Source organism: Klebsiella sp. SYXHC3 (genome assembly GCF_057196925.1).
Window position 1 is genome coordinate 60,805 of record NZ_JBXUNG010000005.1, and the last position, 57,671, is coordinate 118,475.

49 protein-coding genes (1 of these 49 running past the window's edge) are annotated in these 57,671 nt (G+C 56.0%); 34 read left to right on the top strand and 15 right to left on the bottom strand.

The genetic code is table 11. The annotated features are described in order from the left end of the window. The 4 genes from gpJ to AC2CGP_RS14520 all read left to right on the top strand — a co-directional run. A protein-coding gene (gene gpJ / locus AC2CGP_RS14505) for a TipJ family phage tail tip protein (RefSeq protein ID WP_484502379.1) crosses the window boundary here: on the top strand, window positions 1–7,310 show its 3' portion. The gene continues 2,017 nt to the left of window position 1, outside the view; 7,310 of the gene's 9,327 nt are visible here — the last part of the coding sequence; its start codon lies off the left edge, out of view; its stop codon occupies window positions 7,308–7,310. Window positions 7,311–7,819: 509 nt separating this feature from the next. Further along, window positions 7,820–8,419, top strand: a complete 600-nt coding sequence (locus tag AC2CGP_RS14510) for a hypothetical protein (protein ID WP_319840636.1) — start codon at window positions 7,820–7,822, stop codon at window positions 8,417–8,419. Between the two features lie 8 nt (window positions 8,420–8,427). Continuing rightward, complete coding sequence (locus tag AC2CGP_RS14515) at window positions 8,428–9,564, top strand: tail fiber domain-containing protein (RefSeq protein ID WP_142961992.1); 1,137 nt, start codon at window positions 8,428–8,430, stop codon at window positions 9,562–9,564. Between the two features lie 271 nt (window positions 9,565–9,835). Beyond that, the gene (locus AC2CGP_RS14520; RefSeq protein WP_171825225.1) at window positions 9,836–10,066 is read left to right on the top strand and encodes a hypothetical protein; all 231 of its coding nucleotides are present in this window, start codon (window positions 9,836–9,838) and stop codon (window positions 10,064–10,066) included. A 509-nt stretch (window positions 10,067–10,575) separates the two neighbouring features. Here the strand turns inward: AC2CGP_RS14520 and AC2CGP_RS14525 are convergent. From AC2CGP_RS14525 to cynR, 6 genes are all read right to left on the bottom strand, one after another. Beyond that, the gene (locus AC2CGP_RS14525) at window positions 10,576–11,853 is read right to left on the bottom strand and encodes a DUF2254 domain-containing protein (protein ID WP_428891096.1); all 1,278 of its coding nucleotides are present in this window, start codon (window positions 11,851–11,853) and stop codon (window positions 10,576–10,578) included. Window positions 11,854–11,916: 63 nt separating this feature from the next. After that, window positions 11,917–13,914, bottom strand: a complete 1,998-nt coding sequence (locus AC2CGP_RS14530; protein WP_171825227.1) for a BCCT family transporter — start codon at window positions 13,912–13,914, stop codon at window positions 11,917–11,919. 752 nt (window positions 13,915–14,666) lie between these two features. Continuing rightward, the gene (locus AC2CGP_RS14535) at window positions 14,667–15,599 is read right to left on the bottom strand and encodes a LysR family transcriptional regulator (RefSeq protein WP_015367359.1); all 933 of its coding nucleotides are present in this window, start codon (window positions 15,597–15,599) and stop codon (window positions 14,667–14,669) included. 194 nt (window positions 15,600–15,793) lie between these two features. Further along, complete coding sequence (locus AC2CGP_RS14540; protein ID WP_484502380.1) at window positions 15,794–17,098, bottom strand: PQQ-dependent sugar dehydrogenase; 1,305 nt, start codon at window positions 17,096–17,098, stop codon at window positions 15,794–15,796. Further along, a complete protein-coding gene (locus AC2CGP_RS14545; protein WP_015704919.1) occupies window positions 17,091–17,528 on the bottom strand; it encodes a DUF2231 domain-containing protein in 438 nt (145 codons plus the stop codon). Before AC2CGP_RS14545 ends, AC2CGP_RS14540 begins: the two co-directional genes overlap by 8 nt. A gap of 220 nt (window positions 17,529–17,748) precedes the next feature. Then, window positions 17,749–18,636, bottom strand: a complete 888-nt coding sequence (cynR, locus tag AC2CGP_RS14550) for a transcriptional regulator CynR (RefSeq protein ID WP_020079229.1) — start codon at window positions 18,634–18,636, stop codon at window positions 17,749–17,751. Window positions 18,637–18,745: 109 nt separating this feature from the next. Here cynR and AC2CGP_RS14555 point away from each other — a divergent pair, with 109 nt between their 5' ends. Next, complete coding sequence (locus AC2CGP_RS14555; RefSeq protein WP_015704921.1) at window positions 18,746–19,396, top strand: carbonic anhydrase; 651 nt, start codon at window positions 18,746–18,748, stop codon at window positions 19,394–19,396. A 33-nt stretch (window positions 19,397–19,429) separates the two neighbouring features. Continuing rightward, window positions 19,430–19,900 carry a cyanase gene (gene cynS / locus AC2CGP_RS14560; RefSeq protein WP_015367354.1) on the top strand — a complete coding sequence of 157 codons (471 nt, stop codon included), beginning with the start codon at window positions 19,430–19,432 and terminating at the stop codon, window positions 19,898–19,900. A 51-nt stretch (window positions 19,901–19,951) separates the two neighbouring features. On the opposite strand, the gene AC2CGP_RS14565 is transcribed toward cynS, so the two are convergent. From AC2CGP_RS14565 to AC2CGP_RS14580, 4 genes are all read right to left on the bottom strand, one after another. Next, window positions 19,952–20,965: a LacI family DNA-binding transcriptional regulator gene (locus AC2CGP_RS14565; RefSeq protein ID WP_015367353.1), complete on the bottom strand. Its 1,014-nt coding sequence runs from the start codon at window positions 20,963–20,965 to the stop codon at window positions 19,952–19,954. A 29-nt stretch (window positions 20,966–20,994) separates the two neighbouring features. Then, window positions 20,995–22,395 (bottom strand): sucrose-6-phosphate hydrolase, encoded by a 1,401-nt coding sequence (locus AC2CGP_RS14570; protein WP_015704924.1) that lies wholly within the window; start codon window positions 22,393–22,395, stop codon window positions 20,995–20,997. Next, a complete protein-coding gene (locus AC2CGP_RS14575; protein ID WP_101739310.1) occupies window positions 22,395–23,765 on the bottom strand; it encodes a sucrose-specific PTS transporter subunit IIBC in 1,371 nt (456 codons plus the stop codon). The genes AC2CGP_RS14570 and AC2CGP_RS14575 overlap by 1 nt, the downstream gene beginning before the upstream one ends. 114 nt (window positions 23,766–23,879) lie before the next feature. Further along, a complete protein-coding gene (locus tag AC2CGP_RS14580) occupies window positions 23,880–24,803 on the bottom strand; it encodes an aminoimidazole riboside kinase (protein ID WP_484502381.1) in 924 nt (307 codons plus the stop codon). A 1,251-nt stretch (window positions 24,804–26,054) separates the two neighbouring features. Between AC2CGP_RS14580 and flhD the strand changes: the two genes are divergently transcribed. From flhD to AC2CGP_RS14655, 15 genes are all read left to right on the top strand, one after another. Further along, window positions 26,055–26,405 carry a flagellar transcriptional regulator FlhD gene (flhD, locus tag AC2CGP_RS14585; protein ID WP_015367348.1) on the top strand — a complete coding sequence of 117 codons (351 nt, stop codon included), beginning with the start codon at window positions 26,055–26,057 and terminating at the stop codon, window positions 26,403–26,405. A 2-nt stretch (window positions 26,406–26,407) separates the two neighbouring features. Next, on the top strand, window positions 26,408–26,989 hold the full coding sequence (flhC, locus tag AC2CGP_RS14590; RefSeq protein ID WP_213759526.1) for a flagellar transcriptional regulator FlhC: 582 nt from the start codon (window positions 26,408–26,410) through the stop codon (window positions 26,987–26,989). Between the two features lie 141 nt (window positions 26,990–27,130). Next, window positions 27,131–28,021 (top strand): flagellar motor stator protein MotA, encoded by an 891-nt coding sequence (gene motA / locus AC2CGP_RS14595; RefSeq protein ID WP_015704927.1) that lies wholly within the window; start codon window positions 27,131–27,133, stop codon window positions 28,019–28,021. After that, window positions 28,018–28,941 carry a flagellar motor protein MotB gene (motB, locus tag AC2CGP_RS14600; RefSeq protein WP_047076728.1) on the top strand — a complete coding sequence of 308 codons (924 nt, stop codon included), beginning with the start codon at window positions 28,018–28,020 and terminating at the stop codon, window positions 28,939–28,941. The genes motA and motB overlap by 4 nt, the downstream gene beginning before the upstream one ends. Continuing rightward, the gene (cheA, locus tag AC2CGP_RS14605; RefSeq protein WP_047076727.1) at window positions 28,938–30,896 is read left to right on the top strand and encodes a chemotaxis protein CheA; all 1,959 of its coding nucleotides are present in this window, start codon (window positions 28,938–28,940) and stop codon (window positions 30,894–30,896) included. The genes motB and cheA overlap by 4 nt, the downstream gene beginning before the upstream one ends. A gap of 33 nt (window positions 30,897–30,929) precedes the next feature. Further along, window positions 30,930–31,430, top strand: a complete 501-nt coding sequence (gene cheW / locus AC2CGP_RS14610) for a chemotaxis protein CheW (RefSeq protein ID WP_015367343.1) — start codon at window positions 30,930–30,932, stop codon at window positions 31,428–31,430. Window positions 31,431–31,562: 132 nt separating this feature from the next. Next, window positions 31,563–33,233 (top strand): methyl-accepting chemotaxis protein, encoded by a 1,671-nt coding sequence (locus AC2CGP_RS14615; RefSeq protein ID WP_015367342.1) that lies wholly within the window; start codon window positions 31,563–31,565, stop codon window positions 33,231–33,233. A gap of 83 nt (window positions 33,234–33,316) precedes the next feature. After that, entirely contained in the window at window positions 33,317–34,927 is a 1,611-nt protein-coding gene (locus tag AC2CGP_RS14620) for a methyl-accepting chemotaxis protein (protein ID WP_042892850.1), read from the top strand. Window positions 34,928–34,955: 28 nt separating this feature from the next. Further along, window positions 34,956–35,828, top strand: coding sequence for a protein-glutamate O-methyltransferase CheR (gene cheR / locus AC2CGP_RS14625; RefSeq protein WP_047076726.1), 873 nt, complete (start codon window positions 34,956–34,958; stop codon window positions 35,826–35,828). After that, window positions 35,828–36,877: a protein-glutamate methylesterase/protein-glutamine glutaminase gene (locus AC2CGP_RS14630; protein ID WP_045386423.1), complete on the top strand. Its 1,050-nt coding sequence runs from the start codon at window positions 35,828–35,830 to the stop codon at window positions 36,875–36,877. The genes cheR and AC2CGP_RS14630 overlap by 1 nt, the downstream gene beginning before the upstream one ends. Window positions 36,878–36,948: 71 nt before the next feature. Further along, complete coding sequence (gene cheY, locus AC2CGP_RS14635) at window positions 36,949–37,338, top strand: chemotaxis response regulator CheY (protein ID WP_015367338.1); 390 nt, start codon at window positions 36,949–36,951, stop codon at window positions 37,336–37,338. A gap of 10 nt (window positions 37,339–37,348) precedes the next feature. After that, complete coding sequence (gene cheZ, locus AC2CGP_RS14640; protein WP_015367337.1) at window positions 37,349–37,993, top strand: protein phosphatase CheZ; 645 nt, start codon at window positions 37,349–37,351, stop codon at window positions 37,991–37,993. A 149-nt stretch (window positions 37,994–38,142) separates the two neighbouring features. Further along, a complete protein-coding gene (flhB, locus tag AC2CGP_RS14645; RefSeq protein WP_475702352.1) occupies window positions 38,143–39,294 on the top strand; it encodes a flagellar biosynthesis protein FlhB in 1,152 nt (383 codons plus the stop codon). Then, on the top strand, window positions 39,287–41,365 hold the full coding sequence (gene flhA, locus AC2CGP_RS14650) for a flagellar biosynthesis protein FlhA (RefSeq protein WP_020079225.1): 2,079 nt from the start codon (window positions 39,287–39,289) through the stop codon (window positions 41,363–41,365). Before flhB ends, flhA begins: the two co-directional genes overlap by 8 nt. After that, window positions 41,365–41,769 carry a flagellar protein FlhE gene (locus AC2CGP_RS14655; protein ID WP_015367334.1) on the top strand — a complete coding sequence of 135 codons (405 nt, stop codon included), beginning with the start codon at window positions 41,365–41,367 and terminating at the stop codon, window positions 41,767–41,769. The genes flhA and AC2CGP_RS14655 overlap by 1 nt, the downstream gene beginning before the upstream one ends. Before the next feature lie 223 nt (window positions 41,770–41,992). Here the strand turns inward: AC2CGP_RS14655 and AC2CGP_RS14660 are convergent, their stop codons facing one another. The 3 genes from AC2CGP_RS14660 to flgA all read right to left on the bottom strand — a co-directional run bounded on the left by AC2CGP_RS14660 (window position 41,993) and on the right by flgA (window position 43,467). Beyond that, the gene (locus AC2CGP_RS14660) at window positions 41,993–42,427 is read right to left on the bottom strand and encodes a flagella synthesis protein FlgN (RefSeq protein ID WP_015367333.1); all 435 of its coding nucleotides are present in this window, start codon (window positions 42,425–42,427) and stop codon (window positions 41,993–41,995) included. Window positions 42,428–42,429: 2 nt separating this feature from the next. Then, window positions 42,430–42,753, bottom strand: coding sequence for a flagellar biosynthesis anti-sigma factor FlgM (gene flgM, locus AC2CGP_RS14665; protein WP_015704933.1), 324 nt, complete (start codon window positions 42,751–42,753; stop codon window positions 42,430–42,432). A 63-nt stretch (window positions 42,754–42,816) separates the two neighbouring features. Next, window positions 42,817–43,467, bottom strand: a complete 651-nt coding sequence (gene flgA / locus AC2CGP_RS14670; RefSeq protein WP_015367331.1) for a flagellar basal body P-ring formation chaperone FlgA — start codon at window positions 43,465–43,467, stop codon at window positions 42,817–42,819. Between the two features lie 159 nt (window positions 43,468–43,626). On the opposite strand from flgA, the gene flgB reads away from it, so the two are divergent. From flgB to flgL, 11 genes are all read left to right on the top strand, one after another. Then, a complete protein-coding gene (flgB, locus tag AC2CGP_RS14675) occupies window positions 43,627–44,040 on the top strand; it encodes a flagellar basal body rod protein FlgB (RefSeq protein WP_015367330.1) in 414 nt (137 codons plus the stop codon). A 5-nt stretch (window positions 44,041–44,045) separates the two neighbouring features. After that, on the top strand, window positions 44,046–44,450 hold the full coding sequence (gene flgC / locus AC2CGP_RS14680; RefSeq protein WP_047076725.1) for a flagellar basal body rod protein FlgC: 405 nt from the start codon (window positions 44,046–44,048) through the stop codon (window positions 44,448–44,450). 12 nt (window positions 44,451–44,462) lie between these two features. Further along, entirely contained in the window at window positions 44,463–45,140 is a 678-nt protein-coding gene (flgD, locus tag AC2CGP_RS14685; protein ID WP_015367328.1) for a flagellar hook assembly protein FlgD, read from the top strand. Between the two features lie 44 nt (window positions 45,141–45,184). Then, entirely contained in the window at window positions 45,185–46,399 is a 1,215-nt protein-coding gene (gene flgE / locus AC2CGP_RS14690; RefSeq protein ID WP_015367327.1) for a flagellar hook protein FlgE, read from the top strand. A 12-nt stretch (window positions 46,400–46,411) separates the two neighbouring features. Then, entirely contained in the window at window positions 46,412–47,167 is a 756-nt protein-coding gene (locus AC2CGP_RS14695; protein ID WP_015704934.1) for a flagellar basal body rod protein FlgF, read from the top strand. 34 nt (window positions 47,168–47,201) lie between these two features. After that, window positions 47,202–47,984 carry a flagellar basal-body rod protein FlgG gene (gene flgG, locus AC2CGP_RS14700; RefSeq protein WP_015367325.1) on the top strand — a complete coding sequence of 261 codons (783 nt, stop codon included), beginning with the start codon at window positions 47,202–47,204 and terminating at the stop codon, window positions 47,982–47,984. 82 nt (window positions 47,985–48,066) lie between these two features. After that, window positions 48,067–48,768, top strand: coding sequence for a flagellar basal body L-ring protein FlgH (flgH, locus tag AC2CGP_RS14705; RefSeq protein WP_015367324.1), 702 nt, complete (start codon window positions 48,067–48,069; stop codon window positions 48,766–48,768). A gap of 39 nt (window positions 48,769–48,807) precedes the next feature. After that, window positions 48,808–49,908: a flagellar basal body P-ring protein FlgI gene (locus AC2CGP_RS14710; RefSeq protein WP_015367323.1), complete on the top strand. Its 1,101-nt coding sequence runs from the start codon at window positions 48,808–48,810 to the stop codon at window positions 49,906–49,908. Further along, window positions 49,908–50,852 (top strand): flagellar assembly peptidoglycan hydrolase FlgJ, encoded by a 945-nt coding sequence (gene flgJ / locus AC2CGP_RS14715; protein WP_042892839.1) that lies wholly within the window; start codon window positions 49,908–49,910, stop codon window positions 50,850–50,852. Before AC2CGP_RS14710 ends, flgJ begins: the two co-directional genes overlap by 1 nt. A 182-nt stretch (window positions 50,853–51,034) precedes the next feature. Beyond that, the gene (gene flgK, locus AC2CGP_RS14720) at window positions 51,035–52,684 is read left to right on the top strand and encodes a flagellar hook-associated protein FlgK (RefSeq protein WP_042892837.1); all 1,650 of its coding nucleotides are present in this window, start codon (window positions 51,035–51,037) and stop codon (window positions 52,682–52,684) included. A 21-nt stretch (window positions 52,685–52,705) separates the two neighbouring features. After that, entirely contained in the window at window positions 52,706–53,665 is a 960-nt protein-coding gene (gene flgL / locus AC2CGP_RS14725) for a flagellar hook-associated protein FlgL (RefSeq protein ID WP_015367320.1), read from the top strand. Between the two features lie 655 nt (window positions 53,666–54,320). On the opposite strand, the gene AC2CGP_RS14730 is transcribed toward flgL, so the two are convergent. Then, on the bottom strand, window positions 54,321–54,719 hold the full coding sequence (locus tag AC2CGP_RS14730; RefSeq protein ID WP_063443287.1) for a helix-turn-helix domain-containing protein: 399 nt from the start codon (window positions 54,717–54,719) through the stop codon (window positions 54,321–54,323). Between the two features lie 79 nt (window positions 54,720–54,798). Between AC2CGP_RS14730 and AC2CGP_RS14735 the strand changes: the two genes are divergently transcribed. Further along, entirely contained in the window at window positions 54,799–55,299 is a 501-nt protein-coding gene (locus tag AC2CGP_RS14735) for a DUF2938 domain-containing protein (RefSeq protein WP_410172207.1), read from the top strand. Here the strand turns inward: AC2CGP_RS14735 and AC2CGP_RS14740 are convergent. Next, window positions 55,274–56,155 (bottom strand): LysR family transcriptional regulator, encoded by an 882-nt coding sequence (locus AC2CGP_RS14740; protein ID WP_047041745.1) that lies wholly within the window; start codon window positions 56,153–56,155, stop codon window positions 55,274–55,276. The two genes, AC2CGP_RS14735 and AC2CGP_RS14740, sit on opposite strands and share 26 nt — an antisense overlap. Before the next feature lie 170 nt (window positions 56,156–56,325). Between AC2CGP_RS14740 and AC2CGP_RS14745 the strand changes: the two genes are divergently transcribed. Then, window positions 56,326–57,516 carry an MFS transporter gene (locus AC2CGP_RS14745; protein ID WP_213759519.1) on the top strand — a complete coding sequence of 397 codons (1,191 nt, stop codon included), beginning with the start codon at window positions 56,326–56,328 and terminating at the stop codon, window positions 57,514–57,516. Window positions 57,517–57,671 lie beyond the last annotated feature (155 nt).

Sequence of the window (57,671 nt, forward strand, 5' to 3'; positions counted from 1 at the left end):
GCTCGACCACGTCATTTGAGGTCAGCGGCATTTATGCCGGTCGCTATCTGGTACGAGTCCGTGCGATCAACGCGGCGGAAATTTCCAGTGGCTGGGCGTACTCGGAAGAGAAGACCCTGACCGGGAAAGTCGGCGAACCGCTGCCGCCGCTGGCGCTGACGACCGTTTCACTGACCGCAGGTATCGAAATTCGCTGGGAATTCCCTGCAGGCGCAGAGGATACCCAGCGAACCGAACTGCAGTACAGCCCGGACCAGAGCGGGAACGGTGCGATGCCGCTGACCGATTTAGCGTATCCGGGCAAACAGTATCAGCAGATGGGCCTGCAGATTGCCACGCAGTTCTGGTACCGCGCGCGCCTGGTTGACCGCCTGGGCAATGCCTCGCCGTGGACCGACTGGGTGCATGGAATGTCCAGCGATAACGTTTCTGATTATTACCAGCAGCTCGACGACGCGCTTAAAGGCTCGGATACATACGAGGAACTGAACAAGGGCATCCAGGACAACAGCGCTGCCGCCGACGCCGCGCAACAGGCTGCGGACGCCGCCCAGGGCACCGCTGACCAGGCGGCGAAGGATGTCGCCGCGCAGGGGGCCATCGTCACGCAGCAGGGCAAGGACCTGGCTGCCAACATCGCCAAAACCAACGACACGACCAACAAGCTGGCGCAGGAAGTGAAAGACCGCGTTGCAGGCGACACTGCCACGGCGCAGAAAGCGGCCAGCGACACTGCTGCAGCGGTGGCGAAAGCCGAAACGGACGATGCCGCCGTGGCGAAGCAGGCCGCCGATAACCTGCTGAGTGCCAAACGCGAAGTTGAAGCGGCGATTGAGACGACGAACGTCACGATGCAGGATGGATTTGACAGCCTGGCGCAGCAGATGGCGTCGATTTCAGCCGGTACCGGCGAACAATTCGACAGCCTCAAAATCTGGTATTTCGACAAGGACAACGAGGGGTGGAGTTCTGACGACGGTGGCACGAAACCGCTACCGGTAACTGATGACGGGTGGCTCCTTCCTGCGGATTCCATTTCGACCATGCGCAGCCCATCCGGCGCTGGCACGCTGATTGACGGCAGCGCCTATAAGTACCTTCGCCTGCGCATCAAAAAAATCGGCAACCCGGCCTGGGGCGGTCGGCTGTACTGGATTGGTGCTGATGAAACCGGCTGGACCGAGGGACGCCGACTGGTGCTACCAGCACCGGATTTCGACCCGTCCACAGGTATCAGCATTATCGCGATCCCGGATATCCCGTGGCAGGCCTCCGGCAGCATCCGTCGCCTGCGTCTCGACTTCTCACAGGGGGGAGCGGCTGACGCAGATAACTACTATGCCGTTAACTGGCTGGCCGTTGGGCGTCCGACCCCTGGTGCATCGCAGGCGCAGATTCAGGACCTGAAAACGGCGATGACTGCTGCCGACTCAGCTGAGGCAATGGAGCGTAACCAGCTGGCGGTGCAGCTGCGCGGCAACGAGGAAGGGACAGACCCGAATAAACTGGTTTCTGGCCTGCTTTTCGAAGAGCGGAAAATCCGCGTGACGGCGGAGAAGGCCATCGGCTCCCGCGTGGATACGTTGCGCGTCGATTATGATAAATCCACGGCAGCGGCGACCCAGCGCATGGATACGCTGGCGAGCGACCTGCAGTCGACTGCCTCGAAAACGGATCAGGTTGCAGCGGACCTTGTTTCAGCGAACGGCGTCATTGCTGGCCATACGCTGGCCATCCAGAAAATCGAGGGTGACGTCCAGACTATCGACGGCAAAGTTCAGGCCAACGCCAGCCAGATTGCCGGGGTGGAATCGAAGGTTGATAACATCCGAATCGGCGGCGTAAACCTGATACCCAACTCCGGGGAACTGACCGGCAAATCGCCATCTGCAACCGAACGTTACCGGGGTAACGCGGTTCGCATCCTGACGCGTGCCGCCGGAGCGACTGATTTCGCCGTCCTCGACTACACGCTGGCCGCGCCGGTTGACGGTACCGAGTATGTTCTGTCGTTCTATGCGAAAGCGAAGACGGACAAGACGCCGGTTCGTTGTTTCCTGAATACGCCGGATGCCACTATCCGCGCTGAAACCAGCCAGGGCGTTATTGTGGAGCGTCCAGCCGGGTATAACGGCGATGTGACCGTGACGCTCTCCACGTCCTGGAGCCGCTATTGGGTTAAATACAAACGCAAACCTGGCTTGTCCGGGACGGCGTATCTCGTTGTGGCCAGACTCGACGGCGCAGCTGCAGCGCGCGAAGCGTGGATCAGCTCTCCGATGTTTGAATCCGGGAATATTGTGAGCGACTGGAGCCAGGCACCGGCAGACAGCGCCAGCTCGGATGCCGTCCAGCAACTGACGACCCGCGTCACGACTGCCGAGAATACGCTGGCCACCACGGCGCAGCAGACGACGGCGCTCAAGTCACAGATTACGACCGGCAACCTCCTGCTGAATGGCGACCTGATTAATAAAGCGGATAACTGGCAGCTGTCCGGCACAGGCGCGGGTGCACCGGTCTATGACGCGGTGATGAAAGGTCTCACCACGACCGAGCCGGCGATGCGGATCGCCAACGGAACAAAAATCCCGGTCGAAGCCGGTCAGGTACTGACGCTCACCTTCGGATTCAAGACGGACGACGCGACGATCAGCATCGGGACCCAGAATTTTACGATGGGCCTGATTGAGAATTGGGGGAACCCGACCGCATGGCTTGCTCAGGACAACAACTGGTTTGCAGGCATCACCACCGGCTACCAGACCCGCACGCTGACGTTCACGATCCCGAATGACTTCAAAGGGAAATGGTGCTACCTGCGCATGGCCTGCGGAGGATGGACGCCGTCGACCGCTCGCGTTTACCTGCAGGGCTTCATGCTGACCGCCTCAAACGGTATCGCCGGTAAAGCCGATGCATCAGCGGTGCAGGATCTGCAGTCGCAGGTCACGAAGAACGGTGACGACATCGCCACCAACGCCAGCGCGATCACCAGCCTGGGTGGGCGTATTGATGCCACCAATGCCGAGGTGGCGAAGAAAGCCACCACCGCCGCGCTGGATAGCCTGAAGGCCACCGTCACGCAGCAGGGTAAGGATATTGCTGCGAGCGTTGCTGCGACGACGAGCCTGTCAGCAGATCTTTCTGCGATGAAACAGGACGCAGACAACAAGCTGGCCGGAAACCTAATCCCGAATGGTGGGTTTGAGCGTGGCCTTGATAATTGGGTGACAGGTTCAACGACCGATGTTCGTGTGGATACGGCCCAACAACCCAGCTCAGGTAAAAAAATTCTTTACCTCAAAGCTCACAATGATCAGCTGGATGAGGTACGCAATACCACGATGGTGACGGTCGTCGCTGGCCGGACTTATAAGTTTGGAGGCTTCGCTCGAGCGAAAGACGGGACGGCTATCGTTACTGGCTCCGAGCAAAGTAACAAATTCCGGTTTGCGTTTAATGACAATTCGCAGATTCAGGAAGCCCGTATTGACCCAACAAAACTGCAGACTGGTTCCGTCTGGACAGAGGTATTTGCTAAGTGGAAGGCGAATAAATCGGGCGTTATGCAGATGAGCGTTATGGCTCGCCTTGCCTCCGGGGAGCTCTATATCGATGACATGTTCGTCATTGATATTACCGACCAGGAAAATATTAACGCGAACGCGACAGCGTTGACCAACCTGCAGACAACCGTCTCCCAGCAGGGCGATACGATTACCAGCCAGGGTAAATCGCTAACGCAACTGACCGGCAGAATCGATACCGTTAACACAGACCTGGGGAAACGAATCGACCAGAAGGCCGATAGCTCGACAGTACAGGACCTCAGCGCCACCGTGACCAAGCAGGGCCAGGATATTACGGCGGCGAACCAGGCCATCACCAGCCTGAAAGGGCGTGTTTCGACGGTTGAGGAAGGGCTGGCCAAAGCGGCGACAGCCGATGCCGTGAGTAAACTGGATACACGCGTTACCAACGCTGAGGGGAAAATTGAATCGCAGGGAACGGCGATCACCGGGATTAATGTAGCGCTGAACTCGCAGACGGCAGCCGGTGGCGACTACATTCTGAACCCGACATTTGACCCCGCATATCCGTCGATGGGCTTTACCCGTAGGGATACGGTAGACAGCAACGACGATGATGGTATCCCGTATGATGCTGACATCCCGGCAGGCGCTCCGCGTCGCTATGTAGCGCGACTGGCCTCACGCGATCACCAGCTCAATACGCCACCGTGGCCGGTAAAAGCGGGACAGGTATTCGAGATTTCGGTTTGGGTAGCGGCAAAGGCAGGTTCCAACGCCGCATTTAACATGTACATCGGCTCGGCTACGGGACCGAATACGGGTGCCGTGGCCTATGCTGCTTTACCGGGTAGCGTTGCGCCCACTCAGACCTGGACGGAGAAAAAATACCGTTGGACGGTGCCGTCCAACTTCCCACGTGGATACATGCGCCCATTCCTGCAGGTGAACCAGAACGCGCCGTTTGGCTCCGTCTGGTATGCAACTGATTTCCACTGCCGGGAGATCACCGCCGCGCAGGGCGCACAGACTGCCGCCGACGCTGCCGCCGGTGCCGTGACCCAGCTGGATGCGAAAGTGACGCAGCAGGGCAACACCATTACCAGCCAGGGCCAGGCGATTACGGCCATCACTGGTCGGGTGTCGAACCTTGAATCCGGGCAGAGCGCGAACAGCAGCGCAATTCAGTCCCTGACGCAACGAACCACGGCAGCGGAAGGGAAAATTGAAACGAACAGCCAGGCGATCACCTCTGTCACCGGCGCGGTGAATGCGATGCTCAATCGCGGCGAGAACCTGGCAAACGATTTTAATTTTATGAGCGGCTCGGCGCTGTGGGGTGTCCAGGGGAATACGCGTAACCAGGTGGAGTTTGGCGACTTTGGCGACGGTAAACCCGGCGTCCAGATGACGCAGCTCGACAGCACGTTGTATACCGGCCTCTTTGCTAACCAGAAAGCGCCGCTGCCACACAATACCCCACGCCGCTACCAGGTCATCGTTAAGGCGAAGGGCGTATCCGGCGCGATGAATTTCATGGTTCGCCGGTTTAACTACCTGGGGAATGTGGCCGGGACGTATGAAAACCGCCAGTTCTCCGCCACGGATACCTGGGCGACGTACGCCGCTGAGTTTAGCGCGCCATCGTCGGCGACAGTGGATGGTTCTGTTTTTGCGCTCTACTGCTACCCGAACGCGTCGGTCATTCAGATTGATTACATCGCCATATATGACATCACCGATGCGGTGGCCGTCGATGCGAATACGTCTGCGGTCACGCAGCTGCAGCAGACGGTCACGCAGCAGGGCCAGGATATTGCTGCGAATGCCAGCGCCACGACCGCCGTTTCTGCAAGCCTGAACGCAGCAATGGCTGACGTGGATAACAAAATCACGGGCAACCTGATTTTAAACGGAGGTTTCGAGCGGGACTTTGACAACTGGACCGCGCCGTCGCCCGCGACGGTCATGTTAGCTACCAACCCGCACAGCGGTAAGAAGATCGTTAAATACGTGGCGTCAACGGGCCCAACACTGTTATCGAATAACTCTGTAATTGCTGCCGTTAAAGGTCGCACGTATAAATTTGGCGCGTGGCTTCGTGCCAAAGCCGGGTCGACTATGCAACCGAACACGCAGCCGAATAACAAGGTTCGATTTGCATACCTCGATAGCTCTGTAATCGCTGAGGCGCGTTTCGACCCAGCGACCATGCCGACGGGCTCAGTATGGCAGGAGTACAGCAACACATGGACCGCCACTAAAGACGGCACCATGTCGGTCAGCATCAACGCGTTTTTGAATGCAGGCGAAATTTATATCGATGATGTGTACGTTATCGATATTACGGACCGGGTCGATCTCGATGCCACGGCTGGCGCCGTATCTAACCTGCAGTCGACCGTGACACAGCAGGGAAAAGATATTGCCTCTAATGCCAGCGCGATCACGTCGGTCAACGCCTCAATCGGTGCGCTGCAGAGTCAGGGATTAAACCCCTGGTGTGATGGTTCCTTTGAGTCATACACCGCAAACCAGCAGCTGGGCAGCAGCTCGCTGGCGCGCGTCTCGACCGATGTTTACCGCAATGGCCAGAAGTCGCTCAAAATCACGCGTAACAACGGCGAGAACGGCAACAGCGACAAGATGATCGGGAACTGGCTTGCTGTTCGCGGTGGCGGTAAGTATCGGTTTTCTCTCTGGGCTTACATGGCCAGCGATATGTCGACACCGAACGGCTGGAACGTGTCTGTCGGCCTCTTTGCTCGCGGAGAGAATGGCGGCGCAAACCAGTGGCCGGAAGCCGTCCGTATCTCCGAGACAAACATCTCGCGCGGCAAATGGGTTCTCCTGACGGGAGTGGCGACCGTCGGTGCCGACCGGAGCATTGCGCAGATGTGGATCTCCACCAGGGGGCCGAACGGTGGAGCCGGTTATTCGCTGTATCTGGACGATATCAGCATTGTCGATGTGACCGACGCACAGGAGGCGCAGGATACCGCCACTGGCGCCGCGAACGCCGTTACCCAGCTGACTGCGACCGTGACCCAGCAAGGGAAGGATATCACCGCGCAGGCAGGGCAAATCACCAGCCTCGGCTCGCGTGTGGGTGATGCAGAATCGCGCATCACCCGGCAGGACGAAACCATCGCCTCTAACGGCCTGGCAATGGCGACCGGCTTTAACCAGATGCGCAGCATGATTGGCGACAACAGCGCGGCAATCACCACGACAAACAAAACCGTTGCCGACCTGGAAAAATCAACCACGGAGCAAATCACCACGCTGACCTCGCAGGTCGGGGATATGTCTGCGACCGTTCAGCAGACGGCATCCACCGTGGCGGATTTAAACGGCCAGCTGGGAGCGCAGTGGGGCCTGAAGGTCAGCACGTCTTCCGGTGGTAATAACTACGTGGCGGGTCTTCAACTGGGGATTGACGGCAGCGGCCAGTCACAGTTCCTGGTCCAGGCTGATACGTTTGGCGTTTATGTGCCTAACGGCGATCAAAAAAATATGGTCTTCGGTATCGACGGGAACGGCGCTTATTTTCAGCAGGCAATGGCTCGTAACCTGACGATTAACTTTGGTCAGATTTCTGACAGCCTGCAGTCAACGAACTATCAACCCCGCTCCACCGGCTGGCGTTTGCCAAAAAATGGGGCTTTCGAAATGAACAGCAATGTACCTGGTCAAGGGAGGATTCAACTGGATGAATCAGGGCTTAAAGTTTTTGATCAAAACGGTGTCCTGCGTTTTGTTGGTGGGCGGTATTAGCATCCTGGTTAGTGGTTGTGCAGACCAGCGTTACAAGCCAACTGAATGCACGGTGACATACAAAATCAACACCTATCCGGTAAACGGGCAGTACCAGCTAAAAATCAATGCGGTCAGGTATGACCGCTTTGGTCGCATGCAGGTGCGTGTTGCGCCTGTCCAGGCAGTTCGCCCCGTAGGGCACTGGCTGGCGACCGGATTTACTAATAAGGACTGTAAATAATGGGCTACGGCGCTCGAATGTATGACGCCAGTGGTAGGGATATAACCGGGGTATTCACCCCGGTTTTTTTTCTCGGTTCTTACACGCAGGCTTCGGGTTATGTCAATTATGGAAATCCACCACCGGGTAAAGCACTACGGTATTACGTGGTGGGTACAGCGGACTGGACAGGAACGCCAGGCAGTTCACCTTCAGTATCTATTTCTGGAGGGGCTGCGTCGTGGAACGGCGTGGACCCCAACATGTCACGAATTGTTTTTTTCTTCGGTTCCTAATTATGTATGGAATGCAAATTGTCGCTGAAAACGGCGCCATGTGGATGAGTCCTGACTTTACGCCGATGAATCTTATTGACCGGGTCGTTATTCCTGGTAATAACGGATATGTTTTTCAATCGCGTATACCCGACAACATGCAATGCATGTTTTTCATTCGCTTTGACAATGACGCTGTATGTATCACGCGTGAATTTTCACAAAACGGGTTCAAATGCCTTCAGATAATCCGAACTACAGGAACAGGAAATATCACGGTCTACGCCTTTGGGAATATGGTTATAGATGTTCCCAGGTATGGCGGTTTTATTTTTGATGCGTCAGGACGGATGGTTTATCACGCAGGTATGAAACCTTTAGAAGTCCAAACCACAACTATTAGCGGGAATATGACTCCGCGGGATATGGGGCAACCTATTGCAGTTTCGCCATGCGCCTCTTCGGTTATTTCTCAGCGAACCGGGCAGCTGTGGACAATATTCAGAAGTTTCACAGGAGCCTATGGGAATTTCTTGTCTAATAACGCAATTCCTGTTGCTCAATCCGCTGGTCCTGCTGGTTTTGTTTACCAGACCACGGCGCTGTTCATTTTTTCCAGTAAATATGACTGAGGGGCACTATGGCTAACATTAGTGACGAATTGGCGGCCAGCATTCAAAAGTGCTTCGACCGCACTTATGTAGACCTTGCGAACCAACAACAATTTTTGTTCGGGGTTGGCAACGTGACGATCACGAAGCCGGACGGTACAACGGGGACGGTGAAATCGTGGGCGCAGTTCCTGAGCGAATACGCCACGCGACAGCAGAACATTGACACGGCGCTGAAGGACGTAGCGAAGACGACGGTGGCCAACACGTGGACACAGGCGCAGACGTGGAATGTAAGCAGCACCTTTAAAAACAACCTGACGGTCGACAAGAACCTAACGGTTAACGGAAATTTAAACGGCGTACAGATTGCCGGGTCTCATATCGAGCTAACCGCGCCAACGCCTTACATTGATTTTCACTATGGCAATAGTACGGCTGACTACACGCATCGCATCATCCCCGAAGACGGCGCGCTTGCCGTGTCACCTGGCTGGCGTGTATACGGTAATCAGCGGACGTTCGGGGCTAATACCCTTGAAGGCAATCTCTGGTGGGGATTCATTGCTACGCGATTCGATGAACCTGGCGCGCCAGCGAACGGCACGATCCTGACGTCGCCTAATGCTTGTTGGCGGTTCAAGGTGCGAGGCAAAGACAGCAAAGGCGCAGAAGCAGGGATGGCGACGGCGTGGTTTGAAGAACAGGTCGGCACTAACCACCGCCTGACGTTTAGCGTCCAGGGATTCAACGCTAACCAGCAATGGTGGAGCTTTTACAGCGACGGAAGGATCGCAGGTAGTCAGAACGGGAACGTGCAGTTCCAGGGAACGTCTGACGCTCGCATGAAGCACAACATCAAACCGACCGACGGCCAGCTATCTGTTGAGCGCATCAGGGCGCTTGAGTTGGTCACGTTCGTCTATAACGACGACGAGCAGGAAAGGACGCGCCGGGGGATTATCGCACAGCAGGCGCAGGAGGTTGACTCTCAGTACGTGAAGAACGTCGAAATGTCATACATGAAAGACGGCGTTCAGGTTAAATTCGATCGCCTGCAACTGGATAATAACGTGATCATGATGGACACACTGGCTGCGGTAAAAGTTTTGATTAAGAGAGTAGACGAACTGGAGGAGAAATTATCTGTATTAGAAGAAAAATAGTGCATCATACAATTCAGCCTATTTCTAATGCCCCAATTTTTGATACCGTTTTATCAGACTAAGTGTAGGAGATTTTTCGGTACGCACTAAAAGTTTGGAACTGCAATGACTATAGTTCAAAATCACAATGATAAAAGTCTATGTGATTAAATGTGCGGCAAACATCAAAAAAACGTACTGAGTGATTTGCTAATGTACAATAAACATTGCAAACTAATATTTATAATTATAGATTTATTGGTTTTTGCTTTTTCTACGTGGGGTTATTACAATGGGTTTGAATTATAAAGCTATAGGGATTTCACACTTCGATGTTAATGAGTTTAATCAGCATGCATTTCTTGCTCTTGGCGAATGTCTTGCATTGTTAATATTTAAAGGGAAGGATATTAATAAAGAAAATATGATGGAAACACTGATTTCAGAATTAGAAAGACAACATGATGATACTCATAAGGCATATCGGTTAGCCCTTGAAATCGTCGGGGTTTATGGCAGGTAAATTCTCTTTAATTGAAAAAGATGACTCGGGATTGTATCACCAACGGAGATATTAGGCGCAATGACATATCTGACCAGACGAATTTTTCTAGCATAAGATAAAGGTTTTAATGTATATAGTTAGTGCGCTAAGACGCACACAGCAATACGTCGCGAAGTAATTTCCTCCTGGTGTGCCTGCCAGGAGGGCTTTTTACAAGCTTTGCGAATCTAGCCGTTTCACTTGGTTTTGGTACGGCCGCTGTTTAACGCATCCAGCCCTATAGTTGGACTAGCCCGAAGATCTTAAACATTTTCTGTCCTTATGATGAGGTCTGTTCAAAGGCCTCAGGACTTATGCTGCAGAGATGATTGTGATGCAGGTTTCGGTTATAAGCACTTTAATGTATTCGAAGATATCCTAACGAGCTATAACGTTGACAATGTTCTCTCCTGGCACAAAGCAGACGCCCATTTTCACGTGAATGCTTTGTCCTTGACTTGCCAACAACCGAATAGCTTGCTCCGCAATTATGGTTTTTCATTAGAATCTTCGCCACCAAATAAATTATAATAAATTGATTTTATTAGAAATCTGTCAGAATCTATATGGTCAGCACGACTTGCATGCTCTAATGTTTCAAATGCCAGGTTATATGCGGCTTCAGCAAACATCCCAGGCCAACCCGTACTCAGCATAGACAGTCCTTTAAGGACTCTTATCTGAATCTCCCTCATACTGGCGCCATCGCGCGCGACAGGTGAGAAAAAGTCTTCCAGTAGATCGTTATTCTGAAGTGGTGCAACATGTACTGAAGGATATTTCACTTCTATTTCATCAGATTTATTCTGCGCGTAAGCGGAAAGTATACGAACACCTCTGCCAATGACATCAATGGCGGTTCCAGGATCGTTCACTGCGGGGGAAAGGGCCCGGCAGGCTATTTCGGCCATGACGCTAAGACAAAATCGGGGATCCTGAGCAAATGAACGTACATCCGAGACAATAATCGTCTCAAGTAAATCGGTGCTGATTGATGACTCCTGGCCCTGACTCAGGTACAAAACTGGCATGGACGGATGTATGAAACTGCCTGGTTGCGCCACGAGGTATACATGACGGGGATCATTGGTCAGCAACTTGCTGAGTTTCACCATATCAATATATTCAACATAGCCAATCTTCTTCGGATAAACTGCAACCGTTCCTGTCGGCTGTTTATTATTCTCAAGCCATGGATATCCGCCGAGACAGGGATTTCTTGCTCTCGCAATAAATGTTTCGATGGCCGCCTGTTCTACTTTTGCCGTTGTCTCACCGACCCTCCCCAGAGAGGTCAAATGCTGTATCCAGCGAAGCAATGTGATGAGGATTAAGGCAATGACAACCAGTGTGACAATGAATAAAATGACTCTTCCCCTTTCTCCATAAGCTCCCATATTGAGGGCAATAATCCCTACCAGACTGAAGAGAAAAGAACCGATGAAGGTGGCCAGTACATTTTGCGTGGTTACGTCTTCAACGACTAAACGCGTAGCTCTGGGAGTCACATTAGTAGTGGCTGAACCGTAGGCTGTGACCATGATACTCAGTGAAAATGTGGTCACTGCCAGCATACTCGATGCCAGTATGTTCAGAATGTTATCGACTGCTTCCGCACCAACCTTCACTGAAACCGACTCAGGTATCATTGATTTAAAAAGAATAGATAAAAGGGCCGTTATTATCGCAACAATTGCGAATAACGTTGCCCTGAACCATAGTTTTTTAAATGTCTGCTTCAGAATCCATTTCCAGCGAGAAATCATTCAGCATTCCCTCATATTGCGGCCGGGATAAATAATTGCCGCCCGCAGGACGGCATGTTGCTATTAACGAACCAGGTGCAGGAAGTGCAGGTGTTTTTCGTACTGGTCCAGTATGTCATTAATCAGCTGTTCCTGGTTCCACCCCATCACATCATAATTTTGCCCGCCTTCTTTGAGATAAACCTCAGCGCGATAATATCGATGTTGTTCAGTCTGCTGCTCATCATTCTCCATCGCGGCGAGCGCGAAGGTCGGTGAGCTGTACCCGCGTAGCCTCACTTCATATATGAAATTCAGCTCGTTGCCCAAATCGACTTCAAGACGAATACGATCATCGACTGCGTCACTAATGTGGCTTATCGTCCCCTGCTTGTTCAGTTCTTCCTGAACCAGTGTCATGGCGGGCTGGATGACGTCGTCCATAAAACGTTTCACAAGAGATCGCTTCGGCAGATACGCGATATTGCGTAACCTTCTCTGCCAGGGAATTGGGTTACGTGCAGCCGTAGGAGCAATTGTCGCCATGCTCAGGCTTTCACGCTTGGTCAAATCCCGGCGCAAAGCTTTTAACAGTCCGTATATGGATATCAGTAAGATCACGGAGAAGGGCAATGCACTCGCTATTGTCACCGTTTGCAGCGCGCTTAGCCCTCCCGCAAGGAGAAGCGCAATTGCAACAATCCCCATGAGCGAGGCCCAGAAGATTCGCTGCCAGACGGGTGTGTTTGCCACCCCACCTGATGCCAGAGTATCTACAACCATTGCCCCCGAATCAGCAGACGTTACAAAGAAGACGATGACCATCGCCATTGCAATGAATGACAGCACGGAAGAGAACGGGAAATGCTCCAGGAAATTAAACAGGGCAAGCGCAACATCCTGCTGAACGGTATTGGCGAGGTCTGTGGCCCCCTGGTTCATAATGAGATGGATCGCGCTGTTACCAAACACCGTCATCCACATGAGCGTAAAACCCGCAGGAACAAACAGCACGCCGGTGACAAACTCGCGAATGGTTCGCCCGCGGGAGACCCGTGCGATGAACATCCCCACAAACGGCGACCATGAAAGCCACCATCCCCAGTACAGTAATGTCCAGCCCCCCAGCCAGTTGCTCGACTTAGGCTCATACGCGTAAAGGTTGAACGTTTTACTCACCAGTTCCGAAAGATAACCGCCCGTATTTTCCACAAATGACTTCAGCAGAAGCACTGTTGGCCCCAGACACAGGACCAGTGCCAGGAGCAACAACGCCAGACCCAGATTGAGCTCAGACAGGATACGTATTCCCTTATCCAGGCCGGACACCACTGAAATCGTCGCTAATCCCGTGATGACCACGATCAGAATGACCTGCACCGTTTCATTGATGGGCACCCCGAAAAGATGGTTCAAACCGGCATTCACCTGCAAAACACCGTAACCCAGTGATGTCGCAACGCCAAAGACCGTGCCTATAACAGCGAAAATATCAACCGCATGGCCAACAGGACCATAAATACGATCGCCAATGATGGGATAGAGTGCGGAGCGCAGCGTTAAAGGCAGACCGTGACGGTAACTGAAGAACGCCAGAATCAGCGCCACAATGGCATAAATTGCCCATGCGTGCAGTCCCCAGTGGAAGAAGGTCAGACGCATTGCTTCCTTGGCTGCCGCAACGGTTTCTGGGGTGCCGACGGGGGGCGAAAGATAATGCATTACAGGTTCGGCAACGCCAAAGAACATCAGGCCGATCCCCATCCCTGCCGAAAAAAGCATCGCAAACCAGGAGTGGTAGCTGAAATCAGGCTGCGCATGGTCCGGACCCAGCTTGATATCACCGTAGCGTGAGAGTCCAAGGAACGTGACACTCAGTAAAATCAGGGCCACAGCAAGGATGTAAAACCAGCTGGCGTTCGTGAAGATTTGTTGCTGAAGTAGTTTAAAATTTTTGTCGGCGACATCCGGGAATACGGCGGCAAAGGCAACAAGAAGGAAAATTAACAAAGCAGATGTATAGAATACCGCGTTGTTAATCTGGCTTGTAGACTTCTTTGGGATTGTATCATTTTCACTCATAATCATTTATTCCATTAATTAAATCCGCAATGGATAGAAGGTACTACCTCTCACATAGTAGCAAAGTTCAACTGGCTGTGCGGTGTTAATTGGAACGCATGGTGTAATGAGTGCCGATCCAAATCATCTTATATTCTAAGGGAGATTTAGTTACTCAGCCTGCCACTTCCTGGGTATTTAATTTGCATATTCTGTACCAGAGCGGGGATATACGTTAAGTGAAGTATATTAGGCACGAATTACCAGCGTGTGCTTTTGGTACAGCGCGGACTCTAAGATTATGTTTGGCTCTGTGCCTTAAGAGTGCCGAATCAGGTCTAAGACACAACAAATATTGCCATTTGGTGACATTAAGCCACCCGGTAACAGGATACAAAAGTTACCGAGTGTTAATCATTTGAGTTGTGAGGACACACTGTTCAATCATGCATGCCATTTTGTTAGCTAAATCTACTTGTCGTATATAGCCCCGAAAATGACAGAGGGTAAACAAAAAGTGTTGGTATACTATCTGCGGAGAAGTGGATAACCTACTGAAAAATATGTGTAGGATAATGTCTGAGTATACCAGAAGATTGTGTTATCATATTGATTTTAAATGATATTTCTCCGGTCTTGAAAACCGGCGACCCGAAAGGGTTCTAGAGTTCGAATCTCTACGCTTCCGCCAAATATGAAAAGGGGTTACCGAAAGGTAACCCCTTTTTGCTTTGGGTTCCTCCGGCACATCCCTGCTTCAACCTCTCTCGTCATTAATGAGTCTCCTCCTCCCAGTAGGGCGGCATCCCAATCTTTTCAACCATAAAGTCGATAAAGGCTCGGACTTTATGCGGCACTCTCCTGTTTTGCGGGTACAGCATCCAGATGGCGGTTTCGCCAGGGAACATACTAAATTCCCACTCCGGGAATACCCGTTGAATGAGCCCTTGTTCTTCTGCCTGCTGCGATAGCCAGTTCGGTAAAATCGCAATCCCGGTGTGATTGACGCAGGCATAAAGCATGGCGGCGCTATCGCTAACGCTCAGTCGGTAGTTAATCGAGATGCGCTGCCATTCATCTTCTGAACCCATCTTACGGGTATACCAACCGGCGCCATGCAGGCGAGAAAACATCACGATATTGATCTGCTGCTGGTCGGCGCCCGGCGTGGCAGAAGGGCGGTTTTCCGCAATCCACTGCGGGCTGGCCCAGGCTGAACGCGTCTGAGAAGCCAGTTTACGGGCATGAATCGAGGAGTCAGGCAAAATGCCGATGCGAATACTCAGGTCGATGCGCGCTTCAATCAGATCCTGCACTTCATCGTTAAAACTAATATCCAGCGAAATGTTGGGGTGCAGGCGAAGAAATTCATCAACAAAAGGCATCACGTGCAGACGGCCGAAGGTACTGGGTACGCTTAACCGCAGCAGGCCGGAAGGCTGTTTATCCAGTGCGGAAGTTAACTGACGGGTTTCCTCCCATTGTAATAACAGTTGTTGGGCGTGCGAGTAAAAAAATGCCCCGGTTTCGGTTAATGCTAATCCACGGGTTGAGCGGTTAAACAACGTCACCTGTAAATACTCTTCCAGCTCGGAAATATGGCGAGAGACGGTGGATACTTCAATATTTAAGGCTTTGGCGGCGGCGCTGAAACTTTTATAGTCAGCGGCGCTAACGAATGTTCTGATTGCGGATAAATGGTTCATCTGCTCTACGTCTCTTTGATGATGAATGTTTCTCAGCAACCTGTTCTGGTGTAGTCAACTACGATAGCGGTCCTGATAACTCAGCTTATCACTTTGTTTTCTCCATTATTCCCGGCAATATCTATGGATAATAATTTTAGGGCATAAAAAAGGCTCCCCTGACCGCGGGAAGCCGGAAAATTGATAGTGATATTTTATTTTGCGCTGACGCGCCAGACGGTATTACCGACATCGTCGGCAATGATTAACGCCCCTTCATTATCCTGCGCGAGTCCGACCGGCGCGCCGTACAGCTCTTTCTCATCGCGAGAGACAAAGCCGGTGATCACGCTCTGTGGTTTACCGACCGGTTTGCCGTCTTTAAAAGCGACGAAGCTGACTTTATAACCATTCAGCGGCGAACGGTCCCAACTGCCATGCTCGCTGATAAACACGCCGCCCTGATAGGTTTGCGACAACATTTTTCCGGTATAAAACAGCATTCCCAGCGGCGCAACGTGGGAGCTCAGGGCATAATCCGGTTTGATCGCTTTGGCGACCATGTCCGGGCGCGGCGGCTGTACGCGGCGGTCAACGTGCTGTCCGAAATAGCTCCACGGCCAGCCATAAAACCCGCCATCCTGCACCGAAGTTAAATAATCGGGCACCAGGTCGGCGCCGATTTCATCGCGCTCATTGGCAATAGCCCAAAGCTTGCCCGTCTGCGGTTCCCAACCGAGTCCGGTAGGATTCCTGATACCGCTGGCGAAGATACGGCTTGCGCCGGTTGCCGTATCAACCTCCAGAACCGTGGCGCGACGATATTCAATATCCAGTCCATTCTCAGTGATATTACTGTTCGAGCCGACGCCCACATACAGCTTCTTACCATCCGGGCTTGCCAGTAACGCTTTGGTCCAGTGGTGATTGACGGTGCTGGGCAGGTCAGCCAGCTCGCTCCCCGCATCGCTGATATGTGTCGCCCCCGGCTGGTAGTGATAACGCATGATGTTGCCGGTATTGGCGACGTAAAGATCATCTCCAATCAGTTGTACGCCGAAAGGCGAGTGCAGGTGTTCAAGGAAAATATGTTTCTCCCAACCGCTGGCGTTTTTACGCAATAGCGTAATGCGATTCCCGCCTTTTCCACCTTTGCCTGACTGATTTTTCACTATCCCGGCAATCAGCTGTTTCGGCGTAGTCAGCGGTTCCTCGCCAGGACCGTTGCTTTCAACGACCAGAATATCGTCGTTTGGCAGGACATAGACCATTCTGGGATGCAGGAATCCATCGGCTATTTTTTCTATTTTCAGCCCCTGGGCGACCGCCGGTTGTCCATCTCTCTTCCAGCCCACGCCGCGGGGAACCTGCATCGGCGGCATCAGGAAATCCTGGGCCTTCGGCATTACGGGATCGGGCCCTACCTGCTGATCCGGGCTGAGTTTCGCTTTCTCATCGCATCCGGACAGGGCAAGCGCGGTGGCGAGCATAACGGGCAGGGGCAGTAATACTTTATTCATGGCGAATCCCCTTATTATTAGCCAGGCAAGTGGAGCTGATAATATTGGCGACAAGCAGACAGATAACGGTAATCGATGAATAGATTACGTTCTGCGGCGCAATCGCCCAGGCGTCGCGGCTATGAACAAAACAGTTTACCAACGCGGCAATAATAGCGATAAGGTTTAGCCAGAAATCAATTTTTGCCGCCGGGCGTCGAGGAGTAAAAAACCAGACCTGCACCAGATTAATCAACCGCGGAATGATGGCAAAAATAAGGCCAAGGGCAATAAGCCAACTGGCGCATTTTCCCCACATCACGTTAGTGCTGTAGAGATAAATAATATCGAAGATGAGACCGGCGATAAAAAAGCCGTAAGGCACCGGGTTGAGTAGATTATATATGACCATCGCAAGGCTATTACCTCGGTCATGAGAGCGTTCACTCATTGTCAATTCCTTGTCAGGGGGAATAAGGTAGGATGAAAATAATGCTGACGTTCAAGCCGGAATAATGAATACCGCTTAGCAGATAAAATTATACATATTGTTAACAATTTCAGTATGCCAATCGCGGGAAATCTGTTTTGCGCAAATGGTCATACTGGCTACGGTAAGATTGTTGCAGAAGGAAGGCGGCGGGCCAGATGCTGGCCGCGCCATCGTACGCTTAACTTTCTATTTGGGCTGCCAGCTCCCGGGCTATTTCGGCGAAAATTCGCGCCGCAGCTTTTGGTCGGGCGCCTTTGCGCTGCATTAACACCGCGGTTCTCTCAAGCGCGGCTTCTTTAAGCAATCGGGTCACCAGGCCAGTGCGCTGGGCGGCGACATTTAGCGGCAGAATGGTCACTAATTGGGTTCGCTGGATGATATCGAGGATGGCATTGATCGAGTGCATTTCAATGGTCACCTGCGGGTGAAAACCGGCTTGCTGTAAGCAGTGGTCAATTTGCAACCGGGTGGCGAAATGATGATTGAGCAGAATAAACTCCTCCGCGGCGAGCTGGCTCAAAGAAAGGGACTCTTCGCGGGCCAACGGGTGATGGTCCGCGACAACCAACGCCAGCACTTCCTGTAACAGCGGGGTGGAAACAATGTCTGGCGCGGTCCCCCCGGCAAAGGCAATACCAATATCCAGCTCATTTTCCAGCAGCAGGCCCTCCATCTTCTCCTGCGGCATCTCCTGAATATCCAGCGTGATATGCGGATAACGCGCATGAAATTCCGCCACTAATGGGACGACGAAATAGGAAGTAAAAGTGGGTGTCACGGCAATACGTAGAGAACCGCGGCTGAGGTCTGCGACATCATGAATGGCGCGTTGACCCTCATCCAGCAGTTGAAATGCCTGACGGGCATACTGCAAAAACACTTCTCCCGCGTCCGTTAGATGAATATGCCGGCCGCTACGGTCAAAAAGCTGCGCATCCAGGCTCTCTTCTAACATCCTGATTTGCTGTGAGAGCGCCGGTTGTGAAATATGCAGGGCTTCCGCCGCACGGGTAAAACCCTGATGTTCGGCGACGGCGAGGAAATATCTAACGTAGCGAATATTCACACTTACAATCCATAAGTTTTTTGGATGAGTTTGATTATAAACAAGACTTTTATTTTATGCCACGCGGCGCGTAACCTCCCTGACATTCCACAGCGAGGTAGACATTATCATGAAAGAAATCATTGACGGTTTTCTTAAATTTCAACGTGATGCATTTCCTGAGCGCGCAGAACTGTTTAAAAGTTTAGCCTCCCGGCAGAGCCCCAGTACGCTGTTTATTTCCTGTTCCGATAGCCGAATGGTTCCTGAACTGGTTACCCAGCGTGAACCCGGCGATCTGTTTGTCATCCGTAATGCCGGCAATATTGTCCCTTCTTACGGTCCGGAGCCCGGCGGCGTGTCGGCCTCGGTGGAGTATGCCGTTGCTGTCCTGAAGGTCACGGATATTGTGATTTGCGGTCACTCCGATTGCGGGGCGATGACGGCGATTGCGCAGTGTAGCTGTCTGGATCATGTCCCCGCCGTCAAACACTGGTTGCAATATGCGGATTCGGCAAAAGTGGTGAACGATGCCCGCGAGCATCGCGATCCACAGGCCAAAACCGCGGCGATGGTGCATGAAAATGTCATTGCCCAACTGGCGAATATTCAAACCCATCCTGCGGTACGCCTGGCGCTTGATGAAGGACGTCTGTCGCTACATGGCTGGGTATATGACATTGAAACAGGGGATATTGCCGCCTATGACGGCAATGCCAGAGCTTTTATTTCGCTGGCCGGTCATCCGGATACCAGAGCGGTGCCGGTTTACGGTCAGTAATTTCATTTCACTACGATATAACGAGGTCACACCATGATTCAGTCACAAGTCAGCCGCGAAGTTCGTCTGGAGTTAGCGAATAAAATTTTGCTGATTAAAGCCAAAAAGGATCTCTCCTTTGCACAACTGGTTGAAGGCACCGGTTTATCCGAAGCCTTCGTGACGGCCGCGCTATTGGGCCAGCATCCGCTGCCTGTCGAAGTCGCGAAAATGGTAGGCGCAAAACTGGAGCTCAGCGACGATGATGTTTTGCTGCTGCAGACCATCCCGGTCAGAGGTTCTATTGAAGACCGCGTACCAACGGACCCGACCATGTATCGCTTCTATGAAATGCTGCAGGTCTACGACACTACGCTGAAAGCGCTCATTCATGAAAAATTCGGCGACGGGATCATCAGCGCGATTAATTTTAAGCTGGATGTGAAAAAAGTCAGCGATCCGGAAGGCGGACATCGTGCAGTGATTACTTTCGATGGAAAGTATCTGCCAACGAAACCTTTCTGATGACAATTAACCGTTAACAGTACGGGCCTGAACCACGATCCAGGCCCGTTATTATCTGGCTGGCTGATAACGCATTTGCAGCGTGGCGGGCAGATAGCGCTGTAGCGGCTGTGGCATTTTACCGTCGATCAGCTGACTGATGAGATCGTAGCAGTGCCAGGCCAACTGGCGGTTATCCTGCTGGATGGTGTCGATGCGCAGCGATAGCGAATCATACAGATAGTGGTCATCGAAGCTGGCTAAATGGATCCCGGAATCCAGCAGGTTATGCTGGCTCATATAACGTAGTACCCCTTCCAGCAAGCCGCAGGCGGCAGTAAACAGCGCCTTCGGCGGCCGCCCGAGACGGGCGCACAGCGCGGCAAACATCTCATAGCCTGAGCTTGGGTGATAGTTGCCGTTGATGATCCATTCCGGGCGTAACTCAACCCCTGCCTGGGCTAATCCCTGACTAAATCCGGCCAGCCGATCGCGCGAGGGCGAGAGCCGCGGCTGCCCGCCGAGAAACCAGAACTCATCCGCGTGTTGCCCGGCGATACGGGCGATAAGTTCCGCCGTCGGCGCCAGTGAATCGGTCATCACCAGCGGCAGCGCGCTGTCGTTTGGATTACGGTCGAACAGCACCACCGGCAGCTGCTCGCTGAGCTTCAGATAGTCGGCGTCGCTATGCATGCAAGAGGCGACAATTAAACCATCGACCTGACGGGCAATCATATTATTGACCACCATGCTCTCCTGACCGGGATTCTCATCGGTGCAAGAGATAAGCAGCTGTACGCCGGCTTCGCGGCACAGGGTTTCCAGCTCGTGAGAAAACACGGCAAAACCATAGTTGGTGATCTCTGGCACAACCAGACCAATGGTATGGCTGCGGCTATCGCGCAGTGAACGGGCGTGAATACTCGGCTGGTAGTGCTGCTCGCGGGCGATAGCCAGCACCCGTTCGCGCGTCTCCTGCGCCACGCGCAGCTCTTTACCGCGACCGTTCAAGACCAGGCTGGCGGTGGCTTTAGAGACGCCAGCCAGTTCGGCGATATCTTTAATGGTAATGCGTTTAGGTTTCATCACGAGACAGGCGCCTGAAAGCAAAACGCTTATTCTACCATGCATGGCCGCAGCGGCCAGCAGCAGAATGCCCCCGGCGTCGCACCGCTGAATACCAGTTTTCCAGGATAATCCGCAAAGAAGCGGCTGCTCATCACTCCCACGCCATCGTTAATAAAGATTTCGACGCTGGAACGGTCGATGAGGATCTGCAGTTTATGCGCCGCGCCGCGCCAGTAACGGTAATCGACTGTATCGGCCACCAGGCTTCGACGGGCCAGACGTACGCCGCGGCTGTCCAGCGAAAGCTGCAGCGCGCCCGCGAAATCCAGCGTCAGCGCATCGTCTGGCGCAACCTCGAAGGCCAGTTCCATCGGCTGCAGCGCCAGCGGTTCGGTCTGCCAGCCTTGCGCCTCGCCGCGAAGCGCCGCCAGTTCGCGCACGGGATTTTGATACAGCGTGCCGTGGCGCCAGCTGAGTTCCCGCAGGCAGGTCATCTGATGGATCCAGCCGTGGGCCCGCGTAGGTTGCTGCATCTCTTCTCCGTCGGGAACCCCCATCCAGCCAACCAGCAGACGGCGACCATCCTCCGCCAGGGTGGTTTGCGGCGCATAGAATTCGAAGCCGCTATCCAGCTCTTCGATCGCGCCATGGCGCCAGGTGGCGGCGGTTTGATCGAAATGGCCCTGCATCCAGACTGCCGGATAGGTGTTCAGGAAGCGCTGTGCCTCACGCGGCAATCCCTGCGGGCAGCTCAGTAAAATATACCGATCGCCGAGCGGGAACAGATCCGGGCATTCCCACATATAGCCGGCGTCTTTCAAGCCGTTAAGTCCGCTACCGGCAATTTCGCCATGGCTATTCCACTGCATCAAATCAGTAGAGCTGAATAGCAGTACCTTGCCGCGGTCGGCCAGATCGCGCGCGCCCAGCACCATCAACCAGCGATCGCCATCGCGCCAGACTTTGGGATCGCGCACGTGGCCGCTATAGCCTGCTGGCAGCGCCAGCACCGGGCCCTGTTTGCGAAAAGTGCCGTCGGGATTTTGCGTCGCCAGACACTGCCAGGCGGTACGGCTGCCATCGTTAAATTTCACATTACCGGTGTAGCACAGCGTCAGGATGCCGTTGTTATCTACCGCGCTGCCGGAGTAACAACCGTTACGGTCGTACTCCTCCTCTGGCAGCAGGGCAATCGGTTCGTGCCGCCAGTGCAGCAGATCCGGCGAACTCCAGTGTCCCCAGCCCTTATAGCGGTGATCGCAGGCGAGGGGATTCCACTGATAAAACAGATGATAACGACCATTGAAGTGGATAAAACCGTTCGGATCGTTCAGTAGCCCGCATACCGGCGCCAGATGCCACTGCGGATAGTGCTTATCCCGCAGCGCGCGCGGCTGGTGGTTCATGACGGCCTGCAAGACCAACGGTAACAAAGAAGGCTGCGACATTATTCTGCATCCGTTTTGTATTTGAGCGTCAGCGAAACGATAAAGGCGACCACAAATGCGATAGCCAGCCCGATGAGGTAGTTAAGCAGGGAACTGGCCTGCACGATAGCCATTCCGGGGATGGCGGTCAGGCCGACGGCGGTCATATAGACGTGCATGGAGACGACCCAGACGCCGCCTGCCGCGCCGCCAATCAACGCGGCGATAAAGGGCTTAACGTAGCGCAGGTTGATGCCGAATATCGCCGCTTCAGTGATGCCCAGCATCGCCGAAAAGGCGGACGGGAGGGCAATGGCTTTCACTTTCGCATCTTTGGTTTTAAACCACACCGCCAGACAGGCGCCGCCCTGGGCAATATTAGCCATCGCCCAGATAGGCAGCAGGAAATTGACGCCGATCGACGGGTTACCGAGCAGCCCGGCTTCGATGGCATGGAAGCTGTGGTGGATACCGGTGATGACGATCACCGAATACAGTCCACCGAATAGCAGCCCTGCCAGCCAACCAGCATGAGCAATAAGCGTGCTGAGAATAAATGAGATGCCGTCGCCGAGGGCACGACCGGCCGGGCCGATTATCAGCAGGGCGATAAAACCGGAGATAATAACCGTCAGGAACGGCGTGAGGATCAGATCCAGCGCGTCGGGAATCAGGCGTCGCAGTTGCTTCTCAAGCAGGCTCATAAACCACACCGCCAGCAGCACCGGGAACACCGTCCCCTGATAACCGATCATCGCCACCTCGAGGCCGAAGAAATTCATGGTATGGAATCCCGAAGCCACTCCCCAGGCGTTGGTCAGCGCCGGGTGGGTAAGAATACCGCCGAGGGTTGCGCCAAGATAAGGGTTACCGCCGAATTCACGCGCGGCGGTAAACCCGATCAGGATTGGCAGGATAATAAAAGCGGCCGAACTACACATATCGAGGATCAGGTAGATGGCGTTGCCCGGATCAACCCAGCCGTAGGTTTTCACCATCCCCAGCAGTCCCATCAGCAGACCGGAGGCGACGATCGCCGGAATAATGGGCACAAAGATGTTCGACAGCAGGCGGGCGATCCGCTGGAACGGATTCAGTTTTTTCGCCGCCAGGTCTGCGGCTTCGGATTTGCTCGACTCGCTAATACCGGCCGCCTGAATAAAAGCGGCATACACTTTATTGACCACGCCGGTACCGAAGATGATTTGCATCTGGCCGGCGTTGCGAAAGCAGCCTTTTACCCCCTCAACTTTACCGATGGCCTGCTGGTCGGCGAGCGCGTCATCGACCAGTACCAGACGCAAGCGGGTGGCGCAGTGCGCGGCGCTGGCGATATTTTCTTTGCCGCCGAGCAGCGACAGCAGAGCGCGAGAAATCTGTTGAAAATCCATAGTACCCTCTACAAAGTCTGTCATCATCATGGGCTATTGGGGGCCTGGAATGCCCCTAATGGCCGCTTTGCTAATTTTGCTAAAACGTTTTAATTATTTTGCCTGCTTTCATCGTTAATACTGGCGGTTCACATCGGCCTGGTACGGTAAGGCGGTCATCGCGCCTTTGGCGGTGGTCGCCAGCGCGCCGCAGGTTTGCGCCAGCGCGACGATCGGCTCCAGCGCGGCGACATCTTCAGGGAAGCCGTGAGCGGCGAGACTGGCGAGTAGCCCGGCAACAAAGGCATCGCCGGCTCCGGTGGTATCAACGCTGACCACCGGACGGGCCGGGAAGTGAATATGCTGTTGCTGGAACAGCGCCTGCACCCCGGCTTTTCCTTGCGTGATTAACAGCAGTTTTGGCTGAAAGCGCTCGCGGAACCGCGCAATACCGCGGGCAATATCGTCGCTACCGCTGATCAAGGCCAACTCCTCTTCCGACAGTTTCACCACGTCAGCCAATGCCAGCGCCCGGTCGAGACAACGCCGTAACAGCTGGGGATCCTGCCACAGATCGCTGCGGATATTAGGGTCGAAGCTGACGCTGCCGCCGGTATGTTTAATCTTTTCCATCGCCGCGAAAGCGCTGCTCCGGCTGGGCTCGGCGCTGAGAGCGATAGAGCAGACGTGCAACCACTGGCCGGCCTCAAATGGCGGGAGATCGTCTGGTTGTAAAAAAAGATCGGCGCTTGGACGGACCATAAAGGTAAAGGTGCGTTCGCCGTGTTCATCCAGCGCTACCACGACGGTTGAGGTACGTTGTGCGGGATCTAAAGAAAGATGGCTGATATCCACCTTCTCCTGGCACAGCGTCTGACGCATAAAATGGCCAAAAGAGTCGTCGCCGACCCGACCAATAAACCCGCTATTGCCGCCAAGCCGCGCGACGCCGACCGCGACGTTAGCCGGTGCGCCGCCCGGGCACTGTAATAAACGACCATCGCCCTCAGGCAGCAGATCGACGACCGCATCCCCGAGTACCCATACTTTACTGGTCATACTGATATTCCTTTTAGCTAAACTTTGTTAAACCGGTTTAGCTAATTTAAACATAACCGAAAATCCAACGGAACGAGGAAGTGATGAAAATGCGAACGGCAACGATGAAATGTGATCCAGTCGAGATATTGCACCTTTCGTGCTAGCTATTTTTTCTTTACTACAGCTTTGCAAATGAACGTGTCATTTTTCCCTACCAATAATAGGGGGGGGGGGGGCCAGGACGATAGGAGCTTATTGCCGGAGAAAAAATCCTCATATACCTATTTATTAATATTCATTCGCCGTTGTTGGGTGGTTTAAAAATATATTCATGATGGTTTACGGGAGAGGGTGAGACCATTAATTACTTCTCATTTTTTATTATTTTAACGTGGTAATAAGCTCGTTTCGTTAAAGGAATGTTAGAAAAGAAACTCGGGAAAAAATACCCATTTTGGGTAATGCACCAGGCGGTAAATGTTATAAAAAATTTATCCGTATCTGGCGAAGTTGAGCCACAAACAGGCGCGGAAAATAGCGCCTGGCGTCACGACTGAGGGTAAGTTGCGCGCATCTTGTACAATTCGTTGAGCCGAAAAAACAGGCAGCCTCAGACTGTTGCTGTTCGATTTTTATACGTTTTCCGTAGGTGCTATCAGGGTATTAGATCTAATATCCTTGTATTACACCATGGTTATTTTTTATCGTAAAAACTAATGATTTACGTTGAATTTAACGCTCGTTCAGATTTTTATTCTTCAATTTTTATAATGTTATTTTTTTGTTCTAAATGTGCCAAATAAAACTAATTGCAATGGTTGATAACACTTTTTTTAAGGTAATTCATTTACTTGTGATCGTTAAATGATCGAATGTTGGTTATAAAGTGATCGAAATGAGGTGTTGTTACCGGTATTATTTTTTGTTTTTGTGATCAATGTCTCATTATATTCAAAATTTCCCCATACTTAATTGTGTGTGCTAATGATTCGGGAGTAGAGTTGCGCCGCCTTAAGAATATTCTTATAGAATTTCTAAAAATAGTTTCATGGCAATTCAACTCTCTCGAAGCAAATTCTTTACATCCTCCACTCCAGTTTGCACCTGTAACAAACTATTAACAGTGGGGTGAGTTTGACGATTAGCTGAATTTTTAGCTATCGCGAGTGAGCGTTTTAATTGCCGTCTTGGGGAAATAGCTGAGGTCACGGGCGATTAAGTATCACGCCCCGTGTATGTTTTCTAACATGGCTTATCGGGATAGGGATTATGGGTACCTCCGAATTACTTAAGCATATTTATGACTTCAACCTGTCGTATTTATTTTTAGCACAGCGGCTGATCAACGATGAAAAAGTATCCGCAATGTTTCGTCTGGGAATTGACGAAACCATGGTTGATACCCTGGCGCAACTGACGTTACCGCAGATGGTGAAACTGGCTGAAACTAATCAGCTGGTGTGCAATCTGCGCTTCAGCGACCATCAGACTATCGAGCAATTGACCAAAGAGTCGCGCGTTGATGACCTCCAGCAGATCCATACCGGTATCCTGCTTTCCAGTCACCTGCTGCAAGAGCTCCGCGCCAAAGAAGGCGCTGCAGCGAAGAAAAGTGTTTGATAATGGCTGAGAAAAGTATTGTTCAGGAAGCGAAGGATATTCAGCTCGCCATGGAGCTGATTTCCCTCGGCGCGCGTCTGCAGATGCTGGAGAGTGAAACTCAGCTTAGCCGCGGGCGCTTAATTAAACTTTACAAAGAGCTGCGCGGCAGCCCGCCGCCGAAAGGGATGCTGCCGTTCTCGACCGATTGGTTTATGACCTGGGAGCAGAATATTCATTCGTCGATGTTCTACAACGCCTATTTGTTCCTGCTGAAGAGCGGCAAATGCAGTGGAGTAGAAGCGGTGATCAAAGCCTATCGCCTGTACCTCGAACAGTGTCCGCAAGAAGCGGGCGAAGCGCCGCTACTGGCGTTGACCCGCGCCTGGACGCTGGTGCGCTTTGTTGATAGCGGTATGCTGCAGCTCTCTGCCTGCAACAACTGCGGCGGCTCATTTATCACCCACGCGCACCATCCGCAGCACGATTTTGTCTGCACATTATGCCAACCGCCTTCACGCGCCGTAAAAAGACGTAAACTTTCTTCGCAACTGGCCGATATAACCTCTCAACTGCTGGACGAGCAGGCTAAACGCGTCATGTAAGTCGCCGTTCCGACGACTTACGGCAATCCATTTCGACGTGTAATACGCAGGGGCGGCATGCCGCCCCCCATTCCCCGCCTGGTTTACGCCAGGGCGCGTTTGCCTCGCCCGCCATCCACATTGTTAATTTGAGGTATGCGTGTGCTAGTGATATTGGGTTATCTCGTGGTCCTGGGAGCGGTATTTGGCGGCTATTTACTGGTGGGCGGCCACCTTGGCGCGCTGTACCAGCCGGCGGAATTCCTGATTATCGGCGGCGCCGGCATCGGCGCGTTTATCGTCGGCAACAACGGAAAGGCCATCAAATCCACGCTGCGGGCCTTGCCCAAAATGGTACGTCGCTCCAAATACAGCAAGGCGCTGTATATGGATCTGATGGCGTTGCTGTTCCTGCTGCTCGCAAAATCCCGTCAACAGGGGATGCTGTCGCTTGAGTTCGATATCGACAATCCTCAGGAAAGTGAAATTTTCGCTAATTATCCGCGCATCCTTGCCGATAACCATCTGGTGGAGTTCATAACCGATTATTTACGCCTGATGGTGAGCGGCAACATGAATGCTTTTGAAATTGAAGCGCTGATGGACGAAGAGATCGAAACCTTCGAACAGGAGAGCGAAGTGCCCGCCGGCAGCCTGGCGATGGTCGGCGACTCTCTGCCGGCATTTGGTATTGTCGCGGCGGTAATGGGGGTGGTGCACGCGCTGGCCTCGGCGGACCGTCCGGCGGCAGAGCTCGGGGCGCTCATCGCCAACGCGATGGTGGGGACTTTCCTCGGCATTCTGCTGGCCTATGGATTTATCTCGCCACTATCCACGCTGCTGCGGCAAAAAAGCGCCGAGACCGTCAAGATGATGCAGTGCATCAAGGTGACGTTGCTCTCCAGCCTCAACGGCTACGCGCCGCAAATCGCCGTCGAATTTGGCCGCAAAACGCTGTATACCACCGAGCGCCCGTCGTTTGTCGAGCTTGAAGAACACGTACGCCAGGTGAAAGCGCCCGCCGCGCAGGCGACGGAAAGTGAAGAAGCATGAAGCATAATCACCCGGTGGTTCTGGTCAGAAAGCGCAAATCGCACCAGCCCGCCCATCACGGCGGTTCGTGGAAGATTGCCTATGCCGATTTTATGACGGCGATGATGGCCTTCTTCCTTGTGATGTGGCTGCTGGCGATCGCCAGCCCGCAGGAGCTGACGCAAATAGCCGAATATTTCCGTACGCCGCTGAAAGTCGCCCTCACCAGCGGCGATAAAAGCAGCTCGGAAAGCAGCCCGATCCCCGGCGGCGGCGAAGACCCAACCCGTGAAGTCGGGCTGGTTAGCAAACAGATCAATACCGCGGATAAACGTGCCGAAGAGCTACGGCTTAACAAACTGCGTGACAAGCTCGATCAGTTGATTGAGTCAGACCCGCGCCTGAAGGCGCTACGTCCGCATCTGCTGATCAACATGATGGACGAAGGACTGCGCATTCAGATTATCGATAGCCAGAATCGGCCGATGTTTAAAACCGGTAGCGCTCAGGTTGAAAGCTATATGCGCGATATCCTGCGAGCGATTGCGCCAATCCTCAATGATTTGCCGAACAAGATCAGCCTCGCCGGGCATACCGATGACATCCCCTACGCCAGCGGCGAACGCGGTTACAGCAACTGGGAACTGTCGGCGGATCGCGCCAACGCCTCGCGCCGTGAGCTGATCGCCGGCGGCCTGGCGGAAGGGAAGGTGCTGCGGGTGGTTGGTATGGCGGCGACCATGAGCCTGAAACAGCACGGCGCTGATGATGCCATCAACCGCCGCATTACCGTACTGGTGCTTAACAAAGAGACCCAGCAGAGCATTGAGCATGAAAATGGCGAAAGCAATGCGCTGGAGATTAGCCAGCCGGATGCGCTGCCAAAGCTGGTCGCGCCCGCGTCGGTTAACCGCGATTCACACCCAGAGGTGACCCCATGAGCATGGATATTAGCGCTTTTTATCAGACTTTTTTTGATGAAGCAGACGAGCTGCTGGCAGACATGGAGCAACACCTGCTGGAGCTGGATCCGCAGGCCCCCGATATCGAACCGCTAAACGCTATTTTTCGCGCGGCGCACTCGATCAAAGGCGGCGCGGCGACGTTTGGCTTTTCCGTATTGCAGGAAACCACCCATCTGCTGGAGAACCTGCTCGACGGCGCCCGGCGCGAGGAGATGCGCTTGAGCACCGAAATTATCAATCTGTTTCTGGAAACCAAAGATATTATGCAGGAGCAACTGGACGCCTATAAAACCTCGCAGCAGCCTGACGCTGAGAGCTTTGACTATATCTGCCAGGCGCTGCGGCAGCTGGCGCTGGAAGCGCAGCAGCAGGACGCGCCTGCCGCTGCGCCCGTCGTGGCCCAGCCTGCGCCGACGGCCATCGCCGGCGGTATGCGCGTGAGCTTAACCGGGCTTAAAGCCAATGAAATTCCGCTGATGCTGGAAGAGCTTGGCAACCTCGGCGAGGTTCAGGATCCGCAGCAAACTGACAATAGCCTTGAGGTGACCCTGCTGACCACCGCCAGCGAAGAAGATATTTGCGCGGTGCTCTGTTTCGTTCTTGAGCCGGAACAGATCAGCTTTACCACGCCGCCAACCACTGCCGCTAAACCATTGCCATCGGCCGAAGTTGTGCCGCCGCCTGTCGCCCAGCCGCAACCTGCTGCCGTCGAGCCGCCCAAAGCGCCGAGAGCGAAGGCCAGCGAATCGACCAGTATTCGCGTGGCGGTAGAGAAAGTTGACCAGCTGATTAACCTCGTCGGCGAACTAGTGATCACCCAGTCCATGCTGGCGCAGCGCTCAGGTAACCTGGATCCGGTGACGCATGGCGATCTGCTCAACAGCATGAGCCAGCTGGAACGTAACGCTCGCGACCTGCAGGAATCGGTGATGTCGATTCGCATGATGCCGATGGAATATGTATTCAGCCGCTACCCGCGGCTGGTGCGCGACCTGGCCGGCAAGCTCAATAAGCAGGTGGAACTGACGCTGCAGGGCAGCTCCACCGAACTTGATAAGAGCCTGATCGAGCGCATTATCGACCCGTTAACCCACCTGGTGCGCAATAGCCTCGACCACGGTATTGAAGATCCGCAAACCCGTCTGGCGGCAGGTAAGTCTGAGGTGGGCAATCTGATTCTTTCCGCTGAACATCAGGGCGGCAATATCTGCATCGAAGTGATCGATGACGGCGCCGGGCTCAATCGCGAAAAAATTCTCGCCAAAGCGGCGGCGCAGGGGCTGGCGGTCAGCGACAGCATGAGTGATGAAGAGGTCGGAATGCTTATTTTCGCGCCGGGCTTTTCGACCGCGGAACAGGTGACCGACGTCTCTGGCCGCGGCGTCGGCATGGACGTCGTGAAACGGAATATCCAGGAGATGGGCGGTCACGTGGAAATCCATTCCCGCGCGGGCAAAGGGACCTCGATTCGTATTTTGCTGCCGCTGACGCTCGCCATCCTTGACGGCATGTCGGTCAAGGTCAATGAAGAGGTCTTTATTCTGCCGCTCAATGCGGTGATGGAATCGCTGCAGCCGCAGGCCGAAGACCTGCATCCGATGGCCGGCGGCGAGCGGATGCTGCAGGTTCGCGGCGAGTATCTACCGCTGGTGGAGCTCTACCGGGTGTTTGATGTCGCCGGGGCGAAAACCGAGGCCACCCAGGGCATCGTGGTGATTCTGCAAAGCGCCGGCCGCCGCTATGCGCTGCTGGTGGATCAGCTGATCGGCCAGCACCAGGTGGTGGTGAAAAACCTGGAAAGCAATTACCGCAAAGTGCCGGGAATTTCCGCGGCGACGATCCTCGGCGACGGCAGCGTGGCGCTGATCGTCGACGTGTCGGCGCTGCAAATGCTCAATCGGGAAAAGCTGCTGAGCGCAGCGGCCGCATAACGACTCATCTCATCAAATTAACAGGTGCAGACCATGGCAGGATTAGCAACCGTCAGCAAATTGGCTGGCGAAACGGTAGGTCAGGAGTTTTTAATCTTTACCCTCGGCAATGAAGAATACGGCATCGATATTCTGAAAGTGCAGGAGATCCGCGGCTATGACCAGGTGACGCGTATCGCCAACACCCCGGATTTCATCAAAGGCGTCACCAATCTGCGCGGGGTGATCGTGCCGATTATCGACCTGCGGGTAAAATTCGCCCAGCAGGGCGTCTCTTATGATGAAAACACGGTGGTTATCGTGCTTAACTTCGGCCAGCGGGTGGTGGGGATTGTGGTCGACGGCGTCTCTGACGTGTTGTCTCTCACCGCCGAACAGATCCGCCCGGCGCCGGAATTCGCGGTAACGCTGGCGACCGAGTATCTCACCGGTCTTGGCGCGCTCGGCGAGCGTATGTTGATTCTCGTCGATATCGAAAAGCTGCTCAGCAGCGAAGAGATGGCGCTGGTCGATAACGTCGCCAAAAGCCACTAAGCAAAGGGGCGCGCCCGGTCGCGCCCGGTAAAAATAGTCCCCGCCTGGCATAAAGTTCCCCTCTCGTACGCCGATAACCCTTTCAGTCACATACGTAAAGCCTGGCCGTTCAGGCTTCCAGGAAGGGGAAACATGTTTAATCGTATTAAGGTCGTCACCAGTCTCTTATTAGTGCTGGTGCTATTTGGCGCATTGCAGCTGATTTCAGGCGGTCTGTTTTTTTCGTCGCTGAAAAGCGATAAAGAGAACTTTACCGTCCTGCAAACCATCCGTCAGCAGCAGTTGCTGCTGAGTGAAAGTCGGGTCGATCTGCTGCAGGCGCGTAACTCCCTGAACCGCGCAGGGATCCGCTACATGATGGATACCAACAAAATCGGCAGCGGCGCGACTATCGACGAGCTGCTGGCGAAAGCGAAAGAAGAGCTGGCGCGCGCCGAACGCAACTACACCGCCTATGAAAAAATCCCGCAGGACCCGCGTCAGGATCCTCAGGCGACGGAAAAGCTTAAACAGCAGTATGGCATCCTGTACGGCGCGCTGTCGGAGCTGATCCAGCTGCTGGGCGAGGGTAAAATCAACGCCTTCTTCGACCAGCCGACGCAAAAATACCAGGACGATTTCGAGCAGACCTATAACGCCTATCTGCAGCAAAACGGCAAGCTGTATCAAATCGCCGTTGACGCTAGCAACAGCTCTTATAGCTCGGCGATCTGGACCTTAATTGTGGTCATCATCGTGGTGCTGGCGGCGATCGTCGGCGTGTGGATGGGCATCCACCATATCCTGGTGCGCCCGCTGAACCGCATGATTGAACACATCAAACGGATCGCGTCCGGCGACCTGACCCAGCCTATTCCGGTGACCAGCCGTAATGAAATCGGCGTGCTGGCCGCCAGCCTCAAGCACATGCAGAACGAGCTTATCGAAACGGTAAGCGGCGTGCGTCAGGGGGCGGATGCCATCTATAGCGGCGCATCGGAAATCGCTGCCGGGAACAACGATCTCTCTTCGCGCACCGAACAGCAGGCGGCATCGCTGGAAGAGACCGCCGCCAGTATGGAACAGCTGACAGCGACGGTGAAACAGAACGCCGAAAACGCGCGTCAGGCCAGCCAGCTGGCGCTGAGCGCCTCCGAAACCGCGCAGAAGGGCGGCAAAGTGGTGGCCAACGTGGTGGAAACCATGCACGACATCGCCAGCAGCTCGCAGAAAATTGCCGATATCACCGGCGTTATCGATGGTATCGCCTTCCAGACTAACATCCTGGCGCTTAACGCCGCGGTAGAAGCGGCGCGGGCGGGTGAACAAGGTCGCGGCTTCGCGGTTGTGGCGGGTGAAGTCCGCAACCTGGCGCAGCGCAGCGCCCAGGCGGCCAAAGAGATCAAAGCGCTGATCGAGGACTCGGTCAACCGTGTGGATATGGGCTCGGTACTGGTGGAAAGCGCCGGCGACACCATGGGCGATATCGTCAATGCGGTCACCCGCGTGACCGACATCATGGGCGAAATCGCCTCTGCTTCCGATGAACAGAGCCGCGGTATCGACCAGGTCGGCCAGGCGGTAGCGGAAATGGATCGCGTCACCCAGCAGAACGCCTCGCTGGTGGAGGAGTCGGCCTCGGCCGCCGCCGCGCTGGAAGAGCAGGCCAGCCTGCTGACGCAGTCGGTTGCCGTCTTCCGCCTGAAGTCGGAAGGGCAGGAAGAGTATAAAGCGCCGGTCAGCAATAAAACCGCGCCTGCCGCCATCGCTACGCATAAAAAAACCAGCGCCAGCGACTACCAGGATAACTGGGAGACGTTCTAACGGGTACCGGCCGCCGCATCCCTACACGCGGCGGCCTCTCTTGCGTTGTAAGCCGGCCGAGACCGGCTACCAAGGAGATTGCTATGTTTAACCGAATCCGTATCTCTACCAGTCTTTTCCTGCTGCTGATCTCCTTTTGCATCATGCAACTGATCAGCACCGGGCTCTCTTACGTCGCGCTACGCGCCGACAACCACAATCTTGAACGTATTACCGTCAGTAGCCAGCAGCGCGATGCGCTTAGCCTGAGCTGGGTATCGCTGCTACAGGCGCGAAATACCCTTAACCGCGCCGGTACCCGCGCGGCGCTGAAGGTGCCGCAGGAGCAGGTGGATGCGCTGATGGGCGGCGCCCGCAGCTCGCTGCAAAAAGCCGATCTCTATTTTAACCAGTTCCTCGACACGCCTCGCGCGGATGAGCAGGAACAGCAGTTGGCCGATGCCACGCGCGATAGCTACGAGAATCTACGCGGCGCGCTGCGCGAACTGATCGTGTTCCTCGAAAATCGCAACCTGCAGGCCTTTATGGACCAGCCGACGCAGAAAATACAGGACCGCTTTGAGGCCGACTTTGTGCAATATCTGCAGCTGGCGAAGGCGACGACCGATGAAGCCAGCGCCTCCAGCCAGCAGGCCTACGGCTGGTCAATCTGGTTGGTTGCCGGGGCGGTGCTGATGCTCTTGGTAGTCACCCTCAGCGCGATGTGGTGGCTGCGAACCATGCTGGTGCAGCCGCTGAATATTATTCGCGGCCATTTCGAACGTATCGCCAGCGGCGATCTTTCCGCACCGATTGAGGTCTATGGGCGTAACGAAATCAGCCAGCTATTTGCCAGCCTGCAGCGCATGCAACAGTCGCTGATTGGTACCGTCGGCGCGGTGCGCGACGGCGCGGAGTCGATTCTTATCGGCCTGCAGGAGATTTCAGAAGGCAACAACGATCTCTCCTCGCGCACCGAACAGCAGGCGGCTTCGCTGGAAGAGACCGCCGCCAGTATGGAGCAGCTAACGGCGACGGTGAAACAGAATGCCGATAACGCCCGCCAGGCATCGCAGCTGGCGCGTGATGCCTCCTCCACCGCCGCCAAAGGCGGCGAGCTGGCGGATGACGTGGTCACCACGATGCACGACATCGCCAACAGTTCGCAAAAAATCGGCGCCATTACCAGCGTCATCGACGGCATCGCCTTCCAGACCAATATTCTGGCGCTTAACGCGGCGGTGGAGGCGGCGCGCGCCGGTGAACAGGGGCGCGGCTTTGCGGTGGTGGCCGGTGAAGTACGCAACCTGGCCAGCCGCAGCGCCCAGGCGGCAAAAGAAATTAAGCTACTGATCGATGAATCCGTCAGCCGCGTCAAACACGGCTCGGTGCTGGTGGAAAATTCCGGCGCCACCATGCAGGACATCGTGCGCTCGGTAACCCGGGTGACCGACATCATGGGCGAAATCGCCTCCGCCTCCGATGAGCAGAGCCGCGGCATTGAGCAGGTGACGCAGGCGGTTACCCAGATGGATCAGGTCACGCAACAGAACGCCGCCCTGGTGGTGGAATCGGCTTCCGCCGCCGCTGCGCTGGAAGAGCAGGCTATTACTCTCGCCGATGCAGTGGCGGTATTCCGTCTGGCGGACGACAACTTCGTCGCGCCGGAAACCTCATCCACGGTAAAGGAGACCCTGGATTGTCAAACCGCATAAACCGCTCGTATTTTGCCGGTGAGTCGGCATGAAGCAGACGACATCAACCGCGGCGCGTGAAAGCGGATCGGCGCTGGCGCAGATGGCTCAGCGTCTGCCGCTCTCCGACGCGCATTTTCGCCGCATCAGCCAACTTATCTATCAGCGTGCCGGGATCGTGCTGGCGGCGCATAAGCGCGAGATGGTGTACAACCGGCTGGTGCGCCGTTTGCGTCTGCTGGGCATTCATGATTTCGGCGACTACCTGGCGCTACTGGAAAGCGACCCGCACAGCGCCGAGTGGCAGGCGTTTATCAATGCGCTGACCACCAACCTGACCGCCTTTTTTCGCGAGGCGCACCACTTTCCGATTCTGGCGGAGCATGCGCGCTCGCGTCCCGGGAACTATAGCGTGTGGAGCACCGCCGCCTCGACCGGCGAAGAACCTTATTCCATCGCCATTACGCTCGGTGATGCGCTCGGGGAACGTGCGGGCAGTTGCCAGGTCTGGGCCAGCGATATTGACACCCAGGTGCTGGAGAAAGCGGAAGCGGGGATTTATCGCCATGAAGATCTGCGCACTCTGACGCCAATCCAGATGCAGCGTTATTTTCTGCGCGGCACCGGGCCGCATCAGGGGCTGGTGCGCGTGCGTCAGGAGCTGGCGGCGCGGGTCAACTTCCAGCCGCTGAATCTGCTGGCGGCGGAGTGGGCGCTGCCGGGGGCGTTCGACGCGATTTTTTGCCGCAACGTGATGATCTATTTCGATAAACCGACGCAGGAGCGCATCCTGCGCCGCTTTGTCCCCTTGCTTAAACCGGGGGGGCTGCTGTTTGCCGGTCACTCCGAGAATTTCAGCCAGATCAGCCGGGATTTCTACCTGCGTGGACAGACCGTGTATGGGCTGACCAAGGAGAAGTGATGAGTAAAATCAGAGTGTTATGTGTTGATGATTCGGCCCTGATGCGCCAGTTGATGACCGAGATCGTCAATGGCCACGCCGATATGGAGATGGTGGCGGTGGCCCCGGACCCGCTGGTCGCACGGGATCTGATCAAAAAATTTAACCCACAGGTGCTGACGCTGGACGTCGAAATGCCGCGCATGGACGGCCTCGATTTCCTCGAAAAGCTGATGCGCCTGCGGCCGATGCCGGTGGTGATGGTTTCATCGCTGACCGGTAAAGGTTCGGAAATTACCCTGCGCGCGCTGGAGCTGGGGGCGGTGGATTTCGTCACCAAACCGCAGCTCGGGATCCGCGAAGGCATGCTGGCTTACAGCGAACTGATAGGCGAAAAGATCCGTACCGCCGCACGGGCGCGGCTGCCGCAGCGGGCCAATGACCAGCCGCCGGCCATTTTAAGCCACGGACCGCTGCTGAGCAGCGAGAAGCTGATCGCCATTGGCGCTTCCACCGGCGGCACCGAAGCGATTCGTCAGGTGCTACAACCGTTGCCGGCCACCAGTCCGGCGCTGCTGATCACCCAGCATATGCCGCCGGGATTTACCCGCTCGTTTGCCGAACGGTTGAATAAGCTGTGCCAGATCACGGTGAAAGAGGCGGAAGAGGGCGAACGCGTGCTCCCGGGACACGCCTATATTGCGCCAGGGGATCGCCATCTGGAGCTGGCGCGTAGTGGCGCTAACTATCAGGTCAAGTTGCACGACGGCCCGGCGGTAAATCGCCATCGTCCCTCGGTGGATGTGCTGTTTCGCTCGGTGGCCCGCCACGCCGGGCGCAATGCGGTGGGGGTGATCCTCACCGGCATGGGCAACGACGGCGCTCAGGGAATGCTGGAGATGCATCGCGCCGGGGCCTATACCCTGGCGCAGAGTGAGGTGAGCTGCGTGGTGTTCGGCATGCCGCGCGAGGCCATCGCCAGCGGTGGGGTCAACGAAGTGGTTGAACTGGAGCGCATGAGCCAACGCATGCTGGCGCAGATCGCCGGCGGCCAGGCGCTGCGAATTTAAATTCACGCCGCCGGGAAGTCCCGGCGGCGTGGTGTGAAGTGAGTTAAAAATGACACTGTTCAGGGGTAGTAATGGCAGATAAGAATCTCCGTTTTCTGGTCGTCGACGACTTTTCCACCATGCGTCGTATCATCAGAAATTTGCTTAAAGAGCTCGGCTTCAACAACGTCGAAGAGGCGGAAGATGGCGCGGACGCGCTAAATAAGCTGCGGGCCAGCAGCTTTGATTTCGTGGTCTCCGACTGGAACATGCCTAACGTTGACGGCCTGGAGCTGCTGCAGACCATTCGTGCCGATGCCGCGCTGGCGGCGATGCCGGTATTGATGGTGACGGCGGAAGCGAAAAAAGAAAATATTATTGCCGCCGCGCAGGCAGGCGCCAGCGGTTATGTGGTGAAACCTTTTACGGCGGCGACGCTGGAAGAAAAGCTCAACAAGATTTTTGAAAAATTGGGCATGTAAGGAGAGGGCGATGAGAGAGATTCCAATGCCTGCCAGCGATGCAGCGACCGCGGGAGAGATAATCTCCCGTATCGGCCAGCTCACCCGTATGCTGCGCGACAGCATGCGCGAGCTGGGGCTCGATCAGGCGATTGCCCAGGCGGCCGAGGCGATCCCGGATGCCCGCGACCGTCTTGATTACGTTGTCACCATGACGGCGCAGGCGGCGGAACGGGCGTTGAGCTGCGTGGAGGCGGCGCAGCCGCGCCAGGCCGAGCTGGAGTCCGGCGCCAGCGCGCTAAAATCGCGCTGGGATGAGTGGTTCGCTAACCCGATCGAACTGGACGACGCGCGCGCGCTGGTGACCGACACCCGTGAGTATCTGGATCAGGTGCCGGGCCATACTTCCTTTACCAACGCCCAACTGATGGAAATCATGATGGCGCAAGATTTCCAGGACCTGACCGGTCAGGTTATCAAGCGCATGATGGACGTGGTGCAGGAAATTGAAAAGCAGCTGCTGATGGTGCTGATGGAAAACATGCCGGAACCGCCGGTGAAAGAGAAACGGGCCAACGATAGCCTGCTCAACGGCCCGCAGCTTGACCAGAATGGCGTCGGCGTCATCGCCAACCAGGCGCAGGTTGACGATCTGCTCGATAGTCTCGGTTTCTGACCAGGCGGGGCGCAGTCGCTGCGCCCCTGCCGCTTTTCCCTCATCCATGAAATAACCCCTCTTTTTCGCCGTTGTTCCGCCAATGACTTCGCCATTTTTTTGGCATGCTGACCGCCATTCTTTACCCTCCCGACACAGGAACTGCAGGCTTGGCGGAAGACAGCGATCTGGAAAAAAGCGAGGCCCCCACCGCCCACCGGTTGGAGAAGGCGCGTGAAGAGGGCCAGATCCCACGCTCGCGCGAGCTGACCTCGGTGCTGATGCTGGTGGCCGGGCTCGCCATTATCCTGATGTCCGGCAGCAATATCACTCGCCAACTGGCGGAGATGCTGACGCAGGGCCTGCACTTTGACCACGGGATGGTCAGCAATGACAAACAAATGCTGCGCCAGCTGGGAATGCTGCTGCGTCAGGCGGTGCTGGCATTGCTGCCGGTAATGGCCGGGCTGGTGCTGGTGGCGCTGGCCGCGCCGATGCTGCTTGGCGGCATTTTATTCAGCACCAAGTTGCTCAAATTCGATCTTAAACGGCTGAATCCGCTTTCCGGTCTGAAACGCATGTTCTCCACTCAGGTACTGGCGGAGCTGTTAAAAGGGATCCTCAAAGCCACGCTGGTCGGTTGGGTAACCGGGCTGTACCTGTGGCACAACTGGGCGGCGATGCTGCATTTGATGACCCAACAGCCGCTCGACGCGTTGGCCAATGCGCTGCAGATGATCCTCTATTGCGGATTTCTGGTGGTGCTCGGATTGACGCCGATGGTGGCGTTTGACGTTTTTTATCAGCTGTGGAGCCACTTCAAAAAGCTGAAGATGACCAAACAGGATATCCGCGACGAATTCAAAGATCAGGAAGGCGACCCGCATGTTAAAGGGCGGATCCGTCAACAGCAGCGGGCGATTGCCCAGCGGCGGATGATGGCCGATGTGCCGAAAGCGGACGTGATAGTCACTAACCCCACCCACTATGCCGTCGCCCTACAGTACAACGATAAAAAAATGAGCGCGCCGAAGGTGCTGGCTAAAGGGGCGGGGGAGATTGCGCTGCGCATTCGTGAACTGGGAGCGCAACACCGTATTCCGATGCTCGAAGCGCCGCCGCTGGCCCGCGCGCTCTATCGCCATAGCGAGATTGGCCAGCATATTCCCGCCACCCTCTATGCCGCGGTCGCCGAAGTGCTGGCCTGGGTTTATCAGCTGCGCCGCTGGCGGCGCGAGGGCGGCCTGATCCCGAAAAAACCTCAACGTTTACCGGTGCCGGAAGCACTGGATTTTGCAAAAGAGAGTGACTCTGATGGCTAATTTGGCCTCCCTGCTGCGTTTGCCGGGGAATGTTAAAGATACGCAATGGCAGGTTCTGGCCGGCCCGATCCTGATCCTGCTGATTTTGTCGATGATGGTGCTGCCGCTGCCGGCGTTTATCCTCGACCTGCTTTTCACCTTCAACATCGCGTTGTCGATCATGGTGCTGCTGGTGGCGATGTTTACCCAGCGCACGCTGGACTTCGCCGCGTTTCCGACCATTCTGCTGTTCTCGACGCTGCTGCGCCTGTCGCTCAACGTCGCCTCGACGCGCATCATTTTGATGGAAGGGCACACCGGGGCCGCCGCCGCGGGGCGGGTCGTGGAGGCCTTTGGTCACTTCCTGGTCGGCGGTAATTTCGCCATTGGTATCGTGGTGTTTATCATCCTCGTGCTGATCAACTTCATGGTTATCACCAAAGGCGCCGGGCGTATCGCCGAAGTGGGGGCGCGTTTCGTACTCGACGGCATGCCGGGTAAGCAAATGGCGATCGATGCCGACATGAACGCCGGGCTTATCGGTGAAGAAGAGGCGAAAAAACGCCGCGCGGAAGTCACGCAGGAAGCCGATTTCTACGGCTCGATGGACGGCGCCAGCAAGTTTGTTCGCGGCGATGCCATCGCCGGGCTAATGATTATGGTGATTAACGTGGTAGGCGGACTGCTGGTCGGCGTGGTGCAGCACGGTATGGAGCTGGGGGCGGCGGCGGAAAGCTACACCTTGCTGACCATCGGCGACGGGCTGGTGGCGCAAATCCCGGCGCTGGTGATCTCTACCGCCGCCGGGGTCATCGTTACCCGGGTGGCGACCGATCAGGATGTCGGCGAACAGATGGTCGGCCAGCTATTCAATAACCCGAAGGTCATGCTGCTGTGTGCCGCGGTACTTGGGCTGCTGGGGCTGGTGCCGGGGATGCCGAACCTGGTTTTCCTGCTGTTTACCGCCGCGCTGCTCGGGCTGGCCTGGTGGCTGCGCGGGCGCGAAAAACAGGCGCCAAAAGCCGCCGACGAACCCATCGTGCAGGAGAATACCCAGGCCGCGGAAGCCAGTTGGGCGGACGTACAGTTGGAAGATCCGCTGGGCATGGAAGTGGGTTACCGGCTGATCCCGATGGTCGATTTTCAGCAAAATGGCGAGCTGTTGGGGCGTATCCGCGGGATCCGCAAGAAATTCGCCCAGGAGATGGGCTATCTGCCGCCGGTGGTGCATATCCGCGATAACCTCGAACTGGCGCCCGCCCGCTACCGCATTCTGATGAAAGGCGTGGAAATCGGCAGCGGCGAAGCGCAGCCTGGGCGCTGGCTAGCGATCAACCCCGGCAACGCTATCGGCGAGCTGGCGGGGGATAAAACTATCGATCCGGCCTTCGGTCTGGAGGCGGTATGGATTGATAGCGCGTTGCGCGAGCAGGCGCAAATTCAGGGCTATACGGTGGTGGAGGCCAGTACGGTGGTGGCGACCCATCTCAACCATCTCATCGGCCAGTTCGCCAGCGAACTGTTTGGCCGCCAGGAGACGCAGCAACTGCTCGATCGCGTGTCGCAGGAGATGCCGAAGCTGACCGAAGATTTCGTACCGGGCGTGGTGTCGCTGACCACGTTGCATAAGGTGTTGCAGAATCTGCTGGCCGAGCGGGTATCGATCCGCGATATGCGTACCATTATCGAGACGCTGGCGGAACATGCGCCAACGCAAAGCGATCCTTACGAGCTGACCACCGTCGTGCGCGTGGCGCTGGGGCGGGCGATTGCCCAGCAGTGGTTCCCTGGCAATGGCGAAATTCAGGTTATCGGCCTGGATACCCAACTGGAACGACTGCTGCTGCAGGCGCTGCAGGGCGGCGGCGGTCTCGAACCGGGGCTTGCCGACCGCCTGCTGGAGCAGGCGCGGCAGGCGCTGCAGCGCCAGGAGATGCTCAGCGCGCCGCCGGTGCTGCTGGTTAACCACGCGCTGCGCCCGCTACTGGCGCGCTTCCTGCGCCGTAGCCTGCCGCAGATGGCGGTGCTTTCCAACCTGGAGATCAACGACGATCGCCAGATTCGCATGACCTCAACCATTGGAGCGGCCTGATGACGCGCTATCTTCCTTTATTGTGCCTTTTATTGCCGGTTACCGCCGGCGCGGCATCGGGCTCATGGATTGCCGAAGGGCCCGGCGTCACCCTTGAACAGGGCGGGATGAGTGATTCTTCCGCCGCGCTGCTGCCGCCCAATACGCTGCCTGGCGGCAATGCGCGCATCGAGACCGTTAGCTGGCGCTATCGTCTGCTGTCAGCGGAGCCGGCGGGGCTGCAGGTGCATTTATGTAGCCTGAATCGCTGTATTCCACTGACCAGCGCCAGCGGCACCAGCCACGCGTTGGCAGGCGAGGCGGCAGATGGGCCGCTGCGTTTTGTCTATTCCGTACAGACCCGCGGGCCGTTAAACCCGCCGCTGCGGGCGATTGCCAATCAGGTTATCGTTAATTATCAGTAGTCGCAGGGGAAAGTTTTGTATTAATACAGACCGTAGGCCGGATAAGGCGCAGCCGCCATCCGGCGCGAAAATGGCTCGTTACCCGCGGTTATTGCCCGGCGGCGCTGCGCTTGCGCGGGCCTACAGATCACATGCCGGCGTAGGTCAGGTAAGCGTAGCGCCACCTGACAAAAAACGGCGCTACGGATAACCGTCGCCATGGGGGAAATACAGAGAAAGGGTGTCAGACGCCGATTTTACGGCCCAGCAGACTGGCGGCGCGCGACTGACCGTCCGGCCCGTACAGCGATTTATTATTCTTGCTAAGAATTGCCAGCGCCTGCTGGTTATGGGCGATCTGTTGATTGAGCAACAGGCCGTTATGCTGATTCTTTTCACGCAGGCTCTGGCTTAACTGCTGGATCTGCCGCCAGCGTTCGCTGAAGCTTTCATGGCCCTGGTAAGGCGCGCGTAGCGCAAGGTTGGCTTCCAGCGCCGGGCGCTGTTGTTCAAGCCAGGCCACCGTCGCCAGCAGTTGACTCTTGCTATCGGTGACGCGCTGTAGCGCCACGCCGGGCAGTTCATCCGCACACAGCAATTGTTGCTCTTGCGCCAGCACGTCATCCAGCGCCCGCAGGGTTTCCGCCAGTTTATCCAGCAGAGTGCGTAATCTGTCCATCATCAGGCCTTATCTGTTTTGCTACCGGCAAGGCGCTGGATATCGTTGTGCGCATCCTGCAGCAGGGCGTCGGCGATTTTGCCCGCGTCCATTTTCAGCTCGCCGCTACGAATCGCCTGTTTGATAGCCTCGACCCGGTTCATATCAATATCCTGGGTGCCCGGCTGCATCAGCCGCGCCTGCGCATCGCTCAGTTTCACTTTGGTGGCGCTAACGGCGGTTTCCGCCGCGGTGGCCTTGCGCGGCTGAAGCGGGTTGTCGGCCGGGGTTTCACGCGGCTGCACCGTGGAAACCGGCTGTAACCGCTGGGTGCGATCGATACTCATGGTCCATCTCCAAAATGGGTTTCTAATGGGGTTATCGGCAGGGGCTGGCAAACCTTTACTTTTTTATAACGTAATACGGATGGATCCATCCTCCCCGGCGATACCGCTGACGATTTTGCCGGAAACCATGCGCACGCGCACGCTATCTTCGGCTGCCGCGTTATTCATCGCCTTACCGGCACCGCTGATGCTAAAGCCGTCCCCCTCGGCCATGACCTGCACTGGCTGACCGGCTTTGATCACCCACGCGCGACGCAACATAGAGAGCGTCAGCGGTTGGCCTGGGCTGATATTCCGCAGCGTCACCGCGCCCAGCGCTTTTTTGCTGTCGGTCAGCGTACGCGGCGGCAGGGTATCGAGCCTGCCTGATTTTAGCACCACATCCGCCGGGGTCAGCGGCGTTCCGCCGCTAATACCGCGCGCCGCCGCCAGATAACGGCCAAATACCTGCACTTGGGTCTGAATAAACCGCCGCTCCTGCCCGCAGCGGGCGGAGACGCTGATATTGCCGCCGATTCGCGCATTGGGCGGCAGCGACAGCTGCGGTAATTCACACGGCGGCCACTGAGCGGGCGGCGTGCGCACCAGCACTTTCACCTGCACGGCATTATCGTTGAATTTGCTTTTAATGAAGCTTTCGATTTGCGTCGCCAGCGTGTCGGCGCGGGCGCTCAGGCTGCACAGCAGGCCGACCAGCAGGATTTTACTTTTCATCGCGTTCCCCTCACGCCACCCGGAAAGGGGTTAAGTGTAACGACTGCCCCGAGGGACTAAACAGATAAATAGCGGCCCATTTTGCCCCTATTCCCGCGATAGGTTGGCGCAGGGGGCGTTTATGCTGTCGGCTCCAAATTCTAACCTTGCGGAGGGAGCATGCTCGACAAACTGGACGCTGCTCTGCGTTTTGGCCAGGAGGCGCTGAACCTGCGCGCCCAGCGCCAGGAAATACTGGCCGCCAATATCGCCAACGCAGACACGCCGGGCTATCAGGCGCGGGATATCGATTTCGCCAGCCAACTGAATAAAGTCCTGCAACAGGGGCGGGTAAACGGCAACGGCATGGCGCTGAACCTGACGGCGGCGCGTCATATTCCGGCGCAGACCATGCAGCCGCCGGAGCTGGATCTGCTGTTCCGGGTGCCGGACCAGCCGTCGATGGACGGCAACACGGTGGACATGGATCGTGAACGCACCAACTTCGCTGACAACAGCCTGAAATATCAGACCGACCTGACGCTGCTCAACGGTCAGATCAAAGGGATGATGTCGGTGCTGCAACAAGGATAAGGCCAATGTCTTTACTCAATATTTTTGATATCTCCGGCTCGGCGCTCTCGGCCCAGTCACAGCGGATGAATGTCAGCGCCAGCAATATGGCCAACGCCGATAGCGTCACCGGCCCGGATGGCGAACCCTATCGCGCGAAGCAGCTGGTGTTCGAAGTGGCCGCGGCACCAGGGCAGCAGACAGGCGGCGTGCGCGTCTCGCAGGTGGTCGATGACCCGGCGCCCGCGCGGATGGTTTATCAACCGGGTAATCCGCTGGCCGATGCTAAGGGTTATGTACGGATGCCGAACGTCGATGTGGTAAGCGAAATGGTTAACACCATCTCCGCCTCCCGCAGCTATCAGGCCAACGTCGAAGTGCTCAACACCACTAAGTCGATGATGATGAAAACCCTGACGTTGGGTCAGTAACCGGAGCTCCCGATGGCTATTGCCGCAACCACCAATGAATCGACCAACAACGCGGTTCTTGATTCCGCCAGCAAAAGCAGCACCAGCCAGGATCTGCATAACAGCTTCCTGACATTGCTGGTGGCGCAGTTGAAAAATCAGGACCCGACCAACCCGATGCAGAACAACGAGCTTACCTCGCAGCTGGCGCAGATTAATACCGTACAAGGCATCGAAAAACTCAACACCACCCTTGGCGCGATCTCCGGGCAGATCAACAGCAACCAGTCGCTGCAGGCCAGCGCGCTGATCGGCCACGGCGTGATGGTACCGGGTAATAACATTCTGGTCGGCAGCAAAGAAGGCCAGGTCAGCACCACGCCGTTTGGCGTCGAACTGGAGCGCGCCGCCGACCAGGTGACGGCAACCATCACCAACGCCAACGGCCAGGTGGTGCGGACCATTGAGATTGGCGGCCTCACCGCCGGGGTGCACGCCTTCACCTGGGACGGCTCGCTGGATGATGGTACCGCCGCGCCGGACGGTGCCTATAAAGTGGCGATTAACGCCAAGGGCAACGGCGAGCAGCTGGTGGCGCGTAGCCTGCACTTCGGCATGGTTAACGGTGTGATTAACGACAGCAACGGCGCGAAGCTGGATCTCGGCCTGGCCGGTAACGCCAGTCTCGAAGAAGTGCGGCAGATCCTGTAATTCGCACCTGATTTTATCGATATCCTCAATATTTGGAGAGTAACATGGCCTTTTCTCAGGCAGTCAGCGGCTTAAATGCGGCGGCCACCAATCTCGACGTGATTGGCAACAATATCGCTAACTCCGCGACTGCGGGTTTCAAATCCGGCAGCGTGTCGTTCGCCGATATGTTCGCCGGTTCGCAGGTCGGACTGGGGGTTAAAGTCTCCGGGATCACCCAGAACTTTAAAGGCGGCACCACTACCGGCACCAGCCGCGCGCTGGATGTGGCGATTAACGGCAACGGCTTCTTCCGCATGCAGGATAAAGACGGCGGTATTTTCTATACCCGCAACGGCCAGTTTAAGCTGGACGAAAACCGTAATTTGACCAATATGCAGGGGCTGCAGCTGACCGGCTATCCGGCCGCCGGCACGCCGCCGACCATTCAGCAGGGTGCCAACCCGGTACCGCTGAGCATTCCGGAAGGGATGATGAACGCCAAAGCATCGACTTCCGGCGAAATGGTCGCCAACCTAAAGTCGACGCATAAAGTGCCGGAGAACAAGACCTTCGACCCGGCGAAGCAGGACAGCTATAACTACGTCAACACCATCACCGCCTACGATTCGCTGGGTAACGCCCACAACATCAACGCCTATTTCGTGAAAACCGACGATAACAAATGGCAGGTCTATACCCAGGACGGCAGCGCGGCTGCGGTCAGCGCGGGCACCATGGAGTTCAATACCAGCGGCAACCTGGTCAGCGTTAACGGCCAGGCGGGCGAGTTCAGCATGACCATTCCGATGAGCGCGAAAGACGGCGCACCGGCGCAGAACTTCACGCTTAGCTTCGCCGGTAGTATGCAGCAGAACGTCGGTAGCGACTCGGTGAGTAAAGTGGCGCAGGATGGTTATGCCGCCGGCGAATACACCAACTTCCAGATTAACGATGACGGTACCGTCGTCGGTATCTACTCCAACCAGCAGACCCAGGTCCTGGGGCAGATTGTGATGGCCAACTTCTCCAACCCGGAAGGGCTGGCGTCACAGGGCGATAACGTCTGGCAGGAGACCGGCGCCTCGGGCCAGCCACGGGTGGGACTCTCCGGCGGCGGCGGTTTTGGCAAGCTGACCAGCGGCGCGCTGGAGTCTTCCAACGTCGACCTGAGCCAGGAGCTGGTGAACATGATTGTTGCCCAGCGTAACTATCAGTCCAACGCCCAGACCATCAAGACGCAGGATTCGATCCTGCAGACGCTGGTCAGCCTGCGCTAACGGAACTGAGTTATGGATCACGCGATTTATACCGCGATGGGCGCCGCGCGCCAGACGCTGGAGCAACAGTCGATTACCGCCAACAATCTCGCCAACGCCTCGACGCCGGGCTTTCGCGCCCAGCTCGCCGCGCTGCGCGCGGTGCCGGTTGACGGGCCGAGCCTCGCCACCCGCACGCTGGTGGCGGCCTCGACGCCGGGTGCCGATATGAGCCAGGGGGCGCTGAACTACACCGGGCGCCCGCTGGACGTGGCGCTGCAGCAGGACGGTTTTCTGGCGCTCAGCCTGCCGGGCGGCGGCGAAGCCTATACCCGCAACGGCAGCATTCAGGTTTCGGCTAACGGTCAGTTGACGGTGCAGGGAATGCCGCTGCAGGGCGACGGCGGGCCGATTGAGGTACCGCCATCGGCGGAAATCACTATCGCGGCCGACGGCACCATTTCGGCGCTGAACCCCGGTGACCCACCGAACACCATCGCGCAGATTGGCCGCCTGAAGCTGGTGAAAGCCGATGCGCGCGAAGTGATGCGCGGCGATGACGGCCTGTTCCGCCTGACCCCGGAAACCCAGCAGCGCCGCGGCAATCTGTTGGCCAACGACCCGCAGGTGCGGGTCATGCCGGGCGTGCTGGAGGGCAGTAACGTCAAGCCGATGGAGACCATGGTCGATATGATCGCCAACGCCCGTCGCTTTGAAATGCAAATGAAGGTCATCCACAGCGTGGATGAGAACGAACAGCGGGCGAATTCTCTGCTGTCAGTCAGCTGATAGCCAGTCGGCCCGCGGCCAAAGGAAATAACCAATGATTCCCTCTTTATGGATTGCGAAAACCGGTCTTGATGCGCAGCAGACCAATATGGACGTGATCGCCAACAACCTGGCGAACGTCAGCACCAACGGTTTTAAACGCCAGCGCGCGGTGTTTGAAGATCTGCTGTATCAGACCATGCGCCAGCCGGGGGCGCAGTCCTCCGAACAGACCACGCTGCCTTCCGGCCTGCAGATCGGTACCGGCGTGCGCCCGGTCGCCACCGAGCGTCTGCATAGCCAGGGCAATCTGTCGCAGACCAACAACAGCAAAGACGTGGCGATTAAAGGCCAGGGCTTCTTCCAGGTGCTGCTGCCGGACGGCAGCCAGGCTTACACCCGCGACGGCTCGTTCCAGATCGATCAGAACGGCCAACTGGTGACCGCCAGCGGCTTCCAGGTGCAGCCGGCGATCACTATTCCGGCCAACGCGTTGACCATTACCATCGCCCGCGATGGCATCGTGAGCGTCACCCAGCAGGGTCAGACCGCCGCCCAGCAGGTTGGGCAACTGACGTTAACCACCTTTATTAACGACAGCGGCCTCGAAAGCGTGGGTGAGAACTTGTACCAGGAAACTGAAAGCTCCGGCGCGCCGAATGAGAGCACGCCGGGCCTGAACGGCGCCGGTATGCTCTACCAGGGTTATGTCGAGACCTCTAACGTCAACGTGGCGGAAGAGCTCGTTAATATGATCCAGACCCAGCGCGCCTATGAGATCAACAGCAAAGCGGTTTCGACGTCGGATCAGATGCTGCAGAAACTGACCCAGCTGTAATGTTTGATGACGGGCGTCGCCTGCCGCGCCCGTCGCTTTTTTGGTGTAACAAAGGCGATACCCCGTGGTAACCACACATTCGATGGCCACCCTGCCGCGCCAGGGACAACGCTTGCTGGCGGGCATGGTGATGCTGACGCTGAGCGGCTGCGCGTACATTCCGCATAAACCGTTGGTCGATGGTTCGACCTCGGCGCAGCCCGCGCCGCCGACCGCGCCGGTACCGAACGGCTCAATTTTTCAGGCCGCGCAGCCGATGAACTACGGCTATCAGCCGCTGTTTGAAGACCGTCGCCCGCGCAATGTTGGCGACACGTTGACCATCGTGCTGCAGGAAAACGTCAGCGCCAGCAAGAGTTCTTCCGCCAATGCCAGCCGTAACGGTTCCAGCAAGTTTGGCGTCGCCACCGCGCCGCGCTACTTAGACGGCCTGCTGGGCAACGCCCGCGCCGATATGGATATTTCCGGCGATAACAGTTTCGGCGGTAAAGGCGGGGCGAACGCCAATAACACCTTCAACGGCACCATTACCGTCACCGTTAATCAGGTGTTGAGCAACGGCAACCTGCACGTGGTGGGGGAAAAACAGATCGCCATTAACCAGGGCACCGAGTTCATCCGCTTCTCCGGGGTAGTTAACCCGCGCACCATCAGCGGTAGCAACTCGGTTACCTCAACGCAGGTGGCGGACGCGCGCATCGAGTATGTCGGCAACGGCTACATCAATGAAGCGCAGACGATGGGCTGGCTGCAGCGGTTCTTCCTCAACGTCTCCCCGTACTAATGAGCGGGCCATTTGCGCTGTTACTGAAAAGAGATTCACATGGTTAAAAAACTCATCATTGCGCTATTAATCGGCGCGGCCAGCTTACCGGCGACGGCGGAGCGTATTCGCGATCTGGTGACGGTACAGGGCGTGCGAGATAACGCCTTAATCGGCTACGGCCTGGTGGTGGGGCTCGACGGCTCCGGCGACCAGACCATGCAAACGCCGTTTACCACCCAAAGCCTGAGCAACATGCTATCGCAGCTCGGTATTACCGTGCCGCCGGGCACCAACATGCAGCTTAAGAACGTCGCCGCGGTGATGGTCACGGCGAAGCTGCCGCCTTTCGCGCGCGCAGGGCAGAATATCGATGTGGTGGTCTCATCAATGGGCAACGCCAAAAGCCTGCGCGGCGGGACCTTGCTGATGACACCGCTCAAAGGGGTGGATAACCAGGTTTATGCGCTGGCGCAGGGCAACGTGCTGGTGGGCGGCGCCGGCGCGGCGGCGGGCGGCAGCAGCGTACAGGTCAATCAGTTGGCCGGCGGACGCATCAGCAACGGCGCCACTATCGAGCGCGAACTGCCGACCACGTTCGGCAGCGGTGGGGTGCTCAACCTGCAGCTCAATGATGAAGATTTCACCCTCGCGCAGCAGATTAGCGATGCGATTAATCGCCAGCGCGGCGGCGGCACCGCATCGCCGCTCGATGCGCGTACCATTCAGGTACTGGTACCGCAGGGCAATAGCTCGCAGGTGCGTTTCCTCGCCGAGATCCAGAATATCAACGTTAACGTTGGCGCCATGGACGCCAAAGTGATCATCAACTCGCGTACCGGTTCGGTGGTGATGAATCGCGAGGTCATCCTTGATTCCTGCGCGGTGGCTCAGGGTAACCTGTCGGTGGTGGTCGACAGACAAACCAGCGTCAGCCAGCCGACGACGCCGTTTGGCGGCGGTCAGACGGTGGTGACGCCGAATACCCAGATTTCAATGCAGCAGCAGGGCGGTTCACTGCAGAAAATCAACGCCAGCGCCAACCTCAACAATGTGGTGCGCGCGCTGAACGCGCTGGGAGCGACGCCAATCGACCTGATGTCGATTCTGCAAGCCATGCAAAGCGCCGGCTGCCTGCGCGCCAAACTGGAAATTATCTAATGGCCAGCGATGTTATGGCGATGTCGGGCGCAGCCTATGACGCCCAGGCGCTGAACGGCCTGAAGCGCGATGCCGCCGCCGATCCTCAGGGTAACCTTAAGCAGGTGGCGCAGCAGGTCGAAGGCATGTTTGTACAGATGATGCTAAAGAGCATGCGCGCCGCGCTACCGCAGGATGGCGTACTCAGCAGCGACCAGACCCGGCTTTACACCTCGATGTACGATCAGCAGATTGCTCAGCAGATGTCGCAAAAGGGATTAGGGCTGGCCGACATGATGGTCAAGCAGATGAGCAACGCCAACGCGGTCCCCAGCGAAACGGCGGGCACCGCGCCGATGGCGCTGGATAATGAGGTGCTGCAGACGCTGCCGAATCAGGCGCTGGAGCAGATGATCCGCCGGGCGGTGCCGAAAGAGCCGCCGGCCGCCGCGCCGCTATCGCTCAACAACGGCAATTTTGTTGCCCGTCTGTCAATGCCGGCGCGCGCCGCCAGTGAGCGCAGCGGGATCCCGCATCAGCTGATTGTCGCCCAGGCGGCGCTGGAATCCGGCTGGGGGCAGCGCGAAATCCCGACCGCTGACGGTACGCCGAGCTACAACCTGTTTGGTATTAAAGCCGGGGGCAACTGGAAGGGACCGGTTACCGAGATCACCACCACTGAGTTTGAACAGGGGGTGGCGAAGAAGGTGAAGGCCAAATTCCGTGTCTACGATTCGTACTTCTCGGCGATTGCTGATTACGTCAAGCTGCTGACCAACAACCCGCGCTATGCCTCGGTTGCCGAAGCGTCCACTCCGGAGCAGGCGGCGCACGAGCTGCAGCGCGCAGGTTACGCCACCGACCCGCAGTACGCCAGCAAGCTGGTCAGCGTGATTCAGCAGATGAAGCACGCCGGGGCGCAGGCGGTGAAAGCCTATGCCGCGGATATTAACGATCTGTTCTAGGTTCGGAGGTCGCGCCTTCTCCGGGCTACCAAATCGCACAGCGCGTAGGCCGGATAAGCGTAGCGCCATCCGGCATAAAAGCGGCTGCGGAATTTTGCAGGCAGATTTACTCAAGTTTTTACTTCTCCGGTCGATAACAAGGGCAAGCTGAGCGAATTGACTTGGCAGCATAAGGAACCCTGATGTCCAATAGCTTAATCAATACGGCGATGAGCGGACTGAATGCGGCGCAGGTGGCGCTCAGTACCGTCAGCAACAATATCTCTAACTACAACGTGGCGGGTTATAACCGGCAGACGGCGATTCTGGCCCAAAACGGCGGCCTGGCCACCATGAACGGTTTTATCGGTAACGGCGTGACCGTGACCAGCGTGAACCGCGAATATAACCAGTTCATCACCAACCAGCTGCGCGGCGCGCAGAGCGCGGCCGGTTCGCAGAACGCCTACTACGAAAAGATTTCGCAGATCGATAATCTGCTAGCCAGCAAAACCAATACCCTGTCGGGCAGCCTGCAGGATTTTTTCACCAATTTGCAGAACCTGGTGAGCAACGCCGGCGACGACGCGGCGCGCCAGACGGTGCTGGGCAAGGCTAACGGCCTGGTTAACCAGTTTAATAATACCGATAAATATCTGCGCGACATGGATAGCGGCGTTAATCAGCAAATTAACGACACCGCCCAGCAGATTAACAGCTATAGCCAGCAGATTGCCCGTCTTAACGATGAGATTACCCGCCTGCGCGGCAGCGCCAGCGGCGAACCGAACGCGCTGCTCGATCAGCGCGATCAGCTGGTCAGCGAACTCAACCAACTGGTGGGCGTTCAGGTAACCCAGCAGGACGGCGACGCCTATACCGTCTCCTTCGCCAACGGCCTGACCCTGGTGCAGGGCAACAACAGCTATCAGGTGGAAGCGATCCCTTCCAGCAGCGACTCTTCGCGCCTGACTCTCGGCTATAACCGCGGCAGCGGCGCCAGCGAAGTGCCGGAAGGGCAGATCACCAGCGGCAGCCTGAGCGGCGTACTGCGTTTTCGCAGCGAGACGCTGGACGGCGTGCGCAATCAGCTCGGCCAACTGGCGCTGGCGATGGCCGATAGCTTTAACCAGCAACACCGCGAGGGCTTCGATCTCAACGGTGAGCAGGGGGGCGATTTCTTCAGCTTCAGCGGCGCGCGGGTGGTTGATAACACGCGCAATACCGGCGATGCCTCGCTGTCGGTCTCCTATACCGATACCAGCAAGGTAAAAGCCAACGATTACCGCGTAGAGTATGACGGCGCCAACTGGCAGGTCAGCCGTCTGCCGGACAACGTCAAAGTCAACGCCACCGCCGGTAAAGATGCAGCCGGTAACCCGACGCTGAGCTTTGATGGTCTCGAAGTCAGTATTGATGGCAACCCGCAGCAGAAAGATAGCTTTACGGTGAAGCCGGTCAGCGACGTGGCGGGCAACCTGAAAGTGGCGATTACCGATTCAGCGAAAATCGCCGCCGCCGGTAAAGATGACAGCGGCCGCGGCGATAACGATAACGCTAAAAAACTGCTCGATCTGCAGACCAAAAACCTGGTGGATGGCAAAGCGACGCTTAGCGGCGCCTACGCCGGGATCGTCAGCGGCGTGGGCAACCAGACCGCCGCCGCGAAGGTGAGCAGCGAATCGCAGTCCAGTATCGTCACCCAACTGGCCCGTCAACAGCAGTCGCTCTCCGGGGTAAACCTCGACGAAGAGTATGGCGAGCTCCTGCGTTTCCAGCAGTACTACATGGCGAACGCCCAGGTGATCCAGACCGCCAGCTCGCTGTTCGACGCGCTGCTGAATATTCGTTGATTGTATTGAGGAACTGACAGCATGCGCATGAGCACCAGCATGATGTACCAACAGAACATGACCGGCATCACCGGCAATCAGTCGCTGTTTATGAAGGCCGCCGAGCAGCTTTCAACCGGCAAGAAGGTGATTAATCCCTCCGACGATCCGCTGGCGGCATCGCGGGCGGTGATGCTGTCGCAATCACAGGCCGAGAACAATCAGTACACCCTGGCGCGCACTTTCGCCCGCCAGAGCGTATCGATGGAAGAGACCGTGCTTTCCGGAGCCACCTCGACGATTTCTGATATCAAGGCGCTGATCGTTAACGCCGGCGGCACCGAGAGCGATAACGACCGCGATTCGCTGGCGACCCAGCTACAGGGGCTGAAGGATCAACTGCTCAACCAGGCCAACAGTACCGACGGCAACGGACGCTACCTGTTTGGCGGCTATGAGAATGATAAGCCGCCGTTTGTCGATACTAACGGCAAGATTAGCTATCAGGGCGGCAATAAAACCGTTGAACAGAAGGTCGACGCCAACCGTACGATGACCATCGGCCATACCGGTAATTCGGTATTTATGGCGCTGACCAGCAATCCGAAGCCGGAACCGGACGGCAGCGCGCCGGTCGCCGATGTGTTCGCCAGTATCGATATTGCGCTGGAGGCGTTGAGAACGCCGCTGCAGGGGGCCGATGACGCCACCAAACAGCAGGTGAACGATGCGCTGGCGAAGGCCAACCGCGGCCTCGATAACTCCTACAACAAGGTATTGAGCGTGCGCGCCGAGCTGGGTAACCAGCTGCAGGAGATGGATCAACTCGATAGCATCGGTAAAGAGCGTGATATGACCAACCAGCTGCAGATGAGCGCCCTGACCGATGCTGATCTTGCGGAATCTATCTCTTCTTATTTTATGCAGCAGGCGGCGCTGCAGGCATCTTATAAAACTTTCAGCGATATGCAGGGCATGTCGCTGTTTCAGATGAATCGCTAATCACGAATAACCACTTTTTCATTTAGCACCTTGGCACGTCATCCCGTTCTCTCTGTGTACGCGGGGTGAGGTGCCCTTTTTTTATCAGGCGGAAGTGGGGGGGGCCTTGGGAACTAACTCGCCCAAGCGACTATTTGGTTGAAAAGTCATCTCTCGTCAATTGTTTTTCCTTTTCCCAATGAACCCTGTGGAGGATAATCATCCTCACTACTTTTATATAACTAGATCAAATACATGTTATCGGTATAAACGATCACCACTTTCTCACACCAACATCAGACAATGACATTGCTGACGCAATTATGCGGGTTATCAGATGAATAATTTTTTAAAACGATGGTTGTCTACTCAATTGAAGTACTTTGCCAGCACCCTGATCCCGGTACTACTTATTCTTGGATTCGGGATGCTCGCAGTAACATTCTGGCCTTCTTTTGCCTGGGGATCGACAGCGATATTCGCAGTTGTCGTGATCGCCATTACCTTTTGGTTGGTTTGAGATGAAAACGGGACTCCAATTTTCATAAGATGGACTGAGGTTGTTTATATCTCAGTGGGGTCTGCTTCGTTGGCGGTAACCTGGTACTACACGTCTTGTTAGGGGCGCCATAATTACCCCGTAATCTGAGTAAAAAGCGGCATCGCTCAGGGACGATCATTTTAAGAGCCGAATTCCTTTCGCCACAATTTTTTTAAATTCAGGGCATTGCATATGTTCCGGCGCAGTACAGCGGGCGGCGTGTTTTAGCCCCTGGCTTAACAGCTGTAACCGACGAATGGTGTTATCAATTTCCTGCGCGCGCTGCTCAAGCCGTTGGTTATCAATGGCTATCTTGCCGTCAGCGTTAAATATCCCGGCTATTTCAGAAAGCGAAAAGCCGGCGGCCTGTCCAAACACGATCAGTTCCAGCTTATTCAGCACATTTTCATGGTACTGCCTTCGCAGACCATGACGACCAATCGGCTTGATCAAACCTTTCTTTTCATAAAACCGCAGCGCTGAAGGCGTAATGCCGGACAGCGCCGCGACCTCGCGGATATCCAGTTCTTTCATGATTGACTTAAACCTCGCTTTAAGTTGCACACTCGTCGACAGAGTAGCATTGACGCATAAAAGGAAGAATAAATTGAAGATGATTGTTGCTGTGCAAATTTTGCTGACGGGCCTCGGCGCCACGTTAGTCATGGATTTATGGTCGCTCTTTCAGAAGCATATACTCAAGATTGCGCCGCTGAACTATGCGCTGGTCGGTCGCTGGGCGTTATGGCTTTCGCTAGGGAAAGTGCGGCATAACACCATCGCCGCAACCCCTCCGCTAGAGGGGGAGCGTTTTATCGGCTGGTTATGTCATTATCTGATCGGTATCGCTTTTGCGGCGGTGCCGCTTGTGTTGAGCGGCTCCGATTGGTTTTATGCCCCCACTCTGGCGACAGCGCTGCTGTCAGGGGTCGTAACCTTATTCGCGCCGTTCTTGATCCTGCAGCCCGCATTTGGTTTTGGCGTCGCGGCCTCACGGACTCCCCGACCATGGCTGGCGCGTTCGCTGAGCCTGCTGGCGCACCTGGCCTACGGCATCGGGCTATATCTGGCGGCGAGCGCTTACAGAGTTATGGCGATGTCAGCTGATCTTTAATCTCATCAAACAGGGCAATTAAATGATCGGCCACCACTCTGACGCGCCGCGAATGGGCTAAATCGGAATGCATCACCAGCCATAGGTTTTGGTCGACGCCGATATCCGCATTCACGCACTGCAGGCCATTTTTCCGCGCCATAAAGTGTGGCAACACGCCCAACCCCAGGCCGGCTGAGACCGCCGACAGCTGCGCCAGCAGCGTGTTGGCTTCCACCCGGCACGGCCTGCCGCGAAGCGTTCGAGTTATCCAGCGCGCGGCGGGCAGATGCTGGTGTGATTCTGGCCAGCCAATGTACTGAGCATGGTTGAACGCGACGTCAGTAGAGCCTGCTAGTCCGGTATCGGCGCTGTACAGACCAAACCCCACCTTCCCGAGACGCTTCAGCGTCAGGTTGCCGCTTTCCGGTTTGACCATTCGAATGGCTAAATCGGCATCCCGTCGATGCAGGTTGACGGATTGCACGCCGCTGAGCACCTCGACCCGCAGGTCGGGATATTTTTCCATCAAGCCGTTGAGTGAAGGCAGAATAAAATGCGCCGCCAGGTTGTCCGAGGTAGCCAGCCGGACCAGTCCGGCCACGTTCCCCTGCAGCCTCGCCGTCTCGCCAAAAGCGAGCCCTGCATGCTCAAGCGCCTCTGCTCGCGCCAGCAGCGCCTCGCCATCATCCGTTAGCCGGTAGCCGCTTTGATGCCGGCTGAAAAGGGGGACGGCCAATGATTTTTCCAGCCGGTCGAGTCTTCGTGACAGGGTTGCGATGCCCATATCCATAGTTTCTGCCGCGCCGCTTAGCGTACCTGAGCGGGCCACAGCCAGAAAAATCCGCGTATCGTCCCAGTTAAAATCTGCTTTCATTATTTTCCATTTTTGGAAAACGGCTCTCCGTTTTCATGTCTGTTTTATCACTTCTCCTGGAATGATACTGCACTTCACCTCAAGAGAAGGCAATAAGCAACGACGCGGAACTTCAACCGTATCAGGCAAGCCAACTCTTTTTTAGCCATTTACTCAGGGATACAGAAGACATGAACGACCTCGTTTTACAGGCCAACCCGACGCCAGTGCGCGCATGGCTCGCCGTAGTTGCGCTGGGAGTCAGCGCATTTTCGATTGTGACCAGCGAACTGGCGCCGGTCGGTATGCTCAGCGCGCTGGCGAACGATTTGCATCAGTCGCAGGCGGGAGCGGGTCTTGCCGTCACCGCTTATGGCTGGGTGGCCGCGCTGGCCGCTTTACTGGCCGGCGCGATCCCCGCCCGGATTTCACGGAAGGCGCTATTGATTGTATTGATGTTAATCCTCGCATTTTCTTGTCTGGCGGCGACGCAGTCGCACACCATGCAGACGTTTATGACGGCGCGGATGACAGGGGCGCTGGCGCATGGCGCATTCTGGGCGCTAATAGGCACCGTGGCGGTACAACTGGTACCGGTTGATAAACTGGGGTTGGCCACCTCGGTGATTTTCGCCGGTGTTTCGGCGGCCAGCGTGCTGGGCGTGCCGCTATCGAGCTTTATTGCCGACATGGTCGGCTGGCGACAGGCATTCAGCGCGATTTCACTACTCTCATTAGCCGCCGCCGTGGCTTTGCTCTGGACGCTTCCCACGCTGGCGGCTCCGCAGCCGTTGAGGCTGAAAGTTTACGTTGGGATAGTTAAAAATCCGCTACTGCTTTCATTGTTCGGCGCTACAGATTGCATTATTTCCGCGCATTTTGCTGCCTTCACCTATCTTGAGCCGTTGCTAACGCAAACCCGTGGTATACCGACATCGGCGATTTCCGCGCTGTTACTGATGTCAGGACTTTCCGGGCTGCTGGGAAATCTCATCGCCGGCAAACTCATCGATCGACATATCCGAGTGCTGATTATGACATCACTGCTGCTCAGCGCAGGCGCGCTGGGGATGCTGAGTATCAGGGGCGGGTCAGCACTTCCTGTTTGGTTCGTCGCGGTATTGCTCGGCGTATGGGGCGCGGGCATGGCTATCGTGTTCGTTGGTTTGCAAACCTGGCTGTTGCGTAGCGCAGGGGAGGCGACGCAGCCGGCATCCGCGATCTACGTCGCCATTTTCAATGCCGCCATCGGTACTGGCGCGCTTGTCGGCGGCCTGGTATCGGCAAAGCTTGGTCTTTCTTCACTGCCGTTACTGGCGGCGGTGGCGATGATCTGCGGTATGGCGCTGGTCTGGAAGCTGAAAAGCCCCAGGGCGATATAACAATTTACTCATCGAATAGTCATCCGTAAATGGACAGAGTGAATGGGTCTGGCAGACGTAAGGTTTGCCAGATATCTGGCTGCGACTAGCGGCATATCATTATAACTTATTGAAATTCAATTTGTTTTTGTTTTTTCTCAACGTTCTCCTTCTTT

Coding starts and splice junctions, on each gene's coding strand:
- AC2CGP_RS14510 (WP_319840636.1), top strand. CDS start 7,820: ATGCAAATTGTCGCTGAAAACGGCGCCATGTGGATGAGTCCTGACTTT.
- AC2CGP_RS14515 (WP_142961992.1), top strand. CDS start 8,428: ATGGCTAACATTAGTGACGAATTGGCGGCCAGCATTCAAAAGTGCTTC.
- AC2CGP_RS14520 (WP_171825225.1), top strand. CDS start 9,836: ATGGGTTTGAATTATAAAGCTATAGGGATTTCACACTTCGATGTTAAT.
- AC2CGP_RS14525 (WP_428891096.1), bottom strand. CDS start 11,853: ATGATTTCTCGCTGGAAATGGATTCTGAAGCAGACATTTAAAAAACTA.
- AC2CGP_RS14530 (WP_171825227.1), bottom strand. CDS start 13,914: ATGAGTGAAAATGATACAATCCCAAAGAAGTCTACAAGCCAGATTAAC.
- AC2CGP_RS14535 (WP_015367359.1), bottom strand. CDS start 15,599: ATGAACCATTTATCCGCAATCAGAACATTCGTTAGCGCCGCTGACTAT.
- AC2CGP_RS14540 (WP_484502380.1), bottom strand. CDS start 17,098: ATGAATAAAGTATTACTGCCCCTGCCCGTTATGCTCGCCACCGCGCTT.
- AC2CGP_RS14545 (WP_015704919.1), bottom strand. CDS start 17,528: ATGAGTGAACGCTCTCATGACCGAGGTAATAGCCTTGCGATGGTCATA.
- AC2CGP_RS14555 (WP_015704921.1), top strand. CDS start 18,746: ATGAAAGAAATCATTGACGGTTTTCTTAAATTTCAACGTGATGCATTT.
- cynS (WP_015367354.1), top strand. CDS start 19,430: ATGATTCAGTCACAAGTCAGCCGCGAAGTTCGTCTGGAGTTAGCGAAT.
- AC2CGP_RS14565 (WP_015367353.1), bottom strand. CDS start 20,965: ATGAAACCTAAACGCATTACCATTAAAGATATCGCCGAACTGGCTGGC.
- AC2CGP_RS14570 (WP_015704924.1), bottom strand. CDS start 22,395: ATGTCGCAGCCTTCTTTGTTACCGTTGGTCTTGCAGGCCGTCATGAAC.
- AC2CGP_RS14575 (WP_101739310.1), bottom strand. CDS start 23,765: ATGGATTTTCAACAGATTTCTCGCGCTCTGCTGTCGCTGCTCGGCGGC.
- AC2CGP_RS14580 (WP_484502381.1), bottom strand. CDS start 24,803: ATGACCAGTAAAGTATGGGTACTCGGGGATGCGGTCGTCGATCTGCTG.
- flhD (WP_015367348.1), top strand. CDS start 26,055: ATGGGTACCTCCGAATTACTTAAGCATATTTATGACTTCAACCTGTCG.
- flhC (WP_213759526.1), top strand. CDS start 26,408: ATGGCTGAGAAAAGTATTGTTCAGGAAGCGAAGGATATTCAGCTCGCC.
- motB (WP_047076728.1), top strand. CDS start 28,018: ATGAAGCATAATCACCCGGTGGTTCTGGTCAGAAAGCGCAAATCGCAC.
- cheA (WP_047076727.1), top strand. CDS start 28,938: ATGAGCATGGATATTAGCGCTTTTTATCAGACTTTTTTTGATGAAGCA.
- cheW (WP_015367343.1), top strand. CDS start 30,930: ATGGCAGGATTAGCAACCGTCAGCAAATTGGCTGGCGAAACGGTAGGT.
- AC2CGP_RS14615 (WP_015367342.1), top strand. CDS start 31,563: ATGTTTAATCGTATTAAGGTCGTCACCAGTCTCTTATTAGTGCTGGTG.
- AC2CGP_RS14620 (WP_042892850.1), top strand. CDS start 33,317: ATGTTTAACCGAATCCGTATCTCTACCAGTCTTTTCCTGCTGCTGATC.
- cheR (WP_047076726.1), top strand. CDS start 34,956: ATGAAGCAGACGACATCAACCGCGGCGCGTGAAAGCGGATCGGCGCTG.
- AC2CGP_RS14630 (WP_045386423.1), top strand. CDS start 35,828: ATGAGTAAAATCAGAGTGTTATGTGTTGATGATTCGGCCCTGATGCGC.
- cheY (WP_015367338.1), top strand. CDS start 36,949: ATGGCAGATAAGAATCTCCGTTTTCTGGTCGTCGACGACTTTTCCACC.
- cheZ (WP_015367337.1), top strand. CDS start 37,349: ATGAGAGAGATTCCAATGCCTGCCAGCGATGCAGCGACCGCGGGAGAG.
- flhA (WP_020079225.1), top strand. CDS start 39,287: ATGGCTAATTTGGCCTCCCTGCTGCGTTTGCCGGGGAATGTTAAAGAT.
- AC2CGP_RS14655 (WP_015367334.1), top strand. CDS start 41,365: ATGACGCGCTATCTTCCTTTATTGTGCCTTTTATTGCCGGTTACCGCC.
- AC2CGP_RS14660 (WP_015367333.1), bottom strand. CDS start 42,427: ATGGACAGATTACGCACTCTGCTGGATAAACTGGCGGAAACCCTGCGG.
- flgM (WP_015704933.1), bottom strand. CDS start 42,753: ATGAGTATCGATCGCACCCAGCGGTTACAGCCGGTTTCCACGGTGCAG.
- flgA (WP_015367331.1), bottom strand. CDS start 43,467: ATGAAAAGTAAAATCCTGCTGGTCGGCCTGCTGTGCAGCCTGAGCGCC.
- flgB (WP_015367330.1), top strand. CDS start 43,627: ATGCTCGACAAACTGGACGCTGCTCTGCGTTTTGGCCAGGAGGCGCTG.
- flgC (WP_047076725.1), top strand. CDS start 44,046: ATGTCTTTACTCAATATTTTTGATATCTCCGGCTCGGCGCTCTCGGCC.
- flgD (WP_015367328.1), top strand. CDS start 44,463: ATGGCTATTGCCGCAACCACCAATGAATCGACCAACAACGCGGTTCTT.
- flgE (WP_015367327.1), top strand. CDS start 45,185: ATGGCCTTTTCTCAGGCAGTCAGCGGCTTAAATGCGGCGGCCACCAAT.
- AC2CGP_RS14695 (WP_015704934.1), top strand. CDS start 46,412: ATGGATCACGCGATTTATACCGCGATGGGCGCCGCGCGCCAGACGCTG.
- flgG (WP_015367325.1), top strand. CDS start 47,202: ATGATTCCCTCTTTATGGATTGCGAAAACCGGTCTTGATGCGCAGCAG.
- flgH (WP_015367324.1), top strand. CDS start 48,067: ATGGCCACCCTGCCGCGCCAGGGACAACGCTTGCTGGCGGGCATGGTG.
- AC2CGP_RS14710 (WP_015367323.1), top strand. CDS start 48,808: ATGGTTAAAAAACTCATCATTGCGCTATTAATCGGCGCGGCCAGCTTA.
- flgJ (WP_042892839.1), top strand. CDS start 49,908: ATGGCCAGCGATGTTATGGCGATGTCGGGCGCAGCCTATGACGCCCAG.
- flgK (WP_042892837.1), top strand. CDS start 51,035: ATGTCCAATAGCTTAATCAATACGGCGATGAGCGGACTGAATGCGGCG.
- flgL (WP_015367320.1), top strand. CDS start 52,706: ATGCGCATGAGCACCAGCATGATGTACCAACAGAACATGACCGGCATC.
- AC2CGP_RS14730 (WP_063443287.1), bottom strand. CDS start 54,719: ATGAAAGAACTGGATATCCGCGAGGTCGCGGCGCTGTCCGGCATTACG.
- AC2CGP_RS14735 (WP_410172207.1), top strand. CDS start 54,799: ATGATTGTTGCTGTGCAAATTTTGCTGACGGGCCTCGGCGCCACGTTA.
- AC2CGP_RS14740 (WP_047041745.1), bottom strand. CDS start 56,155: ATGAAAGCAGATTTTAACTGGGACGATACGCGGATTTTTCTGGCTGTG.
- AC2CGP_RS14745 (WP_213759519.1), top strand. CDS start 56,326: ATGAACGACCTCGTTTTACAGGCCAACCCGACGCCAGTGCGCGCATGG.